Annotated in this window: 47 protein-coding genes and 4 tRNA genes (2 of these 51 cut by a window edge); 26 read left to right on the top strand and 25 right to left on the bottom strand. The window is 41.1% G+C overall.

The annotated features are described in order from the left end of the window. The 4 genes from AC1D0K_RS13225 to AC1D0K_RS13210 form a co-directional block, all read left to right on the top strand. Positions 1 to 1,178, top strand: the 3' portion of a protein-coding gene (locus AC1D0K_RS13225) for an alginate export family protein (protein ID WP_477393644.1). 364 nt of this gene lie to the left of the window's left edge; only the last 1,178 of its 1,542 coding nucleotides appear in the window; its start codon lies off the left edge, out of view; the stop codon is at positions 1,176 to 1,178. A gap of 88 nt (positions 1,179 to 1,266) precedes the next feature. Next, the gene (locus tag AC1D0K_RS13220; RefSeq protein WP_477393642.1) at positions 1,267 to 2,556 is read left to right on the top strand and encodes an MFS transporter; all 1,290 of its coding nucleotides are present in this window, start codon (positions 1,267 to 1,269) and stop codon (positions 2,554 to 2,556) included. Between the two features lie 146 nt (positions 2,557 to 2,702). Then, positions 2,703 to 6,221, top strand: a complete 3,519-nt coding sequence (locus AC1D0K_RS13215; RefSeq protein ID WP_477393640.1) for a molybdopterin-dependent oxidoreductase — start codon at positions 2,703 to 2,705, stop codon at positions 6,219 to 6,221. Next, entirely contained in the window at positions 6,214 to 7,683 is a 1,470-nt protein-coding gene (locus AC1D0K_RS13210) for a rubredoxin (protein WP_477441879.1), read from the top strand. Before AC1D0K_RS13215 ends, AC1D0K_RS13210 begins: the two co-directional genes overlap by 8 nt. Before the next feature lie 201 nt (positions 7,684 to 7,884). Here the strand turns inward: AC1D0K_RS13210 and AC1D0K_RS13205 are convergent, their stop codons facing one another. The 10 genes from AC1D0K_RS13205 to AC1D0K_RS13160 all read right to left on the bottom strand — a co-directional run bounded on the left by AC1D0K_RS13205 (position 7,885) and on the right by AC1D0K_RS13160 (position 17,551). Next, entirely contained in the window at positions 7,885 to 8,262 is a 378-nt protein-coding gene (locus tag AC1D0K_RS13205; protein WP_295711240.1) for a DMT family transporter, read from the bottom strand. A gap of 11 nt (positions 8,263 to 8,273) precedes the next feature. Further along, complete coding sequence (locus AC1D0K_RS13200) at positions 8,274 to 9,224, bottom strand: sterol desaturase family protein (protein WP_477393635.1); 951 nt, start codon at positions 9,222 to 9,224, stop codon at positions 8,274 to 8,276. A gap of 2 nt (positions 9,225 to 9,226) precedes the next feature. Further along, the gene (locus AC1D0K_RS13195) at positions 9,227 to 10,663 is read right to left on the bottom strand and encodes an N-acetylneuraminate synthase family protein (protein WP_477393633.1); all 1,437 of its coding nucleotides are present in this window, start codon (positions 10,661 to 10,663) and stop codon (positions 9,227 to 9,229) included. Between the two features lie 13 nt (positions 10,664 to 10,676). Then, positions 10,677 to 11,483: an SDR family oxidoreductase gene (locus AC1D0K_RS13190; RefSeq protein WP_477393631.1), complete on the bottom strand. Its 807-nt coding sequence runs from the start codon at positions 11,481 to 11,483 to the stop codon at positions 10,677 to 10,679. Further along, the gene (locus AC1D0K_RS13185) at positions 11,483 to 12,829 is read right to left on the bottom strand and encodes an aminotransferase class III-fold pyridoxal phosphate-dependent enzyme (RefSeq protein ID WP_477393629.1); all 1,347 of its coding nucleotides are present in this window, start codon (positions 12,827 to 12,829) and stop codon (positions 11,483 to 11,485) included. Before AC1D0K_RS13185 ends, AC1D0K_RS13190 begins: the two co-directional genes overlap by 1 nt. Before the next feature lie 12 nt (positions 12,830 to 12,841). Further along, positions 12,842 to 13,780, bottom strand: coding sequence for a transketolase family protein (locus tag AC1D0K_RS13180; RefSeq protein ID WP_477393627.1), 939 nt, complete (start codon positions 13,778 to 13,780; stop codon positions 12,842 to 12,844). Position 13,781: 1 nt separating this feature from the next. Continuing rightward, positions 13,782 to 14,639, bottom strand: a complete 858-nt coding sequence (locus AC1D0K_RS13175) for a transketolase (RefSeq protein ID WP_477393625.1) — start codon at positions 14,637 to 14,639, stop codon at positions 13,782 to 13,784. Positions 14,640 to 14,641: 2 nt separating this feature from the next. Then, positions 14,642 to 15,484, bottom strand: a complete 843-nt coding sequence (locus tag AC1D0K_RS13170; protein WP_477393623.1) for a cytidylyltransferase domain-containing protein — start codon at positions 15,482 to 15,484, stop codon at positions 14,642 to 14,644. Positions 15,485 to 15,498: 14 nt separating this feature from the next. Then, positions 15,499 to 16,563 (bottom strand): hypothetical protein, encoded by a 1,065-nt coding sequence (locus AC1D0K_RS13165; protein ID WP_477393621.1) that lies wholly within the window; start codon positions 16,561 to 16,563, stop codon positions 15,499 to 15,501. A 148-nt stretch (positions 16,564 to 16,711) separates the two neighbouring features. After that, the gene (locus AC1D0K_RS13160) at positions 16,712 to 17,551 is read right to left on the bottom strand and encodes a phosphatidylinositol-specific phospholipase C/glycerophosphodiester phosphodiesterase family protein (RefSeq protein WP_477393619.1); all 840 of its coding nucleotides are present in this window, start codon (positions 17,549 to 17,551) and stop codon (positions 16,712 to 16,714) included. Between the two features lie 161 nt (positions 17,552 to 17,712). On the opposite strand from AC1D0K_RS13160, the gene AC1D0K_RS13155 reads away from it, so the two are divergent. Further along, positions 17,713 to 18,255 (top strand): outer membrane beta-barrel protein, encoded by a 543-nt coding sequence (locus AC1D0K_RS13155; protein WP_295711224.1) that lies wholly within the window; start codon positions 17,713 to 17,715, stop codon positions 18,253 to 18,255. Between the two features lie 104 nt (positions 18,256 to 18,359). Here AC1D0K_RS13155 and AC1D0K_RS13150 read toward each other — a convergent pair whose 3' ends face one another. From AC1D0K_RS13150 to AC1D0K_RS13140, 3 genes are all read right to left on the bottom strand, one after another. Beyond that, positions 18,360 to 18,881, bottom strand: coding sequence for a YceI family protein (locus AC1D0K_RS13150; RefSeq protein WP_477393616.1), 522 nt, complete (start codon positions 18,879 to 18,881; stop codon positions 18,360 to 18,362). Between the two features lie 219 nt (positions 18,882 to 19,100). Beyond that, positions 19,101 to 19,559, bottom strand: coding sequence for a DUF1569 domain-containing protein (locus tag AC1D0K_RS13145; RefSeq protein ID WP_477393614.1), 459 nt, complete (start codon positions 19,557 to 19,559; stop codon positions 19,101 to 19,103). Between the two features lie 92 nt (positions 19,560 to 19,651). Further along, on the bottom strand, positions 19,652 to 23,842 hold the full coding sequence (locus tag AC1D0K_RS13140) for a hybrid sensor histidine kinase/response regulator (RefSeq protein ID WP_477441877.1): 4,191 nt from the start codon (positions 23,840 to 23,842) through the stop codon (positions 19,652 to 19,654). A gap of 339 nt (positions 23,843 to 24,181) precedes the next feature. Between AC1D0K_RS13140 and AC1D0K_RS13135 the strand changes: the two genes are divergently transcribed. After that, positions 24,182 to 25,561 carry an OmpA family protein gene (locus AC1D0K_RS13135; RefSeq protein ID WP_477393610.1) on the top strand — a complete coding sequence of 460 codons (1,380 nt, stop codon included), beginning with the start codon at positions 24,182 to 24,184 and terminating at the stop codon, positions 25,559 to 25,561. Positions 25,562 to 25,655: 94 nt separating this feature from the next. On the opposite strand, the gene AC1D0K_RS13130 is transcribed toward AC1D0K_RS13135, so the two are convergent. Next, positions 25,656 to 26,774 (bottom strand): glycoside hydrolase family 76 protein, encoded by a 1,119-nt coding sequence (locus tag AC1D0K_RS13130; protein ID WP_477393608.1) that lies wholly within the window; start codon positions 26,772 to 26,774, stop codon positions 25,656 to 25,658. 700 nt (positions 26,775 to 27,474) lie between these two features. Between AC1D0K_RS13130 and AC1D0K_RS13125 the strand changes: the two genes are divergently transcribed. The 9 genes from AC1D0K_RS13125 (at position 27,475) to AC1D0K_RS13085 (ending at position 39,206) form a co-directional block, all read left to right on the top strand. Beyond that, positions 27,475 to 30,192, top strand: coding sequence for an outer membrane beta-barrel protein (locus AC1D0K_RS13125; protein ID WP_477393606.1), 2,718 nt, complete (start codon positions 27,475 to 27,477; stop codon positions 30,190 to 30,192). Positions 30,193 to 30,369: 177 nt separating this feature from the next. Beyond that, positions 30,370 to 31,215 carry an ABC transporter ATP-binding protein gene (locus tag AC1D0K_RS13120; protein WP_477393604.1) on the top strand — a complete coding sequence of 282 codons (846 nt, stop codon included), beginning with the start codon at positions 30,370 to 30,372 and terminating at the stop codon, positions 31,213 to 31,215. After that, the gene (locus AC1D0K_RS13115; RefSeq protein WP_477393602.1) at positions 31,208 to 31,993 is read left to right on the top strand and encodes a hypothetical protein; all 786 of its coding nucleotides are present in this window, start codon (positions 31,208 to 31,210) and stop codon (positions 31,991 to 31,993) included. Before AC1D0K_RS13120 ends, AC1D0K_RS13115 begins: the two co-directional genes overlap by 8 nt. 12 nt (positions 31,994 to 32,005) lie before the next feature. Further along, complete coding sequence (locus tag AC1D0K_RS13110) at positions 32,006 to 32,398, top strand: GntR family transcriptional regulator (RefSeq protein ID WP_295711209.1); 393 nt, start codon at positions 32,006 to 32,008, stop codon at positions 32,396 to 32,398. Further along, entirely contained in the window at positions 32,395 to 33,129 is a 735-nt protein-coding gene (locus AC1D0K_RS13105; protein WP_477393599.1) for a hypothetical protein, read from the top strand. Before AC1D0K_RS13110 ends, AC1D0K_RS13105 begins: the two co-directional genes overlap by 4 nt. Before the next feature lie 26 nt (positions 33,130 to 33,155). Continuing rightward, positions 33,156 to 34,043, top strand: a complete 888-nt coding sequence (locus AC1D0K_RS13100; RefSeq protein WP_477393597.1) for an ABC transporter ATP-binding protein — start codon at positions 33,156 to 33,158, stop codon at positions 34,041 to 34,043. Positions 34,044 to 34,064: 21 nt separating this feature from the next. Next, a complete protein-coding gene (locus AC1D0K_RS13095) occupies positions 34,065 to 37,703 on the top strand; it encodes an ABC transporter permease/M1 family aminopeptidase (RefSeq protein WP_477393595.1) in 3,639 nt (1,212 codons plus the stop codon). Positions 37,704 to 37,972: 269 nt separating this feature from the next. Continuing rightward, on the top strand, positions 37,973 to 38,767 hold the full coding sequence (locus AC1D0K_RS13090) for a DUF3050 domain-containing protein (protein WP_477393593.1): 795 nt from the start codon (positions 37,973 to 37,975) through the stop codon (positions 38,765 to 38,767). 31 nt (positions 38,768 to 38,798) lie between these two features. Continuing rightward, positions 38,799 to 39,206 (top strand): hypothetical protein, encoded by a 408-nt coding sequence (locus tag AC1D0K_RS13085; protein WP_477393591.1) that lies wholly within the window; start codon positions 38,799 to 38,801, stop codon positions 39,204 to 39,206. A gap of 123 nt (positions 39,207 to 39,329) precedes the next feature. Here AC1D0K_RS13085 and AC1D0K_RS13080 read toward each other — a convergent pair whose 3' ends face one another. Together AC1D0K_RS13080 and AC1D0K_RS13075 are read right to left on the bottom strand one after the other, a co-directional pair. After that, positions 39,330 to 40,166 carry an aminotransferase class IV gene (locus AC1D0K_RS13080; protein WP_477393589.1) on the bottom strand — a complete coding sequence of 279 codons (837 nt, stop codon included), beginning with the start codon at positions 40,164 to 40,166 and terminating at the stop codon, positions 39,330 to 39,332. Between the two features lie 158 nt (positions 40,167 to 40,324). Then, a complete protein-coding gene (locus AC1D0K_RS13075) occupies positions 40,325 to 41,365 on the bottom strand; it encodes an RluA family pseudouridine synthase (protein WP_295711198.1) in 1,041 nt (346 codons plus the stop codon). Positions 41,366 to 41,438: 73 nt separating this feature from the next. On the opposite strand from AC1D0K_RS13075, the gene AC1D0K_RS13070 reads away from it, so the two are divergent. The 3 genes from AC1D0K_RS13070 to AC1D0K_RS13060 all read left to right on the top strand — a co-directional run bounded on the left by AC1D0K_RS13070 (position 41,439) and on the right by AC1D0K_RS13060 (position 44,652). Further along, positions 41,439 to 42,326: a 1-aminocyclopropane-1-carboxylate deaminase/D-cysteine desulfhydrase gene (locus AC1D0K_RS13070; RefSeq protein ID WP_477393586.1), complete on the top strand. Its 888-nt coding sequence runs from the start codon at positions 41,439 to 41,441 to the stop codon at positions 42,324 to 42,326. 357 nt (positions 42,327 to 42,683) lie between these two features. Continuing rightward, positions 42,684 to 44,015 (top strand): L-lysine 6-transaminase, encoded by a 1,332-nt coding sequence (lat, locus tag AC1D0K_RS13065; protein WP_477463067.1) that lies wholly within the window; start codon positions 42,684 to 42,686, stop codon positions 44,013 to 44,015. 199 nt (positions 44,016 to 44,214) lie between these two features. After that, positions 44,215 to 44,652: a hypothetical protein gene (locus AC1D0K_RS13060; RefSeq protein ID WP_295711192.1), complete on the top strand. Its 438-nt coding sequence runs from the start codon at positions 44,215 to 44,217 to the stop codon at positions 44,650 to 44,652. 78 nt (positions 44,653 to 44,730) lie between these two features. Here AC1D0K_RS13060 and bshB1 read toward each other — a convergent pair whose 3' ends face one another. From bshB1 to AC1D0K_RS13045, 3 genes are read right to left on the bottom strand one after another with little or no spacing between them, the layout of a single operon-like run. Then, positions 44,731 to 45,453, bottom strand: a complete 723-nt coding sequence (bshB1, locus tag AC1D0K_RS13055; RefSeq protein ID WP_477392379.1) for a bacillithiol biosynthesis deacetylase BshB1 — start codon at positions 45,451 to 45,453, stop codon at positions 44,731 to 44,733. Between the two features lie 14 nt (positions 45,454 to 45,467). Further along, positions 45,468 to 45,968, bottom strand: coding sequence for a glutathione peroxidase (locus AC1D0K_RS13050; RefSeq protein ID WP_477392381.1), 501 nt, complete (start codon positions 45,966 to 45,968; stop codon positions 45,468 to 45,470). A 2-nt stretch (positions 45,969 to 45,970) separates the two neighbouring features. After that, positions 45,971 to 46,585 carry a DUF4294 domain-containing protein gene (locus tag AC1D0K_RS13045; RefSeq protein WP_477392383.1) on the bottom strand — a complete coding sequence of 205 codons (615 nt, stop codon included), beginning with the start codon at positions 46,583 to 46,585 and terminating at the stop codon, positions 45,971 to 45,973. A 110-nt stretch (positions 46,586 to 46,695) separates the two neighbouring features. On the opposite strand from AC1D0K_RS13045, the gene AC1D0K_RS13040 reads away from it, so the two are divergent. From AC1D0K_RS13040 to AC1D0K_RS13025, 4 genes are all read left to right on the top strand, one after another. Continuing rightward, positions 46,696 to 48,918 carry a RelA/SpoT family protein gene (locus AC1D0K_RS13040; protein ID WP_295711185.1) on the top strand — a complete coding sequence of 741 codons (2,223 nt, stop codon included), beginning with the start codon at positions 46,696 to 46,698 and terminating at the stop codon, positions 48,916 to 48,918. A gap of 138 nt (positions 48,919 to 49,056) precedes the next feature. Beyond that, positions 49,057 to 49,524, top strand: coding sequence for a Fur family transcriptional regulator (locus tag AC1D0K_RS13035; RefSeq protein ID WP_295711183.1), 468 nt, complete (start codon positions 49,057 to 49,059; stop codon positions 49,522 to 49,524). A 45-nt stretch (positions 49,525 to 49,569) separates the two neighbouring features. Further along, positions 49,570 to 50,847 (top strand): adenylosuccinate synthase, encoded by a 1,278-nt coding sequence (locus AC1D0K_RS13030; RefSeq protein ID WP_477392386.1) that lies wholly within the window; start codon positions 49,570 to 49,572, stop codon positions 50,845 to 50,847. Positions 50,848 to 50,911: 64 nt separating this feature from the next. Further along, entirely contained in the window at positions 50,912 to 52,213 is a 1,302-nt protein-coding gene (locus AC1D0K_RS13025; RefSeq protein WP_477392388.1) for an anthranilate synthase component I family protein, read from the top strand. A 214-nt stretch (positions 52,214 to 52,427) separates the two neighbouring features. Here AC1D0K_RS13025 and AC1D0K_RS13020 read toward each other — a convergent pair whose 3' ends face one another. Further along, positions 52,428 to 53,207: a DUF5995 family protein gene (locus AC1D0K_RS13020; protein WP_477392390.1), complete on the bottom strand. Its 780-nt coding sequence runs from the start codon at positions 53,205 to 53,207 to the stop codon at positions 52,428 to 52,430. 214 nt (positions 53,208 to 53,421) lie between these two features. Here AC1D0K_RS13020 and AC1D0K_RS13015 point away from each other — a divergent pair, with 214 nt between their 5' ends. Next, on the top strand, positions 53,422 to 53,790 hold the full coding sequence (locus AC1D0K_RS13015) for a SnoaL-like domain-containing protein (RefSeq protein WP_477392392.1): 369 nt from the start codon (positions 53,422 to 53,424) through the stop codon (positions 53,788 to 53,790). 50 nt (positions 53,791 to 53,840) lie between these two features. Here the strand turns inward: AC1D0K_RS13015 and AC1D0K_RS13010 are convergent, their stop codons facing one another. The 4 genes from AC1D0K_RS13010 to AC1D0K_RS12995 all read right to left on the bottom strand — a co-directional run bounded on the left by AC1D0K_RS13010 (position 53,841) and on the right by AC1D0K_RS12995 (position 55,469). After that, entirely contained in the window at positions 53,841 to 54,119 is a 279-nt protein-coding gene (locus tag AC1D0K_RS13010) for a hypothetical protein (RefSeq protein ID WP_295711175.1), read from the bottom strand. A gap of 62 nt (positions 54,120 to 54,181) precedes the next feature. Next, entirely contained in the window at positions 54,182 to 55,117 is a 936-nt protein-coding gene (locus AC1D0K_RS13005) for an alpha/beta hydrolase fold domain-containing protein (protein WP_477392395.1), read from the bottom strand. Between the two features lie 99 nt (positions 55,118 to 55,216). Beyond that, positions 55,217 to 55,300, bottom strand: a tRNA-Leu gene (locus AC1D0K_RS13000). Between the two features lie 85 nt (positions 55,301 to 55,385). Further along, a tRNA-Leu gene (locus AC1D0K_RS12995) sits at positions 55,386 to 55,469 on the bottom strand. Positions 55,470 to 55,609: 140 nt separating this feature from the next. Between AC1D0K_RS12995 and AC1D0K_RS12990 the strand changes: the two genes are divergently transcribed. The 3 genes from AC1D0K_RS12990 to AC1D0K_RS12980 all read left to right on the top strand — a co-directional run bounded on the left by AC1D0K_RS12990 (position 55,610) and on the right by AC1D0K_RS12980 (position 56,995). Next, positions 55,610 to 56,620 (top strand): WD40/YVTN/BNR-like repeat-containing protein, encoded by a 1,011-nt coding sequence (locus tag AC1D0K_RS12990; protein WP_477392397.1) that lies wholly within the window; start codon positions 55,610 to 55,612, stop codon positions 56,618 to 56,620. A 133-nt stretch (positions 56,621 to 56,753) separates the two neighbouring features. After that, positions 56,754 to 56,826 (top strand) — tRNA-Lys (locus tag AC1D0K_RS12985). Between the two features lie 96 nt (positions 56,827 to 56,922). After that, positions 56,923 to 56,995, top strand: a tRNA-Lys gene (locus AC1D0K_RS12980). Between the two features lie 192 nt (positions 56,996 to 57,187). Here AC1D0K_RS12980 and AC1D0K_RS12975 read toward each other — a convergent pair. Further along, a protein-coding gene (locus AC1D0K_RS12975) for a HipA domain-containing protein (protein ID WP_477392399.1) crosses the window boundary here: on the bottom strand, positions 57,188 to 57,671 show its 3' portion. It continues 467 nt past the right edge of the window; 484 of the gene's 951 nt are visible here — the last part of the coding sequence; its start codon lies off the right edge, out of view — the gene reads right to left on this strand; it ends in the stop codon at positions 57,188 to 57,190.

The following is a 57,671-nucleotide window of genomic DNA, read 5'->3' as shown; positions in this document are numbered from 1 at the left end:
AATCATCCCCATTTGATTATTTCGCAATTAAGGCAGGTCGCCAGGAGCTTGTTTATGACGATGAACGCCTGTTGGGAGGATTAGACTGGTTACAGCAAGGCCGCCGGCACGATGCTCTTGTTTTTAAACTGCTGCAATCGGGATGGCAGTTAGATCTTGGCTTAGCTTTTAATCAAAGTTCAGATGCTATAAATTATAATGGTACCTATTACACTCCGGCAAATGTGCCTGCTACAGTAAAGGATAGCAAAGGCAATTTGGCAAATACCCCGGCCGGACTTATCCCGCTGCTTAATGCCGCTGGTATCAGCTCAAAAACAGGAAGCCCATCATTTTTAAACCCACCGGGAACCAACGGCTTAAATCAAAATTATAAGTCGCTTGAATATTTATATGTTGCCAAAAAAATCAACAAAACAAAAATATCAGGTCTGTTTTTGGCAGACCAATTTGGCAAGTATAAGCTCGATTCGGTTAAAAATGTATCTGGCACAGACGAAGGTTACATTTACGGCCGCCGCTTTAACCAGGCAGGCGTAAACACACGATATACTACCGGCTTACTGGTAAACCCGGTATTTGGCGATAAAGATCAATGGGGTATAAACGGTGGTTTTTACTACCAGGGCGGCCATGATAAAGATGGCCTTGACCTTAGTGCTTATACCTATACTATAGCTTTATTATATAAAGGCAGCAATCTTAGTTATACCGCTGGCTGGGATTATTTATCGGGCAATGATGCTTTATCAACTTCAAAAACCAATCACCGGTTTGATCCATTATATGGAACGCCGCACAAGTTTTGGGGATCTATGGATTATTTTTATGCGGGCAGTGGTTCACCTACAGGCGGCTTAAGCAATCCTTATTTAAAAATAAAGTACGCATCTGATAACAAACGTTTCAGTACCGAACTGGCCAATCATTATTTTCTGCTGGCTAAAGATCAAAAGAATGCAACGGGCCAGGCTATTGGCAAATACCTGGGTACCGAGTTTGATTTAACCAACAGCTATAAGCTTAACAAGTTTACCGCTGTTGATCTGGGCCTGTCATACATGGCTGCAACAAGCAGTATGGAATATGCCAAGGCTTTAACACCCGGAAGCTCCAGGCTTCACCCGGTTTGGGCTTATTTGCAATTGAATATTAAACCCGAATTTTTGAATAAGTAACCTGTGAGCTAAAAGCCGAAGGCACAATGCCGAAAGCAAATATTGACCATTAATTTATTAGTAACCCCTGCTTTTATTTAAAACGATCATGGAAAAACAACTTACCAAACTCAATATATTTTCATTAAAAGGTGTACAAATGCGCACCTTCCACACCACATGGCTCATGTTTTTTGTGTGCTTTTTCGGTTGGTTTGGCCTGGCGCCACTGATGCCTACCATCCGTGCAGAATTGCACCTAAGCAAAGGACAGGTAGGTAATACCATCATAGCATCTGTAGCGGCTACCATTATAGCACGCTTAATTATAGGTAAACTTTGCGATACATGGGGCCCGCGCAAAACGGCCATCAGGCTATTGCTGGTAGGCTCATTACCTGTGTTTTTTGTAGGCCTGGCGCATGATTATACCTCATTTTTGTTATTCAGGTTAGCAATTGGTGTAATTGGGGCATCGTTCGTAATCACGCAGTTTCATACCTCTATGATGTTTGCTCCTAATATAAAAGGTACGGCAAACGCGGTAACCGGTGGCTGGGGCAATTTGGGCGGAGGTGTTACCAATATGGTGATGCCATTGATTTTTGCGGCGATAGTAGGTTTTGGCTATACCAAAGCCGAAGCATGGCGCTATGCAATGATATTTCCAGGTGTAATGATGCTGGTTATTGCCTTTTTATACTGGAAATATACCAAGGATACCCCCAATGGAAACTACGATGAAGTAGGCTATTCTAAAACCAACTCTACCAAAACAGATTGGTCCATATTGAGCGACTGGCGCGTTTGGGCACTGACCCTTGCTTATGCGATGTGCTTTGGCATGGAAATCACTTTTGATAACGTGGCCTCACTACACTTTGTAGATACATTTCATCTGTCGCAAAGTTCGGCGGGTTTTTGGGCCGGTATTTTTGGGTTCATGAACATTTTTGCCCGTGCTTTAGGTGGTATTGTATCAGATAAAGTTGGCGGCAAATTCGGGATGGGCGGCAAAGGTTTGTTGCTTGCCGGCGTATTGCTATTAGAAGGTGCAGGGCTTATTCTGTTTGCCAGCTCTGGCAACCTTACTGCTGCTATTATTTCTATGCTTTCATTCGCGCTTTTCCTTAAAATGTCAAATGGTGCTACTTATGGTATTGTACCGTTCATCAACAGTAAAAATGTTGGTATGGTAAGCGGCATAGTTGGCGCGGGTGGTAACCTTGGCGGTATGATGTTTGGCTTTTTATTCAAATCATCTACCATTACTTATGTACAGGCATTTACCTATATCGGCATTATGGTTATGGTGGTATCGGTAATTGTATTATTAACGCGTTTCCAAAAACAACCGGTTTTAGAAGAGGCCGAAGAACCAATGATCGCGGTAGCATAGTGCAAGCTAAAAGGCTAAAAGCTAAAGGCGAAAAGCTCAAAGATTTTAGTTTAAGCTTCAAATAAAAATAGAATTTAAGAAGGCTTTTAGCTTTCAGCTCAAATAAAGCTTTTGGCCTTAGGCCTTAAGCTTTTAGCTATAAAAAGATGTCAATAAACAAACGATCTGTTAATGCCTACAAAAGTACCTGCTGTTATTGCGGGGTGGGCTGCGGCGTTGTTATAAATAAAGAGAAAAATGGAAGTATTACCCTTGAAGGTGATAAAAATTACCCGGTAAACAAGGGGATGCTGTGCAGCAAAGGATTAAACCTGCACTACACGGCAAATGATAAAACAGACAGGTTGCTGTACCCACAGATGCGTTACAACAAAAGTATGCCCATGCAAAGGGTAAGCTGGGATGATGCATTGGAGCGTACAGCAGCCGTTTTTAAAACTTTTATCAATAAATACGGGCCAGACTCGGTGGCGTTTTATGCATCGGGGCAATGCCTTACCGAGGAATATTACGTAGTAAACAAGCTGATGAAGGGTTTCATCGGCAGTAATAATATTGATACCAATTCGCGCCTTTGCATGAGTAGCGCAGTAGCGGCGTACAAGATAGCGCTGGGAGAAGACAGCGTGCCGCTTTGCTACGACGATATTGAACTGGCAGATTGCTTTTATGTTACCGGAGCCAACCCGGCCTGGTGCCATCCTATTTTATGGCGGAGGGTTGAGGCTCACAAAGCGGCAAACCCTGATGTAAAGATCATTGTGGTTGACCCGCGGGCTACAGATACCTGCAGCATTGCCGATTTGCATCTGCAAATAAACCCCGGTACCGATATCACCCTTAACCATGCCATTGGCAGGGTATTGATAGAAAATGGCGATATTGATATTGATTTTGTAACCCACCATGCCGATGGTTTTGAACAATACAGTAAAATAGTATTTGAACGCACCCTGGCCGAATCGGCCCTGATATGTGGTGTGAGCGAAAGTGATATTTGCCTTGCCGCCAAATACATCGGCGAAGCAAAGGGATTTATTTCTATGTGGACAATGGGGCTTAACCAAAGTTCTATCGGGGTAAACAAAAATTTGAGCCTTATAAACCTCAATTTAATAACCGGTCATATTGGTAAGCCGGGCTCGGGCCCGCTATCATTAACTGGGCAGCCAAATGCTATGGGCGGGCGCGAAGTTGGTGGTTTAGCCAACCTGCTGCCGGCCCATCGCAATTTGGCAAATCCGCTGCACCGGGCAGAGGTACAAAAGTTTTGGGGCGGAACAGAAATTGCCGCAAAGCCTGGCCTAACCGCTACCGAAATGTTTGAGGCATTGAACGATGGCCGCTTAAAAGCCATCTGGATCATGTGTACCAACCCGCTAACCAGTTTACCCAATGTACGTTTGGCCGAGGAAGCGCTAAAAAAAGCAAAGTTTGTGGTAGTGCAGGAGATCAGCAATAAGCCCGAAACTTTGGCTTACGCCGATGTTATACTCCCTGCCGCTGCCTGGGCCGAAAAGGAAGGCACCATGACCAATTCTGAAAGGCGCATTAGCTATCTGAATAAAGTGTTAGACCCTCCCGGCGAGGCTATCGCCGATAGCGAGATCATTTGCCGCTTTGCCAAAAAAATGGGTTATAAGGGCTTCGACTTTAAAAACGCTGCCGAAATTTATGCCGAGCATGCTAAACTCACAACCAAAACCAATATTGATATCAGCGGACTAAGCTATGATATCATCAAGCAACAGGGATCTGTACAATGGCCATATAAAAAGAGGAATATAAGCATTGGTACCCCCCGTTTATTTACTGATAAGCAGTTTTATACTGAAAGTGGCAATGCATTGATCAGCGCTGTGCCTGATAAGCTTACCAGCGAAATGCCTAATGATGATTATCCATTTATCCTGACTACCGGCCGCATTCGCGATCAGTGGCATACCATGAGCAAAACAGGTAAGGTAAATAAGCTTAACCAGCATATTAAGGAATCTTTCATGGAGATAAATCCACTTGATGCGGTTAAACTGAACATACAGGAGGGCGATGTTACCATCATTACATCCCGCAGAGGAGAGGTAAGGGTAAAGGCCAAAATGTCAACAGCAATAAAACAGGGTGTTGTTTTTATGCCGATGCATTGGGGTAAAATTTTGAATAATGATATGCACCGGGTTAACAATGTTACCAATGATATACTTGACCCCATATCAAAAGAACCGGATTTTAAATACTGCGCGGTAAGCGTTCAAAAATATAAAAAGCCATTTCAGCGCATCGTAGTTGTTGGTGCAGGGGCAGGGGCGCACGGCTTTGTAAGATCATACCGCGAGCTGAACAAGGATGATGAAATCACCATTTTTAGCAAAGAGGACCACCCATTTTATAACCGTGTAATGCTGCCCGATTACATCAGCGGCGAACAAAGTTGGGAACAGCTGGTGAAAATGACTGATGAGGAGGAACCCGAATTTAAAATAAGATTACTCCGCGGTGTTAGTATCGAGAAAATTGACCGCGCTAATAAATATGTACTGGATAGCCGGGGTGTAAAAACTTATTATGATGTTTTGCTGCTTGCCACCGGCAGCAGGGCGGCCATACCTAAAAACGTACCTGCGTTACAGGGTATTTTTAGTATGCGCAGCCGTAATGATGCCGATAACTTTAAAAAACATCTGCCCAAGAATGGGCATGTTGTTATTGTTGGTGGAGGCTTATTGGGCCTGGAAATGGCTGCCTCCCTGCGCGAAATGGGCATCACCATCACCATTATTCAGCGTACATCAAGGTTTTTGAACCGGCAGCTTGATGAGTTGGGCAGCAGATTGTTGCACGAGGAGATGGCCGATCAGGGTTGCGATATTTTTTATGACGACGAGGTACAGCTGTTTTATGGCCGGTCTAAATTAACCGGTATCGGCTTAAAAAGTGGCCGCAAAATTGATTGCGATGCCATGATCCTGGCAATAGGTACAACCCCCAACCTTGAAATTGCCAAAGAGAGTGGATTGGATTGCAAACGCGGCGTTATCGTGAACGAGCGGCTGCTCACCAGCGATCCATCCATATATGCTATAGGTGAAATTGCGGAGTTTAACGGAACACTATATGGAATAACCGCCGCTGCCGAGCAACAGGCCGCGGTAGTGGCCGGTTATATGAACGGCGATATTGCCAGCTATTATAAAGGCAGCCTGTTCATGAACATCATCAAAATTCATGGGTTTGATTTGTGCAGTATCGGTCTGTCAGAATGCCCTGATGATAAGGACTACGAAGAGATCGTATTTATTGACAAAGCCAAACGTTATTATAAAAAATGCATCATTCACCAGGACAGGCTGGTAGGTACTATTTTGATAGGAGATAAGGGCGAGTTCCAGGAATTTAAGGAGTTGATAGCCAACAAAACAGAGCTAAGCGATAAGCGCCTTAAGCTATTGCGCAGCGGCAAAACCGCCCAGCCTGTGTTGGGTAAGCTGGTGTGCAGCTGCAATAATGTGGGTGCCGATAATATCCGCAACAAGGTAGCTTCGGGTTGTACCCAATTGGCCGATGTTTGTTCATCAACAGGAGCTGGAACAGGCTGCGGTTCATGCAAGCCAGAGGTTAAACGTTTGATGGATGAAGTTTTAAAGCAACAATTAATGAATGCTTAAAAATTTGAAAGATAAAGGCAGGCAATTGATCAAGATAAACTTACCGGGAGGGGTAGCATCTGCAGGCGATTTTTACGAGATACTTATCATAGCGCAAAACGCTGGTGCAAAACACATTCGTTTTGGTAACCGGCAGCAGCTTTATTTTGAAACCGATGCCGAACATTTAGAAGACCTGGAATTTGATATGCTGGGCGCTGGTATCGACTATGAAATTGATGCCGATATTAACCCCAATATTACCAGCTCATACATCGCCGATGGTATTTTTAACCAGGAAAACTGGCTTAAAGAAGGGGTTTATAAAGATATTTTCGACCTGTTTGATCATCAGCCATTACTTAAAATTAATTTGGTTGATAGCAACCAAACCTTTGTTCCGTTTTTTACCGGGAATCTTAATTTTATCTCATCGCCGGTAAGTAATTATTGGTATTTGTATGTAAGGTTTCCAAAAACTAACATACTATATTGCTGGCCCGTGTTGGTTTATTCTGATGATATCCCGGCAATAAGCAAAGTTATTCAGGACGTGATCTTTGCCAATAAACAATTGTTTTATAACCAGGCAGAGGTTAACCCCGATTTGCTGCATCAGCTTGTTACCCCCGGCAACCAGTTTGTTATTCAGCAAATAGAGCAGCCATTGCAGATACCCGAATTTCAGTTGCCTTATTACGAAGGCTTTAATAAACAAGGGAACAAATATTGGTTGGGCGTATACAGGCGCAATGAGTTATTTGATATTGAGTTTTTAAAAGAGATCTGCAACCTGTGTATGCAAACCAGGGTAGGGCAGCTTTACATCAGTCCGTGGAAATCATTATTGATAAAAAATATTGAGGCCAAGCACCGGCCTTTATGGGGAAACCTGTTAAATAAATACCGGGTTAATATCAGGCATGCATCAAATGAGCTAAACTGGCAGGTAGAAGACCTATGCAACCAATGCCTGGATCTTAAGCAACAGTTGGTTCGCGAATTTGAGGAGGCTGATTTACGTACTTACCGCTTAAGCTTTGCCATCAAAAGAACGCTACAATCAGGTATCTATGCTTCCATCGTGATTCGTGAACGTAAGCCTGATAAATTTGAGATTGTGCACACCCGTGATTTTAACCATAATACCCGTGAATTTGTGGTTTATAAACAAGGGGTAGCAAAGGCAGATTTGAGCGGCCATCTGATAGCTCTTTGTGATGCATTTTATGAATTACAAAGTACCGTGCGCCAGGCGCCTGTAACTATTATTAAAGAGGATACAGAGCCCGTTAGCCAAAAACATGTTTATCAGTGCATCAACTGCTTTACCATTTATGATGAAACCTATGGCGATGAACAAGGCGGTATTTTGCCGGGTACACCATTTGCCGCTTTAAATGGCTATGAATGCCCCACTTGTGGAGCAGGTAAAGATGATTTTAAGGAAGTGGCAGGAGATAAATACCTGGTAAAATCTTAGAGGGGTTTGCAAAAATAAAAGACCGTCATTGCTTCGTTTCTACCTATTCCTTATTGGAAAAAAAAGCCCTTTGTCATGCTGAACGGAGTGAAGCATCTATTATTCGCCATGCTTCTTCGCCCTGTATAGTCTGCGAATAGATCCTTCGTACCTCAGGATGACAAACTTTTAAATCGTCATTTCCCCTTCAGTGTTTCCTTATTATTTTATTTCTGTGCCGTAAAATTTTAATCCCAGGATACCGGTCATGATCATGAGCATAAAGAGAAACTCTTGCCATGATAGTTTTTGATCAAATAAAGTCATTTCGCATACCTTAATTAATACTAAAGTTACGGCTGTCCAAACGGCATAGGCAATGGCTGTTGGTACCAGTTTTATTGCTAAGGAAAAGAAATAGATATTTCCAATTCCGAAAAGAATATAACCTGCAAAGGGTATCCATGCTGGTAGGCCCTGCTGCATACTTAAGGCAGAGTTCCACCGCAATGCTTTCAAATCGCTGAATTTCATCAGTTTAAGCGAAAATGTCCAGGCGGCTTCAAAGCCAGCCGCGATAATGAGATATAACCAAGCCAAATTTTTAAGTTTTATTGTAATATGTTATCTTCTTCGTGCACTTTATTTGATGGTAAAGTAGGCTGGAAATGAATTTCGGGCTCTTGGGATTTTGTAGGGAATAATTTAATAAGCTGGTCCATGATCCTGAATCTTAACGTATAATACCATTTAAACCAGGAATATTTAAGCAAACTTTTTTCATCAAAACGCTTTACAGAAAAGGCATGCTGTAAAAAGTAATCTTTAGGATAATCATAGTAAAGCCCCCAGTTTTCGGGCTTATTACCCGGGGCATGACCGGGATCATAAACGGTGCCGAAAAGGTAATCCCATATCGATAGCTTGGTAGCAAAGTTGGCATGAAAGACCTCCTGGTAATTGGCATGGTGCCACAAATGTAATTGGGGCGAATTGATGAGGTATTTAAGCTTGCCCATGTTTACCTTAACATTGGCATGAATAAACATGCCGAACATGGCATCTATCAAAGCTTTGATAGGCACAACAACCGGGTTTGCTCCTAAAAGTATAATAGGAGCAAACTCGATAGTTTGGTTAATAATGATCTCCATGATGTGCGATCTTGATCCGGCTAAAAAATCAACCTCCTTACCAGAATGATGCGCTTCATGAATGCGCCAGAAAACCTTATTGGAGTGCTGAAAGCGATGGAACAGGTAGATATAAAGATCATGTGTAACCACAAAAAACAATACCTGTAAAGCAATTGGCCAATGCGTAATAAGTTGAAGATGTGATAGATCAAAATGCCTTTGCAGCGGCATAATGATGTAATCAAAAATAAGAATCTTCAAAAAATAGCTTTGTATCAGGGTGTACCATACCAGATCAATCCAAAACCCTTCCCTAAAAAAGGCTAAACCTTTACGATAGGGGGAGATCCGCTCCCAACCAATGATAAAAGTTACCCAGCAGGCAAGGATAATGGAAGTAATGGTAAGTACGTTTTCCTGTGGCATTACTAAACTAAAGGCTTTTCTTTATATTCATCACTTATGTTTACCCTTAACCTTTTCATGGGTGCCAGTTCAGATTCGTAAACCCGCTTAAAACCATCGCCGGTAGCAGTTTCTACATCCCTGATATCGCGTACCATGCGTTGTAAGCCCTGCGGCTCAACTGATGCAGCATGATCTGATCCCCACATGGCACGGTCAAGTGTAAAGTGGCGTTCAACAAAAGTAGCGCCGAGGCTTACAGCAGCAACGGTAGTAGCCAGTCCGGTTTCATGACCCGAGTAGCCAATTGGGATGCCCGGATATTTGGCCTCCAGCGTTTGGATCATTTTAAGGTTAAGCTCCTGTGGGCTACATGGGTAGGCCGAGGTTGAATGGGCGATGAACAAAGGATAGTTTTCATCAAACGCGTTCACAAAGTTCATGGTTGCTTCAATCTCTTTCATAGTTGACATCCCTGTTGATAGCATTAAGGGCTTACCGGTTTCCAGGATGCGTTGTATCAGATCAAAATCTGTCAATGAAGCTGATGCCAGTTTGTACAATATAGTATCAAACCTTTCCATAAAATCAACCGATGGAACATCCCAGGCTGAAACGAACCAATCAATGCCTAACTTTTTGCAATATTGATCAATTGTAGCATATTCGGCGATGCCAAACTCAGTTTTGCGTTTATAATCTATATAAGTGATTCTTCCCCAAGGGGTATCACGCATTATTTCCCATTGGTCTTTGGGTACGCAAATTTCAGGTGTCCTTTTCTGAAACTTAACCGCGTCGGCTTTGGCTGCAACAGCCTCGTCAATCAGTTTTTTGCAGGTTTCTAACGATCCGTTATGGTTAATGCCAATTTCGGCTATGATGTAGCTGGCCTGACCTTTACCTATCACACGGCCGTTTTGTAATGTTATTGTGCCGTTGCGGTTACCGGATGTAATAGCTGTATTCTTTGATTCGATGATAAATTCAGCAAACTCGCGGAAACAGCCTTCGCCACCGTTTAGTGAGCTTACAAAATCGGCTTGCGCTTTAACCAATGGTAATGCATCGGCAGGGCAGGCGGTTAATCCGGCAAGTTTTAAAACTTCCAGATCGTTATAGTCATCGCCTATATAGGCAACTTCGTGCGCAGATAAATTTAAACGGTTGCAGATTTCGTTAAAAGTAGAAACCTTATCCTTTATGCCTAAATGCAGCTCAGCTATCTGAAGTTTTTCGGCCCGTTTAATCAACGAAGGAGAATGTTCACCGGTTATAATGCCGGTATCTACATTGGCCAATTTTCGCAAACGCTCCACACCCATACCATCGCGCATGTTGAATTTTTTTAACAACTCGCCATCGGTGTTGTAATAAACGCCTGCATCTGTTAATACACCATCGTTATCGGTTAGCAATAGTTTAATGCCGGCCGCTTTTTGTTTTAAAATTTCATTCATAATTATGTGTGAATTAAATTGCTGTCCATCCTCCATCTACCACCAGGTTAGCCCCCGTCATGTAAGCCGATGCCTCACTGGCAAGAAATACAAGTGCGCCCTGGTAATCAGATGCTTTGGCCATACGGCCTAATAATGTTTTTGCTGAATAGTTACCTATAAAATCTTCGGTCTGCCCGTTTTCAACTCCGCCCGGCGATAGTGTATTTACCCTTACACCGGTATTGCCCCAGTAAGCTGCCAAAAAGCGCGTAAAATTGATGATAGCCCCCTTGGTTACAGGGTAAGCAGCCGATTTGTAAAAGGTTTGCTCGCCTTTGGCGTTGCGGTATATGGATTGATCGGGACCAACCATGCCATAAGTTGAAGCGATATTGATGATGCTGCCACTTCCCTGGAGCGCCATATGCGTACCCAATATCTGCGAGCTTAAAAATACCCCGGTAATATTTACATTTAGTGACCGCTGGAAAGCTTCCAGGGGATAATTTTCAAAGGCTGATAGCTCTTTAGCCATAGCCGGATCTTCAAATTTATCGTTGATGGCCGCGTTGTTCACCAATATATCAAGCGAATCATATTTATCCAGGATAGTATTAAGCGCATCTATCAGCGATTGCTTACTGGTAACATCTACCGCTAATCCTAAATGGTTATCACCCAATTGTTTTGCAAATTGCTGCACTTCTTCAATATTAATATCGGCAACTATTACATTGGCGCCTGCTGCTGCCAGCGCTTCACAATGTTTTTTTCCGATAAGCCCCAGCGCACCTGTAACTAAAGCCGTTTTTTGGTTTAATGCAAAAAGGTTCATCATTAGTCGGCTATGATGCTTTTAGGTTTAATATTGTAGTTGCTCACTTTGCGGAAAACAGCTTCCAGTACCTCGCCCTTTAAATAACTTTTAATATTGCCACTTTCTATAGCTTCTTTTACTAAAGGCAAAACATCGCGGTATGCCAATAAAATGTAATCAATATCTTCGGTAGTGTGGCTGTAGCACATGTTATGAAAACCTGCCCACAGTACACCTCGTTTTATCATTTCCTGTTGCATCAGCGTTTTAACTTCCAGGGCGTTACCGGCCTCTGGCCTAAAGGTTACCATGCTGCGGCAGTTAAAACCTACACATTGGGTGTACTTATCCATCCCGGTTTCAATGGCGATGTGGTTGTAGCCATTTTTTAGCAGGGCTCCATTCTCATCCAGGTATTGTGGTACGTTTTTATCGCGTAGCTCATTTATGGTAGCAATGCAGGCTGCCAGTGATAATGCTTCCCCGCCAAATGTTGTATAGCTAAATACCGCGGAGTTAAAGAGCTCCATTACATCGGCGCGACCGGTGAGTAAGGCTATCGGCATACCATTGGCGCATGCCTTTGAAAAGACAGCTAAATCGGCTTTAACATTAAAGTATTCCTGCGCACCGCCAAGGGCCACGCGGAAGCCTGTCCACATTTCATCAAATATGAGCAGGGTGCCGTTTGCTTTGCATACCTCGGCAAGTTCCTGTAAGTAGCCGGGCTTTGGGGCTTCAAAAATAAATGGTTCCAGAATTATGGCAGCAACGGTTTCATCCAACGCGGCTTTTACGGCTTCAATGTCGTTATACTCAAAAGTGTAGGTTAAATCCTGGATAGCTTCGGGCACGCCGGCGTTACGGCTGGTGATGCCTATGTACCAATCATGCCAGCCATGGTAGCCACAGCAAAATATTTTATCCCTGCCGGTAAAGGCACGGGCAACACGTATTGCAGCCGAGCATACATCAGCCCCGGTTTTTGAAATCTTTACGGCTTCTGCATTAGGTACAACTTCCTGCACAAGTTCTGCCAGTTCAACCTCTAAAGGGTGCATCAGCGAAAAGGTAATTCCATCATTCAGTTGCCTGCGGATAGCATCGTCAACTACAGGGTAGGCATAGCCTAAAGAGATAGGACCAATAGCCGAATTCAGGTCGATAAATTCATTGCCATCGACATCCCACACATGTGATCCTTTGCCTTTAACAATATACTTGGGGGCCACGCCTTTGGTAAATTGCCCGGGCCCTTTGGCCAATGTTTGGGTAACCGGTTTTTGTACTTTTAAAGCGCGGTTATATATTTTATCAGACTCGCTGATATCTGGAAAATTATTGTTGAATGCTATTTTATTAGCCATTGGAGTAGTGTTTTATTCTGAAAATTCAGGCGTTAAAATTTGTGGTTGATGGTAGGTAGTTTTGTAACCTAATATCCTTTCGGCAATTTGTTTGCCTGTGAAACCTTCGTGCTGCAAAACGTCAGGCAGTAATGCCGGTCTGAACCATTTTTCGTTGAGGGCGATGGGCAATACGTTTGCCGTTGTTTGATGTTTCAATAACACTTCGGCCACAATACTGTAAAGGCCACCTGTTAAAAAATGATCTTCGAGCGTTACCACCAGGTTGCTTTGGGCCGATGCTTTTAATATAGCCTGCTCATCAACCGGTTTAAGACTGCGCATGTTAACCAATCCTACAGAAAGGCCCTCGCTTTTCAGAATCTCAACGGCGATAAGTGCCTGTTCAAAAAGTAAACCATATGTTAAAATGGTAACATCGTTGCCTTCGGTAATAACTTCGGCTTTGCCCATGGTAAATGGCTCGTGCTCATAACCCGTTTTACGGGTATTTATGCGGGTATAGGCCGGTTGCTTACTTTGCCATATTTGCGGCAGCATTTTAACAAGGTCATCCTCATCGGCAGGAGCAAATACGGTTACATTGGGGATGCCCCTCATGATAGAAATATCTTCAATTGCCTGGTGAGTAGGGCCGTTACCATCAGATAAAAGGCCAGGGATAAATCCGCTTAGCTTAACCGGCAGGTTAGCTATGCCTAAATCGGTGCGCACAAACTCAAAGGCACGCATGGTTAAAAACGCTGCCAGCGCATGCACTACAGGTATGCGGCCACGCAGGGCCAAACCGGCAGATGCGCCGATCATGGTTTGCTCGGTAATGCCGGTATCAATAAAGCGTTTACTCAATATGCCGGGAAGGTTACGAACCAATGCACGGTTTTCGGCCGTCATCACAATAATCCTTTCGTTGGCCAGGGCCATCTCTGTTAATAGTTCTTCGTAGGTCATATTATCTCACTACTAAAGTTTCTGATGTTAATAGGGTATCGTGTTCGCCATGTAATTCAAGCAATAGCTGGCCAATTTCGCCGGCAGTAAAATTGCAGAACCAGCGATCGGCCCGTTCCTCAATGCTCGGCAGGCCTTTGCCTCTTACCGTATCGGCAATAATTACATTAAGTTTATCCTGTTGAAATGGGTAGGCAGTGAAGGCCTGGTGCAGGTCGGTAAAGTTATGCCCGTCTATACGTATAACGGCAGCGCCAAAAGCTTTAAATTTATCTGCAAGAGGTTCCAGCGGAATCAAGTCTTCTGTACGTACATTGGCCTGGAACTGGTTACGATCGATCACGAAAAGAAGGTTGTCCAGTTTATAGGCGTTAGCTACTAAAACAGCTTCCCAGCAGGTACCTTCGTTTAGTTCACCATCGCCTAAAATGCACACTACTTTGTTGTTGCTGCCGCTTATTTTAAGATCCATAGCAACACCAATGGCTACTGATGGCAAATGCCCTAACGAACCCGAATGAAATTCTATGCCGGGAATGTTAGTATTAGGGTGCCAGTAAATATGATCATTAAGCGAAAGGTGATTTTTAAGGCGCTCTTTTTCCAAAAGGCCCAGCTCTGCAAGTGTGCCATATAAAGCCGGTACGTCATGCCCTTTTGAAAGGAAAAGGTAATCACGATCGGGATCATTAAGGTTTGATGGATTGATGTTTAAAAAGTTGCTATATAAGTAAACGATCAAGTCGACCGCCGATAGGGATGCCCCTGTAAAGCACCCGCCATCTGTTGACATGCGCACGATATGTTCCCGGACTTTTAAAGCTATAGCCTTAAGTTCCTGTTGGTCAAAATTATTCATGGCTATGCTTCGCTTTGCTGTAACATGGATGAATTTTCCTGTGGCGCCCGCCTGGTTTGATCGGGCCAGATAGTTTGTAATTCGCCCAGGTGATGACGATACCAGTTTACACCTGCATACTGCGCATTAAGCTGATAAATTTCGGGCTTGCGGTTTAAAAGGTTAAGGATATCCTGGCACGAGAACTGGTTACAGATGGGATAAAGCTCGGCGAATACCCTTTCAATAAAATAATAATCTTCAGGGTAGTCAATAGTAAAACGGTGCGACATGGAGAAATCCATGCCGGTTGGCCAAGTTACATTGCCAACACTAAATATAAGCGGGTTTTCCCATATATAAGGCGTGGTATGTTCAAGCTCTAAAGGCCTGCCGGCATTTTCCCATGCCTGCCTCAGACAGGCCATCGTCATTATTTCTACATCATTGCCATCGGGATAAGTAGCGGGGTGCAGGTTGCTTACATAATCATATTTACCCCGGTTGTCAAAAAAGTATTCAAGTGTATAATCAACAATACGCGGATCAATCAGCGGGCAGTCAGAAGGGATCTTGAGTACAACATCGGCTTTAAACAACTTTGCCGCCTGGTAGTGCCTATCGAGTACATTGCCCAGGCTTCCACGATAATAGGGAATATCCATAGCCAAAGCTTCATTTACTATAACGTCATCTTCCTGATTCTCTGAGGTGGCAATAATGATATCCGCTTTATGCTGAATCATCTGTAAACGCTCAATCATTCTGGCCAAAAGGCTTTTACCTAGGATGGGAAGCATTACTTTGCCCGGTAAACGGCTTGATGCCATGCGGGCCTGTACTATAATTACAATTTTTTCTGTCATGGTATTAAATTTTATTACCAGTTTGCTATTAATTCGTTGCTTAGTTCCGGCTCCGCTTCCTGATGCTGAAATTCAGACATGGACATTTGCGGATCAAAACTTTTCTTATCACCCTTGTGGTTTAAATAATCGCGGCATAGCGCTGCAATTGTTTTGGCAGATGTGCCTTCATTTTGTATCGGGGCAAGCCCTATAAGCTCATCGATATTAAACCAGGAGTGTACCTTTTTACCTAAAGCTATACCCGTATATACTACTGTTGAGTATTGAGTTATCAGCTCGCAGCAATTGGCTATCATGTGGCTGGTGTTGCCTTGCTTATATATCATGGTGCCAGCCGGAGTATACTTAAGAATCTCTTTTTCGGCCCTTTTAAAGTTTTCGTTGGGATGAAGTTTAAATAGCAAAGGCCTTCCGTTGGCTATTTTTACAGCTTTTTTTATAAATGCTACCCTATTCTCCAGTCTAAAGGTTTCCCGCATATCTGTAGTGGCAACCAATACATAATTATGATGGGGAAAATCATTATTCAGATGCTGTTGCTGGTTATCATAATTTGGCATCCCGGTAACTACAATCTTCCGTTGCTCTGTACCTTTACCGGCAAATTGCAGTTTGTAGCCTTCGGAAGCAGCGCAGTAAACATCGCAGATATTTGATGCACCGTTTAAGGAGGTATTGCCACAAAGGGTAGATGGTAACCTTAACGTCCTCACTATTTTACTCCACAGGGTATACCGGTCAATCATTCCCTCTTGTACCCAAATGGTTTTGTATTGCCTCATCCGTTTAGGAATGATCATATCTGTACAATAAACTACCAGGTCGTATTTGTTTTTTTTAGCACCGAAATCAATTTGCAGTGAGTTTTGGTACAGGTATCTTTCAGATTTTAGCTTGAATTTGCGTGAGAGCACCGTGCCGTTGAATATCGGTGTTTTGGTTAACAGGTATTTAAGCGGTGCATTATCTGTAAACAACTGGCTAAACCAGCAATCATACCCGGGTAACTCATTTGCAATCTGGTGCATTTGGGTTGTTTGGTTAATTGAACCCGTAATGAATAATATTTTCTTCATCCTTTAACTTTCAATTATATCGGGCTGCTGTTACAAAGTTTTACTTTTTGTTAAAAGTAACCCCGCTACTTTTAGATAAAGAGAAGCCAACGTTATCAAATTATTAAGGAGTAAGTTTTTAGTGCTGTTTTTTTTACATCAGTAAAGTTTAATCAACCTTTGCATAACTTTTAGGGCCCGAAGTCAGGAAATTCTTAAGCTCCACCAGTTTATCGGTGTTGATGAGATCAACACCACAATTCAGTAATTCTTTCCATACGGCTTCATTTTCTGGCGAAGCCCAAAGCCTTACTTTTTTACCAAACCTGTGCGCCAGCATCACATATGTACATAAACGTTTCTTTTCAACAGGCGAAAAATCACCTCTGCCATCCCATTTTAATAAGTGCGAGTATTTGCAACTTGCCGTTTGATACAAATTTTTTGAAATGGTATCTTGTTTTAACTGCATCAGGTCCTCATCAATAAAGGCTAAGCGGTTTTGCTGCGTTTTAATCATTTCAGAGGGTTTATGCCCGGTTATAACTACGGTTACCTGCCTTTGAGTATAAACCCCATTATTGTAGCCTGATAATATTGGCCGGTATTTTTCAAGTAAAATTTCAAGCGCCTGGTAAGTTTTATCGGCATCAGATTTTATATCAATCATTAATGTAAGCGGGTAAACAGGGCATTTAATTTCTTTGTTATTACCCTCAATACATTCCATCAACGGTTTAAAATAGAGGCGCTCCAGCGTTCGTTGTTTTTTAAAAATGGGGAGGATGTGTGCTACAATGAGTTTGTTCCCTCTTAAATATATATCGGCTTCAATATGGGTAAATCCGTTATCAAGGGCATCATACAAAGGCCGTTTATGCCAGTAATCATTGTGGGCAAATCCATTTACAAGCCTTAAATTTTGGGAGTAGGAGTTATAACCGAAGGAAATCAGCAGAACCAGGAACAAGAATTTAAGGTGCTTGGGGCAATAAAATGCTGTTGGCATCGATAACTTTTTTGTTTCCACAAAATTACCTGTCCAATGTTGCCTAATTATTAGCTTATTATAATGATAAGCCTTTAACCAGAAAAAATTAACATCAGAGGCAACGTATTTGTCAAAGTCACTGTAATATCTATAAGTGATTATTAACTAAAATCAAAAAAATGAAAATTTTACAAAGATTAATAGCCGTTTCATTTACGGCATCAGCTATGTTTTTTGCAACAAACCTAAAAGCTCAAACTACAGCGAAAAACCAATTTAACCTTGGCTTAGGTGCCGAAGTTGGTGTACCAACCGGTGTATCGCGACTGGGCACAAATTTTACATTAGGTGCTACCGGTCGGTTGCAATATGGTTTAACCGATAATTTTGCACTGATGCTTACTACAGGTGGTTATCACTTTTTTCAAAAAATAAAACCGGGTACAAATAAAAGGTACGAAAGCTATGGTGAGATCCCTGTTAAAATTGGTATTAAGCAGTTTTTTGTGCCAAACATATATGTTGCTGCAGAAGGCGGCCTTGTCTGGGAAAAGTTGGAGGCTGGCCAGGGTTGGGCACCATTTCACAGACGCGACCTATCAGGCGGGGTGGGTTATGCCACTAAGCACTGGGATATTGGCGTAAGGTATGAAGATTTTTATATGAAAGATTATCATTCTGGTTTAGTAGGTCTGCGCTTAGCTTACGGGATAGGGTTATAGTTCCAACACACAGACGAATAATTAAACCAAAAAGGGGCAAATGATCATTATATCATTTGCCCTTTTTAGTTTAATTAAAAACTGGTGTATGAGTTGCGCCGGGATTATGCTTTAGTAACCGGAACAGTAAGGCTGATGGTAAGTTCATCGGGGGTGCCGCTGCGGGTGATATTAAAATCCTTGGGTACTATTTTAAAACTGCCTTTAAAGAGGCCTTCATTACCTTTATCATCAAAAGTGAAACTGATGGTAACAGGTTTTGTAATTCCTTTAATGGTGAGTTTGCCCGCGGCCTGGTAACCACTGCTGCTTTTAGTAACCGACGTGGCCACAAATGTAATGGTTGGATGATTATCGGCATCCAACGCACTTTTGGCATGCATATTTTTTAAGAAAAAACCTGTAGCAATGCTTTCAACATCAATGGTTGCAGAAATTTTTGATTGCTCGGGATCTGTTTTATCAAACTGGATATTGGCCCTTAGTGTTTCAAATATGCCGTGGATCTTGCCGCCTGCAAACTTCACTTCGTATGGGCTTTTAACCTTGTAGTTTATTAATGTGAAAGCAAAAGCCGAAATGCTGATGATAAGCAGCATTAGTAAGGGATACATGGTCTTTTTCATAAGAGATTTATTTTTTAATATTTTAATGAATATAACCCCATTGTTATTAAGGGCGTTATATAAACTACGTTTGCCGTATTCATGGGGTTGCCTCGATACATAAACTTATGGTATTTGGCTGTGCCTAAACAAAAATCCCCTGGCCTTTTTAATAAAACCAGGGGAGATGTGGAGGAAAAGCCGACGATGATGCTTTTAAAACTTTTCAACCTAAAGCAATCAACACCCAAACTGAGTAAGGTGATGGTCCAGGTGTTTATAGAACATATTGTTCCATTCGGTTATGCTTAAGGAGCCAAAGGAATGTGACATTCTGCCATCGAACTCTTTTTCGCCTAACTGCTGTGTTTTTTGGATAAAGGCTATCAGCCTGGCCTTTTCTTCCTCAAAATCTTTAGCCGTTGTAATGATAAATGCAGGTGCAGTAGGGCCGTTGTGTTTATAAGGTGTTTCGCTTACTACCTTGTTTTTTACAAGTAGTTTAAGTACAAACTTCATAAAGCCCTTTGGTTTGGGATGCTTATCTTCATAAGTCATCTCATAGGATACGCAGCAATGTGCAAGCATTTGCGCTACAGCCATTTTGCCCCATTGCGGGCTTGTTGTTGGTGTAAGGGTATTGATTCTTTTAATTATACTATCAGCAACCGGTTTAGTAAAAATATTGGGTAGGGCCATAGGTGTTGTTTTTTACAAATTTATTGAATTAAAATCCTATGACGACCGGGAAATTCAATATAGGACAAAAGGTAGTTTTTTTGTTTTAGAGGTTAAGCCTGTACATTCACCTTCTTTCCATACTTTTCAAGAATACTGATGATCTCTGTAAGTTTCATGGGTTTGCTCAAATAGTCATCCATACCTGCCTGCATGCAGGCTTCTTTGTCTTCAACCATAGCATTAGCGGTCATGGCCACAATAATTGGCTGGCTGGGCAGGTGTTTCCTGATGTACCGGGTAGTTTCAAGGCCATCCATTTCGGGCATTTGAACGTCCATGAAGATGATGTCATACTTCCTTACGGCCACGGCATCCAACACCTCGAGGCCATTGATGGCGATATCGGGCTGATAACCCATTTTTTGAAGAATTTGTTTGGCTACCTTTTGATTGATCACATTATCTTCTGCAATCAAAATGCTTAAAGGGTATTGGATAGCCAGATCTTTTGATAAAAACTCTTTTTTTAGTTTATGTTCTGTAAGGGTGTTTCTATCATTTTTTAAGTGATCAATAATGTGTTTTAACAAAACATTGTGTTTTGCCGGCTTTGTAAGTACTGTATTAAATAAGTTAGCCTCGCTTTTGCCTTGCTTATCAACAGAGCTAAGCAATATCAGCGGCATTGCTGGATATATGGCTTTTATTTTACGGGCCAGGTCGGCACCGTCCATTTCGGGCATGTACATATCTGTAATTACCAGCTCAACCTGGTTGTTAGCCTCTAAAATTGCTAATGCCTCGGCGCCTGATTGGGCAATTAATGGAGTAAATTTCCAATGCCTTAGCTGTGTTTCCATAATGTTGCGGTTGGTAGCATTATCATCAACGGCTAATATTTGTTTATTTTCCAGGCCGGCTGCATCTAAATTGAAATAGGCAGTCGGGGTTTTTATGCCAACGCTTGTTTTAATATTAAAGCTAAAAGTAGTACCAGATCCTAATTTGCTTGTTACGTTAATTTCGCCTCCCATTAAATGGATCAGTTTTTCGCTGATGACTAAACCAAGGCCAGTACCGCCATATTTGCGGGTTGTACTGGAGTCAACCTGCGAAAATGCTTTAAAAAGTCTTGATAATTTATCTTCCGGAATGCCAATGCCTGTATCGCGAACAGTAAATAGCAGGTCAAGCTCATTGTTATTTAAGGTGTTTTCAATTACATCAATAAATATTTCACCTTCGTGGGTAAACTTAATGGCGTTTCCCACCAAATTTATTAATATCTGCCTTAAGCGCATCGAATCGGCAATGATATGTTCAGGCACGCCGGGTTCTATCTGGTAAATCAGGTCGATGTTAAGTTTCGATGCCTTATCTGCAAAAAGGTCCAGTACGCTTTCTACACAATCCCTGATATTAAAGTCATGCTCTTCCAGCTCCATATTACCCGATTCGATCTTTGAAAAATCAAGAATATCATTGATAACGGTTAACAAGGCATCGCCCGAGTGCTTAATGGTTTCTGTATACTCAGCCTGTTCATCGGTGAGATCGGTATTGGCCAATAAGGTAGCCATGCCAATAACGCCGTTCATTGGGGTGCGTATTTCATGGCTCATAGTGGCCAGGAAGATGCTTTTGGCCTTGTTGGCATTTTCGGCTTCCTCACGGGCTTTTTCTGCCGCTTCACGTGATATTCTTTCTTCAATAGTAAGCTGTGTAATACTTTCAGTACGTTCTTTTACCAATTGTTCAAGATGTTCTTTTTGCCGCCTCACCGTGCGCATGCGGTATTTGAAAAAGCCGTAAATAGCAGCCACAACAGATAAAACAACCAGCAACTCAAACCACCAGGTTAACCAGAATGGTGGCACGATGGTTATCTGAAGCGGGGAGGTAACCGGCGACCACAAGCCCTGGCTGTTTCTGTATTTTAACAGTACATGATAAGTGCCGTGCGAAAGATTGGTGTACGAGGCTGTGTTGTGATTGCCTATATAGTTCCATTCCTTATCAAATCCTTCTAAATAATAGGCATATTGTTTCCTATCAGGAGAGGCATAATCCAGGGCTGAGAATTCAAACGAAAAGACAGATTGTTTATAGGAAAGCACCAGTTTCCGGGTATCGGTAACATCATTTTTTAATGGCGAGGGGTCTTGTGAATTTACAGCAATGGAAAGCGGCTTATTAAATACCTGGAAAGAGGTAATAACTAATGGTGCAAACCCCACTTTTTTTAATATCTGATCTGGAGTAAATTCATTGAACCCATTAATACCACCAAAATACATTTTTCCATCATAAGTTTTTAACGCCGAATGTGGTTTATACTCATCACCCTGCAAGCCATCTTCAACTGTATAATTAAAAAAAGACTTTGTTTCGGGGTCTAATTTAGATAAGCCGCCATTGCTGCTTACCCAAAGTTTGCCATAATCATCTTCTCTTACGGAGTAAATGATATCACTTGGCAGGCCATCTTTTTTTGTAAAAGTTGTGAAATGCTTTTTTAGCGGATCAAAAAGATCAAGGCCCGATAGGGTAGTGAGCCATAACCGGCCTTTACTATCTTCAAAAATATCGGTTACGCCATTATTACTGATACTATTGGTTTTTTCGTCATGAACAAAACGTTTAAACTTGCCTGTTTTACGATCAAATAAATTTAAGCCACCATCTGAGGTTCCAATCCACAGATTGTTTTTGCTGTCTTCTAATAACGAATAGATCCTGTCGCTGCTAATGCTGTTTGGATCATACAGGTTGAACTTATAGTGGGTAAAAACTTTTGTTTTGTCATCATAACAATCCAATCCATCGTTAAAAGTGCTTAACCAGGTTTTTTTATCGCGAGTATGTAAAATGAAATAAATATTATCGCCGCCTATTCCCTGGGGCTTAGCCGGATTATGCTTAAAGTTGGTGAAAATGCCGGTTTTAGGATCAAGTATGCTGAAGCCATCTCCCCAGGTGCCAATCCATAATTTGCCTTCGGCGTCGGGTTTTACGGTAAGTACGTAGTTGCCCGTAATGCCATTTTTGCCATCGGTTGGTTGTTTAAAGCTTGAAAATATTTTACTTACCGGGTCAAATTTATTTAAACCGCCGCCATCTGTCCCAATCCATATTTTATGATCTTTATCCTCGGCCAGGTCAAGTACGTAATTATTGGACAGGCTTTCCTGGTGACTGTTGTGCCGATATAGGTTGAAACTTGCGGTAGTTTTTTTGGATAGATTGATGCCGCCGCCAAACGCGCCAACCCACATGTTTCCAGACCGGTCTCTGCAAATACCATAAACCGAATTTCCGTTGATGCTATTGTTATCAATCTCATCATGCTGATAGGAAACAAATTTGCCCGTTTTTCTATTTAATACGCATAAGCCGCCATTTTCAGTGCCAATCCATAGGTTTCCATCCTCATCGTTATTAAGGCTGTAAATGGTGTTGCTTGAAATGCTGCCGGCATCATTTTTATCGTGCAGAAAACGTTTGAATGTTTTATCTGTTCTGTTAAATAAGTACAGTCCATCTGCTTGTGTACCAATCCATAGCTGATGGAACTTGTCTTCAAAAATAGCTACAACGTTGTTACCCCGGATTGCTTTAGTCGCCGGGTCATAATAGGGAAAATTTGAAAACTTGTTGGTTTTGCTGTTGTAAAGGTTTAAGCCCCCGCCACCGGTGCCTACCCATATATTGTGCTGTGAATCCTTGTAAACAGTGCGCGCGTTATTATCGCTAAGCGTACCTGCATCCTTATCAGAATGCATATGATGCTCAAATATATTACGTTTCAGATTGTAACGGTCAATGCCTCCGTTTTGAGTTGCCACCCATAAGTTGCCATTATCATAAAGTAAGCGGTTGATAATGTTATTGATGATGCTTTTAGGGTTTTTATCGTCATGGAAATATCGTACAAAGCGGCCTGTGCTTCTTTGGTACATGTTTAAACCGCCCGATGTTGATAGCCAGATATTGCCATTGTCATCTTCGGCAATATCGGTTATTGTGTTGTTACTTAAGGATGTACTATCTTTGGAATCATAGCGGTATTTTATAAACTGGTATCCATCATACCTGTTTAAACCATTACGGGTACCTATCCACATAAACCCCCGGCTATCCTGAAAAATGGAGTTAATATTAATCTGCGATAAGCCTTCGGCAGTACCTACATGCAAAAACTTAAGGCTTTCGTTTTGTGCATAACCATTAAACGGCATTAGGATGCAAATTAAAAATAAAGAGCAAACAATGGGTTTATAGTTTTGGAACAACCTTAGCATAGAACGTGATTTAACATTGAAAATACTGCAGAAACAGTAAGTTTATAATGATTTGTATACGTTGTTTCTCACTAATTAGTTTCCTAAAGGTTTAAACAATTGTTATTGTAAAATGCCATTTAGTATTACCGATGATACAAAATTGTACTGTTTTTGACCCATTAACCGTTTTGTACAAAAAGTTAAATTTGTTACTGTTGCCTTATGCAAATGTTTGGCCTGTTGCAATTTAGGAAGCTGATACTCCCTTTATCTCTGAGGAAATTATATGCGGCATTAATGTTGAAAACATGTTGTTATGTTTTACTGAAAAGTAAACTAATAATTAAACATGATGATATGAAAACAAATTTAAAAAAAGCCACCTTACTCCTTACCGGAATTATGGTAGGTGGTAGATTATTCGCTCAAAGTCCTGATACTACAGCCGCAAAAGACTATGTTAAACCGTTCTCAGGTGGCAATCAATTACGCACCTGGTCAATAGGTGTTAACGGCGGTTTATTAACTCCGTTCACTATTTTTGGCAGTAACAACAAACAGGATTTTACCCATCCGCAAGAGCAAATAGGATATGGGGCTTATATTAAAAAGCAAATATTGCCTTCTTTTGGCCTGCAGGCAGATTTCCTTCGCGGTAAAGTTAAAGGTACCAGCAGCCAAACAAATGCTTTAGGCCAATCTACCTACTCGCAGTATGAAACCAATATTAACTGGTCTGCAAGTTTAAGTGCCAACATTACATTGGCTAATATTAACTGGCGTCATGAAAAGCCATTTATCCAGCCGTATTTAACGGTAGGTGCGGGAACTATGAATTACACCCCTAAAATTACTGAAACCGGCGGCCAGCAAACTAATTTTAAAACCACTGGCAACGGATCAATAAACGAAGTGTTTATTCCGGTTGGTCTTGGTTTAAAATTCGATCTTGCTCCAGGTGTAAACCTTGATTTAGGTTACCAGGTTAACTTTGTAAACTCTGATAATTTTGATGGCTACAAATTCGGAGCTACAAATGACAGATTCTCTTATGCACACATTGGTTTAGAGTTTGCTTTAGGCAGTCGCAAAAAGCTGCAAATGGCTACTCATAACCCGGTAGCATCTATGCGTACAGAGTACTTATGGGAAAATGAACAAACTAAAACAGCTTTGCAAAAACAAATTGATGCAGAAAAAGCTAAAAATGATGAATTAAGAAATGATTTGAACACTACTAACGCAAACCTTGCTAAATTAACAACTGATAGCGACGGAGACGGTGTTGTAGATGTAAACGACAAGTGCCCTAACACACCAGCCGGTACAAAGGTTGATGGTTCTGGATGCCCGCTTGCAAAACCAGAAGTTAAGGTTTATGTTACCGAAGAGGATAAGAAAGTGGTTAAAGATGCCATCAAAAACCTGGAATTTGATTTAGGCAAAGCTACAATCCGCGCGCACTCATTTCCAAGTCTTGATAGGGTTGCCGGATTATTGGTTGACAAAAACTTCAGCTTAAAATTAGCCGGACATACAGATAACACAGGTGCTGATGAATTAAACATGCGTTTATCAAAAGACCGTGCAGAATCAATTAAAGCTTACCTGGTAAGTAAAGGTGCAAATGCATCACGAATTGAAGCTACAGGTTATGGCGAAACACAACCAATTGCAACTAACAAAACTGCAGCTGGTCGTCAGGCTAACCGTAGGGTTGAGTTCACTTTATATTAATAGCAAAATCCTGTTAAACACAGGTTATGTAAAAGCCTCCCGATTTATCGGGGGGCTTTTTGCGTTGGTTTCTATCTTAGGTGCAGATAGCGTGTTACTTTGTGGGTGGGCAAAGCTGCATAAAGGTTACTAAGCTGCTGGCCTCGTATGATTGTATATCGCCGGTAGGGCAGCTTACCGCGTAATTGCGATAAGTAAGATTACGCTTTGCGTCGCGGTTTTTCCAGGCGGTATTTATATTGTTCTGTATCCAGCTTAAATATTGGGTTTGGCCGCCCTCTTTTATTAACTGCATCACATATTGGGCAAAAATGGCTTTTAGCACACCTTGCTCATTAAAGTCGCCTTCTGCGGGTAGTATGCCGTTGGTGCATAGGTTGTTCTTAACATAATCTGTATAAAGTTTGGCATCGTTAAGGTAAGTAACATCCCTGGTTGTCTTGTACAGTTCCAAAGCCGCGCCAATAGCCGTGCCCGAGTTATAAGTATAATCCTGGCCACCCGCCGGATTGTTGCCAATTTTATTATCGTTCACTTTGCCCGATGCATCAACCAAATTGGCTTTGCTCCAGGCATAAATTGATTTAGCCTTGGTTAAGTAAGAGGCATCGCCGGTGATGGTATACAAGCGCATAGCGGCAATAACCGTTGGATAATTAATGCATGAGTTTTTACCGCTATGATTAAAATCCCAATACATGCCGCCATTAACGGAATCATATGAGCCTGCCCAAACATGATCAAAACCGGCCTTGGCTTTTTCCAGGTATGTGGCGTTACCGGTAATTTGGTTGGCACGGGCCAGCGACATTATCCACCACATCATATCATCATAAATAAACCACACCGCCTTATTGCTCCAGTTATAGGCATCGTAATGATCATAGTTGCCCTGGTATATATCATTTATCATGGTTAGCTGAGATTTGGCTTTGGTACGCTGGTATACGTTCATAGCCATATCCCAATAAATAGCCTGCGCCCAAATGGCAGCTACACCATCCTTTTTGGTTGTACCGTAATATAATTTGGCTGTGGGGTTATAAAAGTAACTGTTGAAAGCATTGTAGGCAAGGTCAGCATCGCTCGTAGTAAAATTCTTGTCAATAGATTTGACTACAGCTGTTTTTGTTGGTGGGATGTTTTTGTCTTTACTATAGCTTACAAACGAGATAAGCAACCCGGTAATCAATAAGCATAACGATTTTTTCATAGTGGTGTTTTTAAATGGAATATAACCTAATATAGTGTTGGGGGCAAGTTTAAATAAGCAGGAACAGAAATTTCCGGTACTGCTGCAATTGCGTATCTATAGATTTGTCTGTAAGTATCTACATCGCCGCTTTTTAGGCGCTCGCAAAGCACAATGTCATTAACGGTCATTTAAAATAGGTAACTGGATGTTGGCGGTACAATTATCGGTCAAAAAAATTGCTTATGCCAAATCGCCGTAAAAAAGAATCGTTCCCTGGAAAAATAAGTATGAATTGAAGGTGAAAGTTTATTTGTTTTTCTTTTAAATAGATAATTATATAGTTTAACGATATAGGATAAACTAATATAATTAAAACAGATAAAATTTAATATTCAACAGATAATACTTTGAAACTATAGGCGTTTGATAGCCAGTTTATTTATAAAATACCTAAAGCTAATTTATTATGTACCGGGAAGTAGTTAATGATGAAATATTAATAGTATAATCCATTATGATCTCTACATAATCCATTGTTGTGGCTGATTATTGCGTATATTTTTGAAATAAACATTAACTGCCCTCATTTTATTATACCTGCCGGGATATTTTTGCTTCCCGTAATTAAATCTTTTTTCCTCCTTTATGACATAAAAATTTCGATCAAAAATACCTTGCTTCACCTTGCCTTATCTACCTTATAAAACCTTTCACCTGCATGAAATTCCTGTTTACCTTATTATTCCTTGTAACCGGTGTGTCCATCGGTTTTGCCCAAAATCACGCGTCCATTAAAGGTCGGGTTATTGATTCCCTTGATGGAAAACCTTTAGAACTTAGTACCGTAGCCGCTGTTGATGTAAAGGATACCTCGTTAATTGCCTATACTTTAAGTAAAAAAACAGGCGAGTTTGAACTCAGTAGCCTGCCAGCCGGTAAAAAGTTAAAACTGATTATCTCTTTCACATCCCATAAAAGCTTTGTTAAGGTATTCAACTTTCAAAAAAATGAGGCGGTAGATCTGGGCAGCGTTTCATTGAGTAACAAAATGCTGGCCGAAGTAGTGGTTAGGGCCGAGCGCGTTCCCATCACGGTAAAAAAAGATACTATTGAATTTAGTGCCGAGGCATTTAAAACCAGGCCTAATGCCGTGGTTGAAGAACTGCTTAAAAAGCTGCCTGGCGTGCAGGTTAACGGCGATGGATCCATAACCGTTAACGGGAAGGGCGTAAGCAAGGTACTTATTGATGGCAAGCAGTTTTTTGGCAGCGATCTTAAAATAGCCACCAAAAATCTGGACGCTGCCATTGTAGCTTCGATACAGGTTTATGACGACAGGGAGAACGATCCAGACCATTTGATAAGCGATACCAAGGTTCAAAAGGTAATTAACCTTAAACTTAAAAGAGCCATAAAACGGAGCATGTTTGGTAAAGTATTTGGTGGTGCAGGTACCCGTGACAGGTATGAAAGCGGAGGGCTGTTCAACTTGTTTCGCGATACTTTGCAGGTAAGTATTATCGGGCTAAGCAACAACCTAAACCGCACGGCGTTTTCAAACGATGAGCTGTACTCACAAGGTGGCTTTAACCGTAGTGGGGGTAACAGTTTATACAATGGCACGGTTAATACCGGTGGCCAGGGCTGGGGTGGTATTGAAAAAATAACATCGGGTGGCTTTAACCTAAATACCGATTACGGCAAAAAGTTAAAGCTAAACCTGCTTTATTTTTACAGTCAAAAAAATAATGTCTCGCAAAATTCCGCATTTATGCAGAAGTTTTTGGGCGATACTACCCTGCACACCACCTCGAACAGTGAATACCGGTCAAACAATTATTCACATTCCATAAGCGGCTTAATGGATTGGAATCCCGATACCCTCAATACCATCCACTACGCGCCAAAAGTTATCTTTAGGCGCGATAATTCGTCAAGTACTTCGTTCTCTGATAACTTCAATAATATTGATGGTCATTTGAGTACTGCAAGCGGTAGTTCAAGCAATAGCGGGCATGGTGCGGAATTTCAACAGGATTTTTATTATAACAAGCGTTTTAAAGGCAAAAGAGGGGCATCTATAAATATTGGCCACAACCTGGCGTATAGCCCTAATAACTCACAAAACCTTAGTGTTAACAATCTTCACTCTTTTGTATCCGACCTAAAATCAGATACCTTAAAGCGACTGGGCAATGGTAAAAGCACTAATTTTTCGGCAGCATTAAATGGTAGTATCCGGTATCCGTTCAATAAAAAAATAATTGCCGATATCACCACATCCGGTAATTACAACCGATCAGGAGAGGAGAGCTACGTTTATGATTACAATAAAAGCACACGGGCTTATGATATATATTTGCCAAGCCAAAGCACCAATCTTAAGCGGAATTTATTTACAGAGGATGTGAAACCGGGTATAACATACCAGGCCACCAAAAGTATATCGCTAATTGCAGGCGTGTCATTTAACTGGCAACAGGCCGAAAATAAATTTATAACCGAAACCAATTATCATAATTATCTTTTTGTGCTGCCAACTGTAAGGCTGGAACTGGGCTCTGCATCTATTGGCTATAGCCGGTCGGCCAATTTGCCCAGCTTATCATCGTTGCAACCTCAAAGCATTGTTTACAGCCCGTTGTACACCTTTACCGGCAACCCATTGTTAAAGCCTACTACTTATGATAATTTAAATGCAAACTACAACAAGTATTTCCAGGCATCGCAGGTGAATATTTATTTTTATGGCAGCTTTTCAACCGAGCAAAATGCGGTTGTGCAAACGCAGATTAGCACTGCTAATGGAGCACAGGCTACAAATTTTGTAAACCGCGATGGGCAACTCAATGTAAACCTATCCATGGGTTTGTATAAGCAATTTAAAAAAATGGGTAAATGGACGTTAAACGCCAACTCCTCGCTAAACGGATACTTTCGCCGTAACCTTAATATTATTAACGGTGTAGATGGTTGGCAGAAAAGCTATTCGCCGGGAATTGGTCAATTTATCAACGTAAACTGGAATGATAAGATAGAGCTGAACACAAATGTTGGTTATCGTACAAACAATACACTGTATAATTATGGTGATCATAAAAAGGTACTGAGCAATAACTTTAACATGAGTAATAACCTGGTGGTACGCTGGCCCAAACGAATAATATGGGAAACCAAGCAGGATTTTAACTACAACTCGCAGGTGAGTAATAATTTTCAAAAGGGCATCAATGTAGTAAGCAGTTCTGTAGCGCTGCAAATGCTTAGAAAAGATCGCGGCGAAATAAAAATAACCGGCTATGATCTGTTTAATCAAAATACCAGCGTATACCGTTATGCCGGCGATAACTCTATTTACGATGTGCAAAACAACACCCTGAAAAGGTATTTCCTGCTTACGCTTACTTACAAGTTTAATAGCATGAGTACTAAATAGGAGGGGATTTATATTTAAGCCTTTAATAGCTTAACTTCATCGTTACCTCTATTTTCACATTAAGCTATCCATTGTTCCAGGCAGTCGGAAAAAACATTTATATTTTTTTCTGAGTGCTTGGAATTCTCATTTATACTTGCGTACATTTGTAGTGCACTATCTAACTATAGCGCTACAATGATAGAGATAAAAGATCTGCATTTCGGGTACCAAAAAAACAAGCTGCTTTTTGGTGGACTAAACCTCAAACTAACTAAAGGGCATATTTACGGCTTGCTGGGAAAAAACGGCGCCGGTAAGTCAACCTTGTTGAAAAATATAGCAGGATTGGCTTTTCCTTTAAAAGGGAGTTGTGCTTTTAATGGCATGAACGTTTCCGATAGGCCGGTTTCGGTACTTGAAGATATTTACTTCCTGGCCGAAGAGCTATTTGTACCTGATCTTACACCCGCCCAGTTTGTGGCCAATACGGCATATTTTTATCCCAACTTTAGCAAAGCCGATTTTTATCAATACCTGAGGGCTTTGGATGTGGATATTGATGCCGTTATGAATAAACAATCATACGGGCAGCAAAAAAAGGCCATGATAGCTTTTGGGCTGGCCACAAATACAGGATTGATGATCATGGACGAACCTACCAATGGGCTTGATATTCCATCTAAGGTGCAGTTCAGAAAGCTCATCGCATCAATACTTACCGAGGATAGATGTATTGTAATATCCACACACCAGGTAAGGGATCTCGATAGCTTAATTGATACCCTGCTGGTATTGCATGGTGGCGAGATTGTGATCAATCAGTCCATTGATGATGTAATTGAAAAAATCACATTCGGCAGTTATTCAGATACAGAAGATCTGCCGGTTTTATATGAGGAAAATGGTCCGCGGGGTAAAAACGCCATCCTTAAGAATACTACCGGCGAGTATAGTAAGGTAGATCTGGAAATACTTTTTAATGCCATCATTGCCGATAATCAACCTGTTTTAAAAACTTTAAATGCATCAGTAAATGAATAATATTTTTAAGCCCGCACGTTTCGGGATGCTGTTTGTAAAATTCACAGCCGAGCACTATAAAAGCTACCTGATGTCGTTGATTGTGCTCATGGGAGTACTGATGCTTGGCGGCAGCTTTATGGTGTACCTAATAAACGTACGTATGGAAATAAGTCTGCAATTATTGCTGTTATTGTGGGTTATAATGTTTGCCGGAACGGTATTTACAAGTACCATATTTGCTGATATAAATAGTAAAAAAGCCATTGCCAGCCTCACCCTACCAGTCACACATTTTGAAAAGTACATGGTGGCCTGGCTCTATTCCTTCGTTATATTCCTGGTACTGGTAATATCAGCTTTTTACCTGGTGATGTTATTTTTATTGAACATCAAGCATTTTCCTGGGGAGCAGCAAGAGGTGTTCAGCTTATTTTATAATGTAAATGGTTTAAGCACCAGCGTGCTTTTTGTACTGCTTACCATATATGGTGTATTGCACTCCATTGCTTTTTTTGGAGCCATCTATTTTAAAAAGATGCATTTTGTAAAAACAGCGTTGCTGTTTTTTATGATTATAGGTGTTTTAATTATAGGCAATAATTTGGTTATGCGGCAAATGTTAAATCGGGATATTATCCAGGTAATGCCGTTTAGCAATGTAGGGTTCATGGAAAAAGGAACCATGTATTCTGTTAACGTGTCGGGTTTTGTGTGGACGGGCCAGGTGGTGTTTGTAGGTATGGCTTTGTTTTTTTGGGTAGCCGCTTACTTTCGTTTAAAAGAAAAACAGGTATGATCTGGTTTAACTATGGAGTTTAAAGATAAGGATGCCATATACCTGCAAATAGCAGCCTATGTGAGCGAAAATATATTATTAGGTAAATGGTTGCCGGATCAAAAGATTCCGTCGACAAGGGATCTTGCTATTGAGCTGGAAGTAAATCCAAATACTGTTATCAGATCGTACGAGTTTTTGCAGAGCCAGGAGGTGGTTGTAAACAAACGCGGACTGGGAATATTTGTGGCGGCAGATGGCCCTCAAAAAGTTAAAGCCTACCGTAAGGAACGTTTTATTCAACAGCAGATGCCTGAGTTTTTTAGAAATATATACCTGCTTGATATAGATATTAAGGATTTAGAGGCGATGTACGAAAAATACAGATTGGCCATTGCTCAACCCAAAACAGACCCAAACAAATGAAGACGAGTACAAAAATATTTATAGCTGCCTTACTGTTCCTGGTGTTATCAATACTGGGATATGATTATTTGCTAAAAAAGGAATTTAATACCGGCAAGTATAAAGATGTATACGCCTATTACATCCCGCTTGATTTTAAAAACTTTGATGTGTTGGATATTAATGCGGGGCACATAGCCAATGTAAAATTGATACAAGGGCCATTTAGTGTAAAGATTGAATCAGATGCCCGGCATTATGTAAAAGTAAAACAAACGGGTACTCACCTTCAAATAGATGTGAACCTGGCAGTTGAACGTTACTACAACCACAATGCCCAACTGTTGCTGATATCTTGTCCTGATTTAAAAAGTGTGAACGTTAATGCTTTTAGTACGGTTAAAGGTCAAAAAATCATTGATACCGTAACCACAGAAGGCTGGAATTCGCGCGAGGTTTTGATTGATGGCTTTAAACAGGATAGCTTAACTATTACCCAAAGCTACGGGAGCCATGTTGTGTTGGCTAATAATCATATTCGATCTGTAAATGCTGCTGTAGGTGAAAGCCCTTTAAGTGGCTCCATACTCACCGTTTTAAAAAATAACCGGTTTGAAAATGCCAAGCTGCGGATTTTAAACCGGAGCAAGTTGATTTTACACCAGGCAAGCATACAGCACCTGGATTATAGCATGGCCGATAGTACACAGTTACTTATCAATGGAGCGGCCAATAATACAATAAAACGATAATAGAAATACCTAACCACTTACAACTTATGAAATTAGTTATCAATTCACTTTCAAAAACCTATGCCAATGGGGTGCATGCTTTAAAGGATGTATCACTAACCTTATCAAATGGCATGTTTGGTTTGCTGGGACCAAACGGAGCGGGCAAATCATCCCTGATGCGTACCATAGCTACCTTGCAGGAGGCGGATAAAGGCAGCGTTTTTTTGGATGACCTGGATGTACTGAAAAATAAAACCGAAGTAAGGCAATTATTAGGTTACCTGCCGCAGGAGTTTGGGGTTTACCCTAAAATATCTGCCGAGCGGATGCTTGATCACATTGCCCAGCTTAAAGGGATTGGGAACGCCGGCGAACGGAAGGACCTGGTGGGCAGCCTGCTTGAAAACGTGAACCTTTCAAAAGACAGGAAGAAGCACCTTGGCACCTATTCGGGTGGTATGAAACAGCGTTTTGGCATTGCCCAGGCACTGATAGGAAACCCTAAGCTCATCATTGTTGATGAACCAACCGCCGGACTTGACCCAGCAGAGCGGAACCGCTTTTATAACCTGCTAAGTCAGCTGGGCGAAAATACGATAGTGATCCTATCAACCCATATAGTTGAAGATGTAAGCACGCTTTGCTCCAACTTTGCCATCATTTGCCAGGGCGAGGTGTTGTATGCAGGCCAACCAGATACTGCTGTAAATGAGTTGGAAGGTAAAATATTTAGTAAAGCCATCAGTAAGCAGGCCCTTAATTTTTACCAGGACGATTTTACGGTGATATCTACACAGTTAAAAATAGGTAAACTACATATCCGCGTGATACAGGATACTGACCCGGGCAATGGTTTTGTAGCGGTAAGTCCTGGCCTTGAGGATGTTTACTTCAGCAATATTGCTACCCGTGTAGATGTTAATACCATTTAACCCTCTTTAAATCACAACAATATGTTCTGGAAAATATTTATTTTCGAGGTGCAAAATCGCCTCAGGAGGCCCGCGGTGTACCTGTATTTTGCGGCCGCGCTAATTTTTACCGTAATGACCTTTGCCACCGGTTCATTACCTTTAGGCGAAAAAGAACACATTAATGCGCCTTATGTAATTGCCCTTTGGTGCTCGGGTATCACCATGCTTATGATGTTGGTAAGCTCGTCCATTATGGGGGTAGCATTATACCGCGATATTGAATACAATACCAAAGACTATTACCTTACTTATCCCATCACCAAAGCCGGCTATTTTTGGGGTAGATATTTGGGTTCGTTTTTATTTATGTTTTTTATAGCAAGCTCTATTATAATTGGGGCTTATATAGGTACTAAACTTGGTCCTTTAATGGGCTGGAAAGACCCTAAGGAGTACGGCCCTAATAAGCTGGTGTATTATCTGCACCCGTTTTTTACCATGGCGCTCCCAAACCTGTTTTTTACTTCTTCATTGTTTTTTGGATTAGTAGCGCTTACCCGCAATGTAAAGGTGATCTACAGCGGTGGTATTCTGTTGTTTTTAGGCTATTTTCTTTCCATCTTTTTCCTTAATCACACCAATAATGCCACGGTAATTATTAATGCCGATCCTTTTGGCCTTAACGCGGTTCGCCTGCTTTCGGGTACCGCAACTTCAATTCAAAAAAACACCACCCTGTTCCCCATTGAAGGTGCCTTTTTATTTAACCGCATCCTGTGGACAGGTGTAGGGTTAGTAATTTTGTTGTTTACTTATGTGCGTTTTAATTTTGAACGGTTTTTTAGCGGAAAACGGGATAAATCGGCTATTGATGATATAGTATCAAAAGTAAAGCGTTCGCTCATCTTAAACTCCAAAGTTAGTTTTTCGGGCTCCTATAACCGCAATACCCTGTTTAGTCTTACCAAGGTGGAGTTAACCAATATTATCCGCGATAATTATTTCTGGATCATTTTATTAAGCGGTGTTGGTTTTCTGGGTTTTGTTTTTTGGATGGGTAATACCGAGTTTGGTGTATCCTATTTTCCGCGTACCATTATGTTGATGGATATATTTAATGATGTATTCCCGTTCTTCATATTTTTCATCATTATATTTTACACTGGCGAAACGCTTCACCGCGACAGGATAACCAGGTATGCTTTCATTAACGATTCTCTGCCGCCGCCAAACTGGGTGCTAAATGGCTCTAAACTCATCGCGTTGCTCATTATTGGATTTGGATTATCGCTGGTTCCCTTAATAACAGGGCTGGTGGTACAAACTGCAAAAGGATTTTATCACTATAACCTGTCTTTTTATTTGGTTTACGTGTTCACTATTGTAATGCCCCGCCTGTTGGAGATGGTTATATTCTCATACATGGTGCATGTGCTTATTAATAACAAATTTGTGGCACATGGGGTAGGGGTAGCCTTTTGGGTGCTGGTTTTTTTCCTGAATGTAACGGGCATGTTTAACTATAACCTGCTCATTTATTCCTATACACCCTGGTACGGCATCTCGGATATGGACGGATTGGGTCATATGCTGAAACCTATATACTGGTTTAACCTGTACTGGCTGCTTTTTGGCGGTCTGCTTATCATCCTTTCGGCGCTGTTTTATTATCGTGGCGTTACCAGTTCATTTAAGGAACGCCTTCAGTTGCTGGGCGAACGGTTTGATGCTAAAACTAAGTTATTCACTGCCGTATTAGTAATGGCATTCTTAGCCGTAGGCGCTTACAATTATTATAATATAAGTTATTTAAACAATTTTTTAACCCAGGGCGAAAATGAGAGCAGGGCCATTATTTATGAAAAAACGTTAAAAAAATATGCCAGCCTGCCGCTACCCAAAGTAACTCGTATAGTGATAAATGCGGATATATTCCCCGATAAGCAGCAAGAATTTGTAAAGGCCTTCATCACCGTTTTTAACAGAACGGATAAGCCTATTTCAAAGGTGCTGATGGATGGCGATGAGCTTGCTGATTACTCCATTAAAATAGATGGTAAACCGGTGCCGTTTACTTACCCTTTAACCTACCAAAGGGGGATGTTCAATTGGTTCAGGCCAAAGCGGGATACAGCCGATTTTCGTTTGTACCAGTTTCAAAAACCATTAGCTCCCGGCGATTCGGCGGTGTTCGAGATTAATTCATCTGTTACCCATAAAGGTTTTGAAAATGGTTTGTATGCTAAAAACCGACTGCATAACGGTACGTTTTTTAACGGAGGCTTGCCCGGTATAGGTTATGATGACGATGACGAACTGAACAGCAACTACGTGCGTAAAAAAAATGGCCTGCCAGAGAAGCATGAAGATGAAATTGCGCAGAACAACCCGGTTGGTATTAGCACGCTAAAATCGGGCAGCGCTTCTGATCTTCTGAGCATAGATATTACCGTGAGCACATCAGGCGATCAAACAGCCATAGCACCCGGCGAACTGCAAAAACAATGGCAGCAAAATGGCCGGAATTATTATCGCTATGTACAAACGCAACCCGGTATGTATGCTCCATTAGCTATTGTATCGGCAAAGTTTTCGGCATTGCATGATAGTGTACAGCTTGATCATAAAGTTAATATCAATATCTATTATCATCCTGCTCATAATGCCAATATAGGACGGTTTATGGCGGCATATAAAGATGGTCTTCGTTATTATTCTACAGCTTTTGGGCCATACCCTTTTAAAAACATCCGCCTGGCCGAAACCTCTGTATATGGCCCTCATGATGCTTCATTGAATACCATGGATACCTATGCCGAGTATTACGCATGGAACGCTGATTTTAAAGACCCCAACCAGTTTGACTTTTGCTATTTTAATACCACGCGCGAACTGGCCCACCAGTGGTGGCGTTACCAGGTAGCACCTAATAGTACCGTAGGGTCGTTGGTAATTCCGGAAGGATTGGCAACCTACAGTGCCCTGGTGATGGCCGAAAAGAAATACGGAAAAGATAACCTGAAATGGATCTTGTTAGATCAGATTGACTTTTACTCGTTTATCAGGCGGCGCATGGAAGACAAAGAACACCCGTTAATAAAGGCTGATAAATGGTTTGAATGGGGTGGCAAAGCAGGTTTAGTGCTTTACACGTTGAAAGACCTCATGGGCGAAGATAGTTTAAACGCCGCCCTGCGCGAGTTTAAAGATGCTTATCAATTTAAAAGTAAGCCACCCTTTGCAGGCAGTAATGACTTGTACCGATACCTGCAAAAGCACGTGCCCGATTCATTGCAATATTATTTAACCGATACGTGGCAAAAAATCACCCTGTACGATAATAAGGTGACCGAAGCCAAAGCTGTACCAACAGGAAACAAAAATGAATATAAGGTAACCTTAAAGGTAAATGTTGAAAAGGTTTGGATAGATAAAAAGGGCAATGATATACCGGCTAGGAACATGAACGATTATATTGATATAGGGGTATTTGCTGCTAACAGTACTAATAAGGAAGGACGCATGGTTACAAATCCGCTTTACTTTAAAAGATATAAATTAACGGCTGGCGCGCATACCATAACTGCTATTGTTAAAGGCAAACCAATAAATGTGGGTATAGATCCATATAACAAACTGATTGACCGCATGCCTAATGATAATTCGAAAGATCTTTAATCGTGATGATTCATTGAATTTTACGCTGCCTGATAGCATTGCACTATAATTAAAAAGCCAGCTGCTTTTATAAGTAGCTGGCTTTTTTATCAAAATGCTTTATGGGTATCTAAAACAACAACCATATTTATTTGTGGCAATAATAAAATTTGCCGCTACTTTAAATCATTTTTAACTCACGTCCCATCAACCCAAAGTCAAAAACTGCAACTTGCTGTTATTTAACAAACTGGATTGCTACTTTTGCGGCTTCATAATTTTATTACCCCATGGCAAATTACAGCGACCGCATTGAACTTTTAAAAAAACAGATTAAGCCTTTATGTGATCAATTAATACAACATGAGCTTTATAAAAACATCAATACCCTTGATGAGCTTACCGTTTTTATGGATCACCACGTATTTGCTGTTTGGGATTTTATGTCGCTGTTAAAATCGTTACAGCAAAAACTTACCTGTACGGTTACACCATGGATGCCAACCGGGAATGCAAACACACGCTACCTCATTAATGAAATTGTAACCGGCGAAGAAAGTGATGTAGACGAAGAGGGTAACCGTACCAGCCATTTTGAGCTGTACCTGCGCGCCATGCAGCAAGCCGGCAGCCAGGCAATAGCCATTAACAACCTGTTTGATGAGTTAAACTTTGGCAAGCACATTGATGAAGCTTTGATCATTGCGGAGATTCCGTTGGCTACCCGTAACTTTATGCAGCATACTTTTGATGTTATTGGCACTAATAAAAATCATGTGCAGGCAGCAGTATTTACCTTCGGCCGCGAAGATTTGATACCAGGTATGTTTGTGAGCATTGTAAAAGAGATTAACAAACAACTGCCCGGCAAGGTTGATATCCTGTTATATTACCTGGAACGCCACATTGAAGTTGATGGCGACCACCACTCGCAGTTAGCCTACCAAATGACAGCCGAACTTTGTGGCGATGACGATAACAAATGGGAAGAAGCTACTATAGCCGTTAAAGAAGCTTTACAGGAACGCATCAACCTTTGGGACGGTATACTTTCCGCTATCAATACCCCGGTAGTAGCGGAGTAAAAGCTTATATTTGGTCAAAGATCGATTTACCGTGAAACGTATTTTAACAGTATTATTACCTTTCTTACTAATTTTTACCTTAAGCGGCTGTTGGGAAAAAACCTCTAACAGCGCAGAACAAAGCTTTACGCTATGGGCGGGCCAAAAACCAGATCAAAATGTGAGGGCTATCAATGGTAAATACTGGCAATCGGCACATTTTACCCTCGAGTATATTCTTTATCTGGAACTGGCACCAACGGAGGAATGGAAATTAGCCTTTATTAAACAAAACCATCTACATATCACAAGCGATAATCCGGGGCTACCTCACGGCGCACCATCGTGGTTCATCAATAAAACAGGCTTGAATGTTTGGCGGTCAAAACCAGATAACGGCAATTTATATGAGGAAGATCCCCAAACCGGCCATTTCTTTATTTACGAAGAACAGTTGTAATTACGGCTAATTGATTGATGTACTTTAGAGTTCGGATGTTCGATTTTGGATTTATTCTATCGTCTTAGCTGGGATTTATCGGATTAAATAATTTATTGAATCTATCTAACGTGGACTTATCACTCACAATTTATTCAACTCATCCATTAACTGTTTACTTATCCTGTTAAAGTAGCGCCTTACGCCAAAGCCCATTACGGTTTGGATACCGCGGGTAGCATTGGTTAAAAACACCTCGTCGGCCTCGTATAATATATCGGGGTTTATTTGGGCTTCGGTAATTTGAATGTTATTATCCTGTGCCAGCTTGATCACTACCTGGCGCATTACGCCTTCTACGCAGCCTTCGCTTAGCGCCGGGGTATATAAATGGTTTTGGTAATGGATAAATATGTTGGAGCTGCTGGCTTCACATAAAAAACCATTCTGGTTTAACAGGAAAACATCATCCAGCTTGTTTTGCGTTTTGTAGATCCCCGCCATTATATAAATAAGCGAGTTGCAGGTTTTGATGTTGGATAGGTAGTTTGATGGCTTAGGCAGCTCGGTAAACACATCCATGATGAGGCCTTTCTCATTCAAAAAATAACGGGGTTCATCAGATGCGGTTAGTTCAAGGCAGTAGCCCATTTTATTTTGAGTAGGCGTATACAATCCTTCGGCATCCCGATAAACAGTTAAACGTAGCCGGCCATGTTTTGCTTTGTTCCGTTTGGCCAGCTCCTCCACAATCTCCTTCAAAAACCAGGTATCCATTTGCGAGTAACCATCAATTTTAAGAGCCTTCATGCCGCGTTGCAGGCGGTCGGCGTGCAACGCGGCAAACTTTAGCTGTCCTTTCATCAGGCTCATACTCTCAAACAGGCCATCTCCGTATTTAAAGGCACGATTGGCTACTGTAAGCAGCTGACTATTTTGAGGAAGTATCTGTCCGTTAAAATTGATAAGCACAGGCGTCATTTTTAGATATAAGATTTTAGACTTTGACTTTTGGTGTAAACTAATTTGTTATTCGGTTGGATTTTATCTTCTATCTAACGTTTAATATATAAATTTTGGATATTAGGTTTGAGACTTTGTTTAATGATCATGTCTGTTCATTTGTTTTTTCTCCTATCTTAAATCTCATTTCTCACATCTGTAGTATACTTACGCCATTTTAGCAGCACGCTTTCAAAATCGGGTGGCAGAGGCGACTCAAAAAGGATCTGTTTTTTAAGTGTGGGGTGTAAAAAGCCCAGCGTTTGCGCGTGAAGTGCCTGCCGGGGCATTAGCTCAAAACAATTTTCAACAAATTGTTTGTACTTGCTAAACACGGTGCCTTTTAAAATTTTATCACCACCGTAAGTTGCGTCACTAAAAAGCGGATGGCCAATGTGGCGCATATGTGCCCGGATCTGGTGCGTGCGGCCTGTTTCCAGCTGGCATTCAATCAGGGTAACATAACCCATACGCTCCAATACTTTATAATGCGTTACAGACCATTTTCCTTTTTCGGGATCATCATATATCGACATTACCCTTCTATCGGCAATGCTGCGGCCAATATAGCCTGTTACCGTGCCATCCTGCTCCAGATCGCCCCAAACCAAAGCAATGTATTTACGGGTGATGCTATGATCAAAAAATTGTTTGGCCAGCCAACTCATAGAGCGCTCGTTTTTGCTGATAAGCAATAACCCCGAAGTGTCTTTATCAATCCGGTGCACCAAACCTGGCCTTCCATCATTACCCGGCAGGGTAGGGAGTTGCTGAAAATGGTAAACCAATGCATTAACCAATGTGCCGGTGTAGTTATTATAACCGGGGTGCACAACCATACCTGCGGCCTTATCCACAATCAATACATCGTGATCCTCGTAAACAATATTAATGGGGAGATTTTCGGGATAAACCTCCGTATCACGCGGCGGATGTGGCAATACTACTGATATTACATCTAAGGGTTTTACGCGGTAGCTGCTTTTAATGGGCTTATCGTTCACCAGCACATTACCAAGCTCAATAGCGTTTTGGATACGGTTGCGCGATGCATTCTCCACCCTATGCATCAAAAACTTATCAATACGCAACAGGGATTGACCCTTGTCAACCACAATACGTAAGTGCTCAAATAAATCCTGTTCTTCCTGCTCTATCAGCTCGGGTTCGTATGCCATTTGAGGGCAAAAGTAATCGTTTTTTGTGTAGGTTAAGTGTAATATTGCAATAGCATTAAGTACAGGTTATTTTATGAATATTGATTTGGAGATTTTTAGTCCGGTACACCAGGTCACGAACCCTTTATTTGATGAGCATGGTGTAACAGTTTTTTTAAAACGCGATGATCTGATACATCCCATGATATCTGGCAATAAATGGCGTAAATTAAAATACCTGCTTAAAAATGCGCAGGACAAGCAGAAAAATCATTTGGTAACATTTGGCGGGGCTTACTCCAATCATTTACTGGCTACCGCAGGCGCAGCCGCAAAGTTTGGGTTTAAGGCTACCGGTATTGTGCGGGGGGAAGAAGTTAAAAACGATACCCTGTTTTTATGCAAGCTGCACGGCATGCAATTGATGTTTACAGATCGGGATAGCTATCGGGATAAACAAGCACTGTTTCACAAATACTTCGGAGATGATGAGGACGCCATTTTTATTGATGAGGGCGGTGCATCTGCAGAAGGGGCCCTTGGCTGCAGCGAGCTGGTTGACGAGCTTACAGATGCCTATGATCATATTTTTTGCGCCTGCGGAACCGGAACTACTGCGGCCGGCATTATTAACGGTCTAAACAACCATCAGCTAAAAACCCAATTTAACGCGGTACCTGTTTTTAAAAATGGCGGGTTTATAAAGGATGAGATTGACCGGTTTTTAACTGCTCCCGCTGAATACTCTCTTCATACCGATTATCACTTTGGAGGATACGGAAAAGCTACTGATGAGCTGATCGGTTTTATAAAACAATTTGTAGCCACCACCGGGATAGTAATTGAACCCATTTATACCGGTAAAATGGTATATGCGCTATATGATTTAATCGGCAAGGGCTATTTTAAAACCGGAAGCAAAATATTGGCTATACACAGTGGTGGCATCTGGGGTTTGCTGGGGATGAAGGATAGGTTTTAGATGTGCAGGTGTGCAGATTACAGATGTGCAAATTTCAGATGTGAAGATTTTAGATGATGTATTGGTAGCATCTTCAAAATAATAAAGTCATTGGTCCATATTTGCCGGCTGCTCGGCTCCTGAGCGATTAACAATTTTGAAATTTCTTCTCAAACGAATATTAAAATCCATCAGAAAAAGGAGTTTTTTTGATGTAAGGTGAAAGTTTTTTTGTCAAAATCTGGTGTACCGGTTTGGCCTTTGGTACAAAAAGTAACTTTAAACAATTTAAAGTTACTTTTTTGTCAATCGGTTCAAAAACCGCCTAAATTTGGTTTTTTGGGGCTTTTTATTAAATTTGTGTAAACCAAAATTAATATGTACAACCTACTTGTTTCTCCCCAAAACGTGCAGGCTTCTTTGCAGAAGCATGTACTTGCCGATGGCTTCGATCTCACTTTTGACATGGAAAAAAGTAAGGGTGTGTATATTTATGATTCGAAGAATGATCGTACACTGCTTGATTTTTTTACATGCTTTGCATCGGTGCCTTTAGGTTACAATCACCCCAAAATGCTGAACGATGAGGAGTTTAAAAAAAACCTGATGCTGGCAGCGTTAACCAACCCATCAAACTCTGATATTTATACCACGCAATATGCTCAGTTTGTTGAAACTTTTTCGCGGGTGGGTATTCCTGATTATTTGCCGCATGCTTTTTTTATAGCGGGAGGTTCGTTGGCTATTGAAAATGCGCTTAAAACCGCTATGGACTGGAAGGTTCAAAAAAACTTTGCCAAAGGTTATACCAAAGAGCGTGGTTTTAAGGTGATTCACTTTGAGCATGCTTTTCACGGTCGCTCTGGTTATACATTAAGTTTAACCAATACGGTGCCCAATAAAACTAAATGGTTTGCCAAGTTTGATTGGCCCCGCGTATCTGTACCCTACATGAATTTTCCTTACAGTGATGGTAATCATGAGGATTTGCTGCAAAGAGAACTACTTTCTGTAGCGCAGATCAGGAAAGCATTTGAAGATAACAAGGATGATGTTTGTGCAATTATTATAGAGCCTGTACAATCAGAAGGTGGTGATAACCATGTACGCAAAGAGTTTTTAGAAAAACTCAGAGAACTTGCCGATGAGTATGAAGCCATGCTGATATATGATGAAGTGCAAACCGGAGTAGGCCTTACGGGTAAATTTTGGTGCCATGAACATTTTGGGGAAAAGGCAAGGCCTGATATTTTGGCCTTTGGTAAAAAGATGCAGGTTTGTGGTATACTTTGCAGCAACCGCGTTGATGAGGTAGAGAACAATGTTTTCCATGTTTCGTCACGGATTAACTCTACCTGGGGAGGTAGTTTAGTTGATATGGTTCGGTCATCAAAAATCATGGAAGTGATAGAAGAAGATAACCTTTGCGATAATGCGGCTCAGATGGGCGAATACTTACAAAGCCGGTTAAGTGATATCGCCGGCACGCTTCCTATAATAAGTAACGTGCGGGGCAAAGGTTTATTAACAGCCTTTGATTTTCCTGATAAAAACAGGCGTGATGCATTCATCAACAAAGGCTTAGATAATAATATCATGTATTTAGGTTGTGGCGAAAAGAGTATTCGTTTCAGACCGGCCCTTATTATTGAAAAAAAACATATAGATACAGGTTTAGAAATGTTAGAAAAAATATCTAAATCACTGTAATATAGTGCAATAAGTAACTCTGTTTGTTAATAATCAACACAGAAACAGTCTTAGTATTTAATATTTGCTTATGACATTAATCATCCTGGAAAGGACAAATTAATAATATAAACTATTTTTTTACCAAAATAGGCTATATTTTTAATTATTATTCGGATTAAATTTGTACTATCCTTTATTAGATCAAATCTAATTCATCATGAGCAAACATATAGAGAAATTAAAAAAACAACTTGTTGAGGTAGCAGAAGTTGTTAACTCATTTCAATCAGAAGCTGTACAGGTAAGAATTATCGACAGGCTACTGGATGTAATGATTGAGGGCGAAAAAGCAGATGCTGAAGGATCTGAGATTTTTAGCAAAAAAGGCCGTAGGATGCGCTCAGAGGATGAAAACTTTGCAACGCCGGGCCGAAAAAAACCAGGAGCAACTAAAATATTGAACCAGTTATTGAGTACCGATTTCTTTGATACCCAGCGTTCCATATCATCAATTGCCACTTATTGTAAGGATCAGTTTGACTCCGACTTTAAAACTTCTGAACTATCGGGCATCCTTTTAAAGCTTGCGAACGAAAATAAACTAAGAAGAGAAAGAAGTAATGAGAATAATCGTTTTGAATATATTAAAGCTTAAATATTTAACTAATATTATAAAATAAGCCGCTATCTTATTAAAGATTAGCGGCTTGTTTATTTATAGTTAAATAATATATTATTTTAAAGCAAATAAATTATCTACACCTAAAATTTTCCTGCTTGTGTAGCCTTCTGCATATTTAACACCTATGCTTTTACCAAATTCGCTTGCACGGGCAGCCACCACATTAATAAATTCGGGCGAGGATATGTAGGTTTGGGGTTCATCGCTCCATTCAGGATTAAAAAACTGGGAGCCGTAAGCACGGATACTTTCTATTTTTTTGTCCCAATATTCAGTAACATCTACTAAAATATCAGGCCTGATATAATTATCCTGTATAAAGTGAAGTACCAGGTTTGGGCGCCAGGCCAGCTGCGGTTCACCATTGTCGTCAACGGTTTCTATTTTGCGCAGGCCTGCTAAAAATGCTGAGTGCTCAACCAGCTCATTAGCCCGGCCATGATCCGGGTGCCTGTCATGATAAGCGTTGGTAATTACAATTTTGGGCTGGTACTTGCGAATTGTAGAGATAACCTGTAGCTGGTATTCTTTTGTGTTTTCAAAAAAGCCATCGGGGATGCCTAAATTTTCTCTTATGGCAAGGCCTAATATGTTTGCCGCCGCTGTAGCTTCCTGCTCGCGGATCTCGGCCGAGCCACGCGTTCCTAACTCGCCACGGGTAAGGTCAACGATGCCTACTTTATGGCCCATGGCTATATGTTTCAAAACGGTGCCTGCGCAGCCAAGTTCTGCGTCATCAGGGTGTACCGATAAAACTAAAATATCTAATTTCATTATTGTATTTGTGGTTATTGAGCGGTTGATAAAAGACGCTCTATTTTCTTCCTGATCTTTGAAGATGTTGGTTTGGTAAAGGGATAATAAAAGTCAGTAACATGGCCGTCCCTGTTGATTAAAAATTTATGAAAGTTCCATCTCGGGACTGATTTAAGCGTGCCATTTTCTTTTTTATCAGCAAAAAACTGGTATAAAGGATGGGCAAATGGTCCGCGTACCCTTATCTTATCAAATACCGGATAGTTTACACCCATGTTTTCACAAAAAGCGTCAATAGCAGCACCCTCCAGCGGCTCCTGGCCGCCAAAATCATTTGAAGGGAATGCGAGTATTTCAAAATCCGTATTAATAAAGGCTTCTTTTAATGATACAAGATCATTATACTGAGGGGTAAAGCCGCATTGGGAAGCGGTGTTAACAATTAAAAGTACTTTATTTTTATAAGCCGATAGACTGATTTCATCACCGTTTAACTTTTGAACGTTAAACTTGTAGACGCTTGTAGTATCCATTATTAGAAGTTAGTGGAATTGTATCCGGCCTGGGTAAGGATGGCCTCGATATCTCTCTGCTCCTCAGGATCGTAAGTTTCTTTAAGGTTGTGGCCAAATATACTGGCTACGGATTGAAACATAAATGCTTTAAAACCACCTTTAAGCTCTTTAACCATAGTATAACTGGTAGTGCCGGTTTCCCGGTCAATTAACTTGATTAAAACTTCACCCTGACTAATTGTCAGATTTTTTATTTCCTTATTAAACAATGTTTTAATTTCTGTTTCGCAGGTGCCAATCAGCTCTTTCTGCTTCTTTTTATCGCCGGTAAGTGCCAGGTCGCGTTGTAGTTTAGCATATCGCTGGCCTGCAAAACGGGCATACGGTAGCACCTTCATCACATTATACCTTAAACGGCGGTAATTATCTCTGTCGGCATCGCTGGCAAATATTCGGGTATCAACAATTCTTACAGGGGCGCATACCACCCACGGAACCAATTCTCCGTCAATACTTGTTACCGCAACTCTTATGGTATCATTTTTGCCTACAATCATAGGTGCAGGTTTATCTGATTGGGCTTTTACCTCGCCCATAATGCAACAAAACATCAACAGAAAACCAATAAATTTCATAATTTTACTTAATACAAAATTAAAGCAAATTTTTGTGGTATTTAAATATAATCTGTAATAATAATTTTTATTACGGATTTATCCATTTTTTTTACCACATATATTCATATATGAAAGAGATAGTGATTGATCTGGAAGCAGAAAAAAATGAGATATTAAAAAGATATCGTGCTTTACTACGTGCCTGTAAATCAACCTTGCAAAAGGGCGATAAGCGAATGATTCGCAAGGCATTTGATATGGCCCTTGAAAGTCATAAAGACATGCGCCGTAAAAGCGGCGAACCCTATATATACCATCCTATTGCCGTTGCACAAATTGCTGCCGAAGAAATTGGCCTTGGTACCACTTCAATAGTTTGCGCCCTGCTGCATGATGTGGTTGAAGATACCAACGTAACGCTGGATGAAATTGAGATGGAGTTTGGTAAAAAGGTAGCCAAAATCATTGATGGCTTAACCAAAATATCGGGCGTGTTTGATACCAACAGCTCTTTACAAGCCGAAAACTTTCGTAAAATGCTGCTCACCCTGGCCGATGATGTCAGGGTTATCCTGATAAAACTGGCCGATAGGTTACACAACATGCGTACCATGGAGTTTATGCCCCGTGATAAGCAGCTTAAACTATCGTCAGAAACCGTTTATCTGTATGCCCCTCTCGCGCACAGGTTGGGTTTGTACACCATAAAATCCGAACTGGAAGATCTATCCATGAAATACATGGAGCGGGAAACCTACCAGTTCATCAAAAAGAAACTGAATGAAAAAAAGGCCGAGCGTGAAAGATTTATCCGCGATTTTACTGAACCGGTAACCAAGGTTCTGGAAGGCCAGGGGTTACATGCTGATGTTTTTGGCCGCCCAAAATCCATCCATTCCATTTGGAATAAGATGAAGAAAAAATCTATTCCTTTTGAGGAGGTATATGATCTGTTCGCCATCAGGATAATTCTGGATAGTGCCCCTGATCAGGAAAAGGCTGATTGCTGGAAAGCTTATAGTATAGTTACCGACCAATACCGCCCAAATCCCGATAGGTTACGTGACTGGATATCATCGCCCAAAGCAAATGGTTACGAATCATTGCATACTACCGTTATGGGCCCACGGGGCCAATGGGTGGAGGTGCAGATACGTACCAAAAGGATGAACGAGATTGCCGAAAAAGGCTTTGCCGCTCACTGGAAATATAAGGAATCATCAACCGATAGCGGCCTTGATCAATGGGTGCAAAAGGTGAGGGATATGCTTAAAAATCCCGACTCCAATGCGCTCGACTTTCTTGATGATTTTAAAATGAACCTTTTCAGCGATGAGATCTTCATTTTTACCCCAAAGGGAGCGCTCATCCAATTGCCATTAAATGCTACCGCGCTTGATTTTGCTTTCGAGATTCATACCGACGTTGGAGCCAGCTGTATTGGCGCCAAGGTGAACCATAAACTGGTGCCATTAAGCTACAAATTGCAAAACGGCGACCAGGTGGAGATCATTACATCAGGTAAGCAAACACCTAAAGAAGACTGGCTTAATTTTGTGGTTACTGCCAAAGCCAAAGCCAAAATAAAATCGGCATTAAAAGAAGAGAAACGTAAAATTGCTGAGGATGGCAAGGAGATACTGGAGCGCAAAATGAAATCGCTCAAGATCACTTACAATTCTGAGAATATACATAAGCTCAGCTATTTTTTCAAGCTGCAATCTACCCAGGATCTGTTTTATAACATCGCGAAGGGTGTTATTGATATGAAGGACCTGAAAGAATACCAGGCATTTGAGAAAATTGTTGAAAACAAGCCGCAGGATAAAATTGAGCAGGAACAGGTTCAAAGCCTTATTCGCAACCTGAAATCAAAAGACAGCGATATGCTGCTGATTGGCGAGGACATGCAGAAAATTGACTACAAGCTGGCCAATTGCTGTAACCCAATTCCTGGTGATGATGTGTTTGGCTTTGTAACCGTTAGCGATGGTATTAAAATTCACCGTACCAATTGCCCTAACGCCGCCAAACTGATGGCCAATTACGGCTACCGTATAGTAAAAGCCCGCTGGACCAACCAACAGGAACTGGCATTTTTAACCGGTTTAAGGATAACCGGTATTGATGAAGTTGGCCTCATTAATAAGCTTACAACAGTTATATCAACGGATTTTAAGGTGAATATCCGCTCTATTACTGTTGATAGCGACAATGGGATTTTTGAAGGATCAATCATGGTGTATGTAAATGACACCAATCACCTCGAAAACCTGATCAAGAAAATAAAATTGATTAAAGGTGTTACCGGCGTAAACAGGTTTGATTCGGCTATTGAAAAAGCATCTTGAGGAAGAATCAAGAAATTAGAGTCAGGAATCAAGACGGCGGGAAAGCGTTTTCATTGAAAAATGTCTTAATTCTTGATTCTTGACTCTTACCTCTATCTTAACAAATTATTAATAACTTTGCCTGCTTAACAGACTATTATGCCCCAGCCGGATACTATAGCATTGGTTAAAAAAATTTTTGAGGCCTACCTTGAAAATAAAAACCTGCGCAAAACGCCAGAGCGTTTTGCTATTCTCGAAGAAATTTACTCTCGCTCAGATCACTTTGATGTGGAATCATTATACATCCACATGAAAAATAAAAAATACCGTGTTAGTCGTGCCACTGTTTATAACACGCTTGAGCTGTTGGTATCATGTGATTTGGTTACCAAACACCAGTTTGGTAAAAATATGGCACAGTTTGAAAAATCATACGGCTACAAGCAGCATGATCACATCATTTGTATCGACTGCGGCAAAGTGGTTGAATTCTGCGATCCCCGTATACAGCAGATCCAAAGCATGATGGGCACATTGTTGAAATTTGAAATCAATCACCACTCTTTAAATCTTTATGGAAACTGCGAGAAATTAAGAGCAGGTTTTTGTGACAGAAAAATATAACTTTGCCACCTTTCTTATTTAAGTACTGAATTTACAATAACATAAATGGCTGTTGACGTATTATTAGGCCTCCAATGGGGCGATGAAGGTAAAGGAAAAATTGTTGATGTGCTTAGCGCAGGTTATGACCTGATTGCACGTTTCCAGGGTGGCCCTAATGCAGGGCATACTTTGGAGTTCGACGGTAAAAAATTCGTTTTGAATACCATTCCTTCAGGTATATTTTTTGAAAACACGATGAACCTTATTGGTAATGGTGTAGTGATAGATCCTATTACACTTAAAAAGGAAATTGATAAGCTGAAAGATGCAGGTCATGATCTTTTAGCTAAAAAGAATCTTCTGATAGCCAAAAAGGCTCACCTGATATTACCAACCCACCAATTGCTGGATGCTGCATCTGAGAAGAAAATGGGCGAAGGTAAAATTGGTTCAACCTTAAAAGGTATAGGACCAACCTATATGGATAAAACCGGCAGGAATGGTTTACGCATTGGCGATATCACCCTGCCCGATTTTAAGGAACGTTACCAGAAACTGGTTGATAAGCATACTGCTATGCTACAGGCCATGTACGGTGAGGTTGCAGATTTTTCTGAGCGTGAGCAAGCATTTTTTGAAGCCATAGAGTTCATTAAAGGATTTCCGTTGGTTGATTCTGAGCATTTGGTAAACGACTATATTAAAAAAGGCAAAAAGGTTTTGGCCGAAGGTGCACAAGGCGCTATGCTGGATATCGATTTTGGTTCATATCCTTTTGTTACTTCATCAAATACAACTGCAGCCGGCGCTTGTACCGGTTTAGGTATAGCACCACAGCAAATTGGTGATGTGATAGGTATTTTTAAAGCCTATTGCACCCGCGTAGGTGGCGGTCCGTTCCCAACAGAGCTGGAGGACGAAACAGGCGAAGAATTGCGCCGCATAGGTCATGAATTTGGTGCTACTACAGGCAGGCCACGCCGTACCGGCTGGATTGATTTGCCGGCATTAAAGTACGCAATTATGCTTAATGGTGTTACCCAACTGGTAATGACCAAAGCCGATGTATTGAGTGGTTTTGATAAAATATACGCTTGTACGCACTATAACTATTTAGGTGAAAAAATCGACTATATGCCTTATGACATCTGCTCGGTTAGTCCGGAGCCGATATTAAAAGAAATTGATGGATGGAACGAGGATTTAACAGGTATCACCGAATTAAATGAGATCCCTGGTAAACTGCAGTTGTACATTGATTATCTTGAAGCAGAATTGGGCGTGCCTGTAAAATACCTTTCGGTAGGACCAGACAGGAAACAAACTTTAGTGTTGCACTAATTTAACCCGCTGCAGGTTTGTATCAACACAAACTTTAAAACATAATATTATTAAAAGGTCGGTTATGCCGGCCTTTTTTCATTTACTTGGTTATTTTTGCAAGGTGATAGTACAGGTAGATCATCTGCAAAATTTTAAGCATAAAGCCTTACAATGGGCCCAATCATTTAACGCGGTATGTTACCTTGACTCCAACGGCTTTGATGATCCGTATTCTAAATTTGATACCCTGATAGCAATAGGTGCTAAGGCGGAGATTACCGCTTATGCAGGCAATGCTTTTGATGAACTGGAAAATTTTCGCAAAGAAAATCAGGGCTGGATCACCGGTTTTTTTGGTTACGATCTGAAAAACGAAGTTGAAAAACTATCCTCCCAAAATGCTGACGGCCTGCAATTTCCAGATCTTTATTTCTTTTCGCCAAAACATCTCATCATTATTAAAGATGAAAAAGTAGAGATCATAAGTGATGATGAGCAGCAGGTTTTAGCACTCATTGAACAGGAGGAATTAAATGACAACACCGCCCAGCCTAACATTGATTTGCAGGCCCGTTTTAGTAAACAGGAATATATTGATGCGGTAAATGGCATAAAGGAACACATTAACCGGGGCGATATTTATGTAACCAATTTTTGCCAGGAGTTTTTTGCCACGGATATAAAGATCAATCCATTCCCCATATTTTTACAGCTCAACAGCGTTTCGCCCAATCCGTTCGCTACCTTTTTTAAGTGGAAGGATAATTATATTCTTGGTGCTTCGCCCGAGCGGTTCATGGCTAAGCGCGGGAACAAATTAATTTCGCAGCCCATAAAAGGTACAGCCAAAAGAGCAGCTGATTTTAAAGCCGATGAGGAGGCTAAAGAGGAGCTGCGCAATCACCCAAAAGAATTACAGGAAAACGTTATGATTGTTGACCTGGTGCGTAATGACCTTACCAAATCGGCCAGGCAGGGTACTGTTAAAACGGAGGATTTGTTTGGTATATACAGTTTCAAACAAGTACACCAGATGATCTCGACGGTGGTATGTGAACTTCAGGATGGATTATCGGTCATAGAGGCCATTAAAAACACTTTTCCTATGGGTAGCATGACTGGAGCTCCCAAAGTAAGCGCGATGCAGCTGATGGAGCAATATGAGCGTAGTAGGCGTGGTGTTTATTCGGGTGCGGTAGGGTATATGAGTGCCGATGATGATTTTGATTTCAATGTAGTGATCCGTTCGTTATTATACAATTCGGCTAATGGCTATCTTTCCTTCCATGCGGGTAGCGCGATAACTTACCACGCCGATGCTGAAAAAGAATACGAGGAGTGTTTGCTTAAAGCCCAGGCCGTTTTAGAAGTTTTGGGAAGATAAGGGCTTTGTTAAGTAATCTATGGCGTTTTCTGCAGTAAAAACCTTTTGTCATCCTGAACGATAGTGAAGGATCTATTATTCGCCATGCTTCTTCGCCCTGTATATTCTGCGAAGTTCCTTCACTATCGTTCAGGATGACAAACCTTTTAAACAGTCATTTATCTTTTAAAACATCCTTGCTTATTTAAATTCGTTTTCTAAACCACCTTCACCATTAATTCACCTTGAGGTAAGTTTTTTTATATGTATTCAATACCTCGGTGATTTTTGATGGGTTTCTCCATTCAAACAGGTGAATAAGCCACATGGTACAGCGCAACAGGCCCACGGGCTTCGCGATGCCTATACCCAGTTTGTTTATGTCATCGTCGCGTTTGGCTATCAGGTTAAGATAATCCTGGTCTTTCCGGGTAAAAAGGTCTTCGGCAAAGCACCAGGCGCCGTCTCTGGCATTGCCAAGTGCAAACTGAATAAGTATGGAATTATTTTGGGCATGCAAACCAGCCAGCGATAAAAGCGGTGATACCTGGTTAAGCTCGTTGATCACCTCATAGGTAAGGGCAGAAAGTATGGTATTGATGGCATTAAAATCCTTATGAATCAAACTTAGCGGCTGATTAAGAGCATTTGCTACCTCCACAACGGCAATGCCCAGGTCGAGGTTAATATGTGCGTTCATACCTGCCAGTAAATGCTGCAGCACCACCTTTGATGATTTGTTAAAGATGCCGAAGGCCAGCAGCCAGGAGGCAGACGGTTGCTGCTTTTGCTGCCATTGCTTATAAGCAGTAATATAGCGGCTTGCAAACGTCACGTCAAGTTGTTCCATCCGGGCAGCGTTTTCAAATTCACCGGCCAGGATGCCTTCCTTTACCCGGCAGGTAACCTTGTGGTATAAGGCGGCAAAATACCCGGCCCGGTTACCGGTTGCAATTGAATCGGTTATGATGGCCTCTAAATCGGTAATGATCTGATCAATGCTAACGGCATTCATAGGTTTATTTTATGGATAAGAAAAGGTTAATTATTGCACATGTAATATACCATTATAAAACAATTACAGTCAAGAGGTTATAGCTTAAATTTGGGGCAAGCAGGTGGGGGAATGAGCGCCAAAGAAACTTAACTTAAATTTAAAATACCTGACGGTGTTGTTTTTGTAATTATGAATAACTTTATACTAACAATAACCAATTAAAAACAATAAAATGAACACACAAGAAGTAGCTGAAAAATTAGTGCAGCTTTGCCGTGAAGGCAAAAATTTAGATGCCATACATGAACTGTATGCCGATGATGTGGTAAGTCATGAACCAAAGGGCTCGCAGATGGAGCTTTCTGAGGGTAAAGAGGCAGCATTGGCCAAAAATCAGCAATGGTATGATATGGTTGAAGAGATCCACAGCGGTGAAGTATCAGATCCTATTGTGAGTGGTAATTTCTTTTCGTGCACAATGGATATGGATGTTACCTATAAAGGGCATGGCCGCAGCATGATGAGCGAAGTTTGCGTTTATGAAGTTAAAGATGGTAAAATTGTTGCCGAGAATTTTTTCTACAGCCTACCGCAACAATAAAATAAATATAAATGAATAAAGCCCTGGGAATTCCCGGGGCTTTATTCATTTTATGGACGTGGCGGCAAGGGCGGACGTGGCGGCCTTGGTAAACCCGGTGGATGCGGTGGTGGCGGCGGAAGCTTGATATGCAGTGTTCCGCTGCGGTGCCGGCGATAACGCCTGTGATGCCTTCTGAATGGATTAGGTGGCCGTGGCGGTGGTGGCGGTAGCCTGATCTGTAAAACAGATGCTTCCGCAACGGCTGGCAATTCCTCGGCAGATATTTCCAAAGCTTGCAAGCTAAAAATAGCTACTGTAGCAATTGTGACTATCCTGGTTAATTTCATGGTGTATAATTAGTTTGTTTTAAGCATTTTTCAATACAATAACCTTAAAGTTTGGCAATTGTTTACTCCTGTTTCTTAAATAATATATCGTAATAAAAATCCGCGGCAAATTGGGCGGCTTCCAGCCATCTTTTTTGTGTTGGGTTACCAACCCCAAACAACGGATTAAAATGTTTTTGCAGTTCGTGACCAAAACCATCAAAAGCTTTTATTCCGTTTGGGATTTTTAACTCATCGGCCTTTTCATGAACAGATATACTGCCATACATGCCCGTATCAGTTTGAGCAGGTTTTACAATATGGTCATTTGAACCATAAGCACTCACGATGGGCACCCGTGCGTTTTTTAACCAACGGATATCAAAGATGCCTCCCCAAAAATTGATGATGCCGGCAATCCGCGCCCTGTCATCGGGCTTTAATGTGGCCGTTGAATCTGCCACGCCGGTACGCCTGGAAAGTTCTGCATTGCTGCTGTAGGCGGCTTGCAATGCTATAATTCCCCCGGCCGAATTGCCGGCCAGGATAATTTTATTGGGATCAATATTATATTCGGTATGGTGCTGTTTAAAATATTCAATGGCGGTTTTTACATCCTGTACGGCGTAGTAGCAGCTTTTTTGCAGTTCATTAAAATGAAATGCCGGGTTCTTTTTACTTAAACGATAGTTAATAGCAGCGCAAACATAACCACGCTGGGCAAAATCCCTGCTCCAGATTTGTATGCCCTGAGCTGTTTTTGAACCGTATTTAAAACCTCCGCCATGCATCCATATAATTAATGGGCGTGCCCTGGAATGATCACCTTTTGGCTCATAGAGATCAAACAGGTATGATTCTTTATCGGCAAGTGGAGCAAATGGATTATAACTCAGATTTTGCTTAAGATCAACATTAGGGAAAACGTGATCTTTATATTGATGAGCCGGCTGGATTTGGGCTTTTACGGTAAGCGCCGTAACTAAAATAATTAATGTAAATATGGAAGTTTTTTGCATCAGGTAGTATTTGCTGTATATACGTTACAACTAACATTTCCAGATGTTTGCCAAGCCTTTTAATTATGGCCTGCGAGGGGGATTTTGATTTTTTTTTAGTGCCCAGAACGAGATTCGAACTCGTACATCCTTACGAATACCACCCCCTCAAGATGGTGCGTCTACCAATTTCGCCACCTGGGCATTTTTAAGTTTAAAGTCTTAAGTCATCAGCCTAAAGCTTTCACTTTTGACTTAGAACTTAAGACTTTCAACTTCATTTTCGGCGTGCCCGAAGAGAGACTCGAACTCTCAAGAGACAATTCTCAACGGCTTCTGAGACCGCAACGTTTACCAATTTCGCCATCCGGGCCTGTTGTTCTATTAACAAGCGTGCAAATATAATCGTTTCTATCAAAAAGCATTATAATAAATATAAAAATCCATAGGTTGTTGTTACTTGACTTGTTTACAATTAATTTAGGAACCATATTCATATTTACACTCAAATTAATGAAACGTTTTTATCGGCTAATATTCAGTACTTTACTCCTTTTGCCCTTGTTGTCATCGGCGCAAACTATAACTATTTTGCAACAGGATAAGCCCACAAGTATTCGGGGGCTATCTGTAGTAAATGATAAAATAGCCTGGATTAGCGGCAGCAAAGGGCATATAGCCACCACTAATGATGGCGGAACAACCTGGAGCTGGCAGCAGGTGAAAGGCTACGAAAAAGCAGATTTTAGGGATATTGAAGCATTTAACGATAAGGAAGCCGTAATCATGAGCTCGGGTACACCTGCCCTTGTGTTAAAAACAATTGATGGCGGTAAAACCTGGCAGGAAAAATGCCGCAAAACTGATAGTGTTTACTTTTTTGATGCCATGGATTTTGCCGATGCCAAACACGGCTATATTTTGGGCGACCCCATAAAAGATAAATTCCTGTTGATGGAAACCACAGATGGCGGCGAAACCTGGGCCGAAATGAAAACCGCCCCCGTTGCCTTACCCGGCGAAGCGGCATTTGCGGCAAGCGGTACTTGCTTAAGGGTAAATAACGGGTTTGTCTATATTGTGTCGGGCGGAAAAAATAGTAGGTTAATCTCGTTGAAGCCAACAGGAAAAGAATGGGAATACACTAATTTGCCAATAACCCAAGGCAAGCAAAGCGAAGGTGCATTTTCTATAGCATTGGGAAAAAATGAAGGGATCATAGTTGGCGGCGATTATGCAAATGGGAAAAAATTAGATTCGGTTGCCACTATTTACAAGGTTCGTCCTTCCCTGCAATTTGTTGGCCCACAGACTGCACCCGCAGGCTTTCAATCGGGAGTTGAATACATTAATAGCGGCACTTTCCTATCTACAGGTACAACAGGAAGTAACCTTACAATAGATGAGGGAGCCAATTGGAAGCAATTTGATATCACCAGTTTTAACGTTTGCCGCAAAGCTAAGCATGGAAAATTGGTTTTATTGGCTGGAGACAAGGGTAAAATAGCCATTTTTAAAATGTAGTTTATTGGCAACTAATGGCTTAACAAATACTTTACAATTAATTGCAAATAGCACTTGCACCGTATTATTAATCGCCCTATATTTGCACCACTTTAAACGGAAACGGTAACATTATCGAAAAAGTTGAAAGTTTGATTCCGTAGCTCAGCTGGTAGAGCATAACACTTTTAATGTTGGGGTCCTGGGTTCGAATCCCAGCGGGATCACGAAAAGCCTTTGAGAGAAGGCTTTTCTTTTTAAAAATTACAATTGAATCTCTTTAAACAGAAACGGTAACAACTGCCGGAGAAGTTGAAAAGTCTGATTCCGTAGCTCAGCTGGTAGAGCATAACACTTTTAATGTTGGGGTCCTGGGTTCGAATCCCAGCGGGATCACAAAAAAGCCTCACAAATGTGGGGCTTTTTTCGGTTAATACCTTATAATTATGGATCAAGCGGAAATTTAGGATCAGTCCGAAAATTTGGGGGATGATGAAATAAGTATTTATTTTGTGGGATATTAAAAGCATACGAATATAGCGAACTCTCCACGTTTTTATGCGAAATTCAAACGACGCATATTATTATTTAATTAAGGATTGTATATCTTTTATCCATTACAATCTTATACCCATCAGCCATTTCTTGTGATAAAAATGAATTATCAAGCCAGGAAAATGCCTTTTCCTTATTTTTTAGAAAATTAGTATAGGTGTTTTGTATTTGCTTTTCCGTTAAGCCAAGCCCGATACTAAATCTTTGAAAATGCTCCGGCCTGAAATTGCTTTTCTTTCCTTCAAGGGTTAACGCCAATTCATCTTCGTCTTTAGGATTAGCTATAGTTACATTTAAAAGATCATAGGCTGGCGATAAATTCCAGCCACCTTTGCTATTAAGCATAGAGAAATTTTTCAGGTGCATATCATTATTACCAATCAAATAGCTGAATAGTGCTAATTCAAAAAAATAAAATTGATCAAGTAATGTACTACTTGAGTAGGCTGTAATCGCTTTTCCTATACGCTCCATAGAACTTTTGTATTTATCAAAAGCTTCCAATATTTGAAACATA

This window comes from Mucilaginibacter sp. P1_A3, assembly GCF_056406855.1.
The sequence above is the reverse complement of the archived record's forward strand: the minus strand, read 5'-3'. Positions and strand labels throughout refer to the sequence as shown.

Bases quoted from the DNA above. Each gene is read 5' to 3' on its own strand.
- AC1D0K_RS13090 (WP_477393593.1), top strand. From the start codon at position 37,973: ATGGCAAATTACAGCGACCGCATTGAACTTTTAAAAAAACAGATTAAG.
- AC1D0K_RS13015 (WP_477392392.1), top strand. From the start codon at position 53,422: ATGAACACACAAGAAGTAGCTGAAAAATTAGTGCAGCTTTGCCGTGAA.
- AC1D0K_RS12990 (WP_477392397.1), top strand. From the start codon at position 55,610: ATGAAACGTTTTTATCGGCTAATATTCAGTACTTTACTCCTTTTGCCC.
- AC1D0K_RS13135 (WP_477393610.1), top strand. From the start codon at position 24,182: ATGAAAACAAATTTAAAAAAAGCCACCTTACTCCTTACCGGAATTATG.
- AC1D0K_RS13110 (WP_295711209.1), top strand. From the start codon at position 32,006: ATGGAGTTTAAAGATAAGGATGCCATATACCTGCAAATAGCAGCCTAT.
- AC1D0K_RS13025 (WP_477392388.1), top strand. From the start codon at position 50,912: ATGCCGGCCTTTTTTCATTTACTTGGTTATTTTTGCAAGGTGATAGTA.
- AC1D0K_RS13060 (WP_295711192.1), top strand. From the start codon at position 44,215: ATGAGCAAACATATAGAGAAATTAAAAAAACAACTTGTTGAGGTAGCA.
- AC1D0K_RS13075 (WP_295711198.1), bottom strand. From the start codon at position 41,365: ATGGCATACGAACCCGAGCTGATAGAGCAGGAAGAACAGGATTTATTT.
- AC1D0K_RS13155 (WP_295711224.1), top strand. From the start codon at position 17,713: ATGAAAATTTTACAAAGATTAATAGCCGTTTCATTTACGGCATCAGCT.
- AC1D0K_RS13185 (WP_477393629.1), bottom strand. From the start codon at position 12,829: ATGGCTAATAAAATAGCATTCAACAATAATTTTCCAGATATCAGCGAG.
- AC1D0K_RS13070 (WP_477393586.1), top strand. From the start codon at position 41,439: ATGAATATTGATTTGGAGATTTTTAGTCCGGTACACCAGGTCACGAAC.
- AC1D0K_RS13120 (WP_477393604.1), top strand. From the start codon at position 30,370: ATGATAGAGATAAAAGATCTGCATTTCGGGTACCAAAAAAACAAGCTG.
- AC1D0K_RS13160 (WP_477393619.1), bottom strand. From the start codon at position 17,551: ATGCCAACAGCATTTTATTGCCCCAAGCACCTTAAATTCTTGTTCCTG.
- AC1D0K_RS13150 (WP_477393616.1), bottom strand. From the start codon at position 18,881: ATGAAAAAGACCATGTATCCCTTACTAATGCTGCTTATCATCAGCATT.
- AC1D0K_RS13035 (WP_295711183.1), top strand. From the start codon at position 49,057: ATGCCCCAGCCGGATACTATAGCATTGGTTAAAAAAATTTTTGAGGCC.
- AC1D0K_RS13005 (WP_477392395.1), bottom strand. From the start codon at position 55,117: ATGCAAAAAACTTCCATATTTACATTAATTATTTTAGTTACGGCGCTT.
- AC1D0K_RS13190 (WP_477393631.1), bottom strand. From the start codon at position 11,483: ATGATGAACCTTTTTGCATTAAACCAAAAAACGGCTTTAGTTACAGGT.
- lat (WP_477463067.1), top strand. From the start codon at position 42,684: ATGTACAACCTACTTGTTTCTCCCCAAAACGTGCAGGCTTCTTTGCAG.
- AC1D0K_RS13125 (WP_477393606.1), top strand. From the start codon at position 27,475: ATGAAATTCCTGTTTACCTTATTATTCCTTGTAACCGGTGTGTCCATC.
- AC1D0K_RS13140 (WP_477441877.1), bottom strand. From the start codon at position 23,842: ATGCTAAGGTTGTTCCAAAACTATAAACCCATTGTTTGCTCTTTATTT.
- AC1D0K_RS13215 (WP_477393640.1), top strand. From the start codon at position 2,703: ATGTCAATAAACAAACGATCTGTTAATGCCTACAAAAGTACCTGCTGT.
- AC1D0K_RS13145 (WP_477393614.1), bottom strand. From the start codon at position 19,559: ATGGCCCTACCCAATATTTTTACTAAACCGGTTGCTGATAGTATAATT.
- AC1D0K_RS13200 (WP_477393635.1), bottom strand. From the start codon at position 9,224: ATGCCACAGGAAAACGTACTTACCATTACTTCCATTATCCTTGCCTGC.
- AC1D0K_RS13180 (WP_477393627.1), bottom strand. From the start codon at position 13,780: ATGACCTACGAAGAACTATTAACAGAGATGGCCCTGGCCAACGAAAGG.
- AC1D0K_RS13175 (WP_477393625.1), bottom strand. From the start codon at position 14,639: ATGAATAATTTTGACCAACAGGAACTTAAGGCTATAGCTTTAAAAGTC.
- AC1D0K_RS13045 (WP_477392383.1), bottom strand. From the start codon at position 46,585: ATGAAATTTATTGGTTTTCTGTTGATGTTTTGTTGCATTATGGGCGAG.
- AC1D0K_RS13130 (WP_477393608.1), bottom strand. From the start codon at position 26,774: ATGAAAAAATCGTTATGCTTATTGATTACCGGGTTGCTTATCTCGTTT.
- AC1D0K_RS13170 (WP_477393623.1), bottom strand. From the start codon at position 15,484: ATGACAGAAAAAATTGTAATTATAGTACAGGCCCGCATGGCATCAAGC.
- AC1D0K_RS13010 (WP_295711175.1), bottom strand. From the start codon at position 54,119: ATGAAATTAACCAGGATAGTCACAATTGCTACAGTAGCTATTTTTAGC.
- AC1D0K_RS13220 (WP_477393642.1), top strand. From the start codon at position 1,267: ATGGAAAAACAACTTACCAAACTCAATATATTTTCATTAAAAGGTGTA.
- bshB1 (WP_477392379.1), bottom strand. From the start codon at position 45,453: ATGAAATTAGATATTTTAGTTTTATCGGTACACCCTGATGACGCAGAA.
- AC1D0K_RS13115 (WP_477393602.1), top strand. From the start codon at position 31,208: ATGAATAATATTTTTAAGCCCGCACGTTTCGGGATGCTGTTTGTAAAA.
- AC1D0K_RS13100 (WP_477393597.1), top strand. From the start codon at position 33,156: ATGAAATTAGTTATCAATTCACTTTCAAAAACCTATGCCAATGGGGTG.
- AC1D0K_RS13165 (WP_477393621.1), bottom strand. From the start codon at position 16,563: ATGAAGAAAATATTATTCATTACGGGTTCAATTAACCAAACAACCCAA.
- AC1D0K_RS13210 (WP_477441879.1), top strand. From the start codon at position 6,214: ATGCTTAAAAATTTGAAAGATAAAGGCAGGCAATTGATCAAGATAAAC.
- AC1D0K_RS13105 (WP_477393599.1), top strand. From the start codon at position 32,395: ATGAAGACGAGTACAAAAATATTTATAGCTGCCTTACTGTTCCTGGTG.
- AC1D0K_RS13020 (WP_477392390.1), bottom strand. From the start codon at position 53,207: ATGAATGCCGTTAGCATTGATCAGATCATTACCGATTTAGAGGCCATC.
- AC1D0K_RS13080 (WP_477393589.1), bottom strand. From the start codon at position 40,166: ATGACGCCTGTGCTTATCAATTTTAACGGACAGATACTTCCTCAAAAT.
- AC1D0K_RS13030 (WP_477392386.1), top strand. From the start codon at position 49,570: ATGGCTGTTGACGTATTATTAGGCCTCCAATGGGGCGATGAAGGTAAA.
- AC1D0K_RS13195 (WP_477393633.1), bottom strand. From the start codon at position 10,663: ATGAATGAAATTTTAAAACAAAAAGCGGCCGGCATTAAACTATTGCTA.
- AC1D0K_RS13095 (WP_477393595.1), top strand. From the start codon at position 34,065: ATGTTCTGGAAAATATTTATTTTCGAGGTGCAAAATCGCCTCAGGAGG.
- AC1D0K_RS13050 (WP_477392381.1), bottom strand. From the start codon at position 45,968: ATGGATACTACAAGCGTCTACAAGTTTAACGTTCAAAAGTTAAACGGT.
- AC1D0K_RS13040 (WP_295711185.1), top strand. From the start codon at position 46,696: ATGAAAGAGATAGTGATTGATCTGGAAGCAGAAAAAAATGAGATATTA.